Annotated in this window: 45 protein-coding genes, 1 tRNA gene and 1 pseudogene (2 of these 47 running past the window's edge); 20 read left to right on the top strand and 27 right to left on the bottom strand. The window is 34.7% G+C overall.

What is annotated here, in order from left to right; genetic code table 11:
- The 3 genes from FLB_RS04885 to pfkA all read right to left on the bottom strand — a co-directional run.
- Positions 1-485: the 5' portion of a hypothetical protein gene (locus tag FLB_RS04885; protein ID WP_064714817.1), read on the bottom strand. It extends 367 nt beyond the left edge of the window; 485 of the gene's 852 nt are visible here — the first part of the coding sequence; the start codon lies at positions 483-485; its stop codon lies off the left edge, out of view.
- A gap of 132 nt (positions 486-617) precedes the next feature.
- On the bottom strand, positions 618-1,622 hold the full coding sequence (gap, locus tag FLB_RS04880; RefSeq protein WP_064714816.1) for a type I glyceraldehyde-3-phosphate dehydrogenase: 1,005 nt from the start codon (positions 1,620-1,622) through the stop codon (positions 618-620).
- A gap of 47 nt (positions 1,623-1,669) precedes the next feature.
- A complete protein-coding gene (pfkA, locus tag FLB_RS04875; protein WP_064714815.1) occupies positions 1,670-2,656 on the bottom strand; it encodes a 6-phosphofructokinase in 987 nt (328 codons plus the stop codon).
- 460 nt (positions 2,657-3,116) lie between these two features.
- Between pfkA and FLB_RS04870 the strand changes: the two genes are divergently transcribed.
- A complete protein-coding gene (locus FLB_RS04870; RefSeq protein WP_064714814.1) occupies positions 3,117-3,260 on the top strand; it encodes a hypothetical protein in 144 nt (47 codons plus the stop codon).
- A gap of 310 nt (positions 3,261-3,570) precedes the next feature.
- Here FLB_RS04870 and FLB_RS04865 read toward each other — a convergent pair whose 3' ends face one another.
- Positions 3,571-4,431 (bottom strand): DMT family transporter, encoded by an 861-nt coding sequence (locus tag FLB_RS04865; RefSeq protein ID WP_064714813.1) that lies wholly within the window; start codon positions 4,429-4,431, stop codon positions 3,571-3,573.
- A 151-nt stretch (positions 4,432-4,582) separates the two neighbouring features.
- Here FLB_RS04865 and FLB_RS04860 point away from each other — a divergent pair, with 151 nt between their 5' ends.
- The gene (locus FLB_RS04860) at positions 4,583-7,012 is read left to right on the top strand and encodes an AsmA-like C-terminal region-containing protein (protein ID WP_064714812.1); all 2,430 of its coding nucleotides are present in this window, start codon (positions 4,583-4,585) and stop codon (positions 7,010-7,012) included.
- Between the two features lie 29 nt (positions 7,013-7,041).
- On the opposite strand, the gene FLB_RS04855 is transcribed toward FLB_RS04860, so the two are convergent.
- Together FLB_RS04855 and FLB_RS04850 are read right to left on the bottom strand one after the other, a co-directional pair.
- On the bottom strand, positions 7,042-8,499 hold the full coding sequence (locus FLB_RS04855; RefSeq protein ID WP_064714811.1) for a hypothetical protein: 1,458 nt from the start codon (positions 8,497-8,499) through the stop codon (positions 7,042-7,044).
- Positions 8,500-8,592: 93 nt separating this feature from the next.
- Entirely contained in the window at positions 8,593-9,711 is a 1,119-nt protein-coding gene (locus tag FLB_RS04850; RefSeq protein WP_064714810.1) for a vWA domain-containing protein, read from the bottom strand.
- Positions 9,712-10,155: 444 nt separating this feature from the next.
- Here FLB_RS04850 and FLB_RS04845 point away from each other — a divergent pair, with 444 nt between their 5' ends.
- A complete protein-coding gene (locus tag FLB_RS04845) occupies positions 10,156-10,794 on the top strand; it encodes a hypothetical protein (protein ID WP_157490533.1) in 639 nt (212 codons plus the stop codon).
- A gap of 85 nt (positions 10,795-10,879) precedes the next feature.
- On the opposite strand, the gene FLB_RS04840 is transcribed toward FLB_RS04845, so the two are convergent.
- Genes FLB_RS04840 through FLB_RS04825 form a run of 5 tightly spaced genes read right to left on the bottom strand, consistent with a single transcriptional unit; the run spans position 10,880 to position 13,023 of the window.
- Positions 10,880-11,677, bottom strand: coding sequence for an META domain-containing protein (locus FLB_RS04840; RefSeq protein ID WP_064714808.1), 798 nt, complete (start codon positions 11,675-11,677; stop codon positions 10,880-10,882).
- Between the two features lie 46 nt (positions 11,678-11,723).
- Positions 11,724-12,110 carry a YchJ family protein gene (locus FLB_RS04835; protein WP_064714807.1) on the bottom strand — a complete coding sequence of 129 codons (387 nt, stop codon included), beginning with the start codon at positions 12,108-12,110 and terminating at the stop codon, positions 11,724-11,726.
- Positions 12,100-12,327 (bottom strand): hypothetical protein, encoded by a 228-nt coding sequence (locus FLB_RS04830; protein WP_064714889.1) that lies wholly within the window; start codon positions 12,325-12,327, stop codon positions 12,100-12,102. The genes FLB_RS04835 and FLB_RS04830 overlap by 11 nt, the downstream gene beginning before the upstream one ends.
- 1 nt (position 12,328) lies before the next feature.
- The gene (locus FLB_RS14340) at positions 12,329-12,481 is read right to left on the bottom strand and encodes a hypothetical protein (RefSeq protein WP_197488931.1); all 153 of its coding nucleotides are present in this window, start codon (positions 12,479-12,481) and stop codon (positions 12,329-12,331) included.
- On the bottom strand, positions 12,454-13,023 hold the full coding sequence (locus tag FLB_RS04825; RefSeq protein WP_064714888.1) for a hypothetical protein: 570 nt from the start codon (positions 13,021-13,023) through the stop codon (positions 12,454-12,456). The genes FLB_RS14340 and FLB_RS04825 overlap by 28 nt, the downstream gene beginning before the upstream one ends.
- 93 nt (positions 13,024-13,116) lie before the next feature.
- On the opposite strand from FLB_RS04825, the gene FLB_RS04820 reads away from it, so the two are divergent.
- The 5 genes and pseudogenes from FLB_RS04820 (at position 13,117) to FLB_RS04800 (ending at position 15,545) form a co-directional block, all read left to right on the top strand.
- On the top strand, positions 13,117-13,362 hold the full coding sequence (locus FLB_RS04820; RefSeq protein WP_064714806.1) for a hypothetical protein: 246 nt from the start codon (positions 13,117-13,119) through the stop codon (positions 13,360-13,362).
- A gap of 162 nt (positions 13,363-13,524) precedes the next feature.
- Positions 13,525-13,965 carry a KTSC domain-containing protein gene (locus tag FLB_RS04815; RefSeq protein WP_064714805.1) on the top strand — a complete coding sequence of 147 codons (441 nt, stop codon included), beginning with the start codon at positions 13,525-13,527 and terminating at the stop codon, positions 13,963-13,965.
- 170 nt (positions 13,966-14,135) lie between these two features.
- On the top strand, positions 14,136-14,885 hold the full coding sequence (locus FLB_RS04810; protein ID WP_064714804.1) for a DUF4369 domain-containing protein: 750 nt from the start codon (positions 14,136-14,138) through the stop codon (positions 14,883-14,885).
- Between the two features lie 18 nt (positions 14,886-14,903).
- A pseudogene (locus FLB_RS04805) lies at positions 14,904-15,290 on the top strand (peroxiredoxin family protein); the annotation flags it as partial.
- Positions 15,291-15,464: 174 nt separating this feature from the next.
- Positions 15,465-15,545, top strand: a tRNA-Tyr gene (locus tag FLB_RS04800).
- Positions 15,546-15,598: 53 nt separating this feature from the next.
- Here the strand turns inward: FLB_RS04800 and FLB_RS04795 are convergent.
- Both FLB_RS04795 and FLB_RS04790 read right to left on the bottom strand, forming a co-directional pair.
- Positions 15,599-16,294, bottom strand: a complete 696-nt coding sequence (locus tag FLB_RS04795; RefSeq protein WP_064714887.1) for an SIMPL domain-containing protein — start codon at positions 16,292-16,294, stop codon at positions 15,599-15,601.
- A 65-nt stretch (positions 16,295-16,359) separates the two neighbouring features.
- Complete coding sequence (locus tag FLB_RS04790) at positions 16,360-16,998, bottom strand: rhomboid family intramembrane serine protease (RefSeq protein ID WP_064714802.1); 639 nt, start codon at positions 16,996-16,998, stop codon at positions 16,360-16,362.
- A gap of 113 nt (positions 16,999-17,111) precedes the next feature.
- Here FLB_RS04790 and FLB_RS04785 point away from each other — a divergent pair, with 113 nt between their 5' ends.
- Positions 17,112-17,981: a lysophospholipid acyltransferase family protein gene (locus tag FLB_RS04785; RefSeq protein WP_064714801.1), complete on the top strand. Its 870-nt coding sequence runs from the start codon at positions 17,112-17,114 to the stop codon at positions 17,979-17,981.
- Between the two features lie 66 nt (positions 17,982-18,047).
- On the opposite strand, the gene FLB_RS04780 is transcribed toward FLB_RS04785, so the two are convergent.
- Together FLB_RS04780 and glmM are read right to left on the bottom strand one after the other, a co-directional pair.
- Positions 18,048-19,535, bottom strand: a complete 1,488-nt coding sequence (locus FLB_RS04780) for an aminotransferase class V-fold PLP-dependent enzyme (RefSeq protein ID WP_064714800.1) — start codon at positions 19,533-19,535, stop codon at positions 18,048-18,050.
- Between the two features lie 287 nt (positions 19,536-19,822).
- A complete protein-coding gene (gene glmM, locus FLB_RS04775) occupies positions 19,823-21,211 on the bottom strand; it encodes a phosphoglucosamine mutase (RefSeq protein WP_064714799.1) in 1,389 nt (462 codons plus the stop codon).
- Between the two features lie 148 nt (positions 21,212-21,359).
- Here glmM and FLB_RS04770 point away from each other — a divergent pair, with 148 nt between their 5' ends.
- From FLB_RS04770 to FLB_RS04720, 10 genes are all read left to right on the top strand, one after another.
- Positions 21,360-21,944: an ACP phosphodiesterase gene (locus FLB_RS04770; protein WP_064714886.1), complete on the top strand. Its 585-nt coding sequence runs from the start codon at positions 21,360-21,362 to the stop codon at positions 21,942-21,944.
- A gap of 439 nt (positions 21,945-22,383) precedes the next feature.
- The gene (ggt, locus tag FLB_RS04760; protein ID WP_064714797.1) at positions 22,384-24,069 is read left to right on the top strand and encodes a gamma-glutamyltransferase; all 1,686 of its coding nucleotides are present in this window, start codon (positions 22,384-22,386) and stop codon (positions 24,067-24,069) included.
- A 3-nt stretch (positions 24,070-24,072) separates the two neighbouring features.
- Positions 24,073-25,755 carry a gamma-glutamyltransferase gene (ggt, locus tag FLB_RS04755; RefSeq protein WP_064714796.1) on the top strand — a complete coding sequence of 561 codons (1,683 nt, stop codon included), beginning with the start codon at positions 24,073-24,075 and terminating at the stop codon, positions 25,753-25,755.
- A gap of 2 nt (positions 25,756-25,757) precedes the next feature.
- The gene (locus FLB_RS04750; RefSeq protein ID WP_064714795.1) at positions 25,758-26,438 is read left to right on the top strand and encodes a DNA alkylation repair protein; all 681 of its coding nucleotides are present in this window, start codon (positions 25,758-25,760) and stop codon (positions 26,436-26,438) included.
- A complete protein-coding gene (locus FLB_RS04745; protein ID WP_064714794.1) occupies positions 26,435-28,234 on the top strand; it encodes a chloride channel protein in 1,800 nt (599 codons plus the stop codon). The genes FLB_RS04750 and FLB_RS04745 overlap by 4 nt, the downstream gene beginning before the upstream one ends.
- An 86-nt stretch (positions 28,235-28,320) precedes the next feature.
- Positions 28,321-29,058, top strand: a complete 738-nt coding sequence (locus FLB_RS04740; protein ID WP_064714793.1) for a hypothetical protein — start codon at positions 28,321-28,323, stop codon at positions 29,056-29,058.
- Positions 29,059-29,120: 62 nt separating this feature from the next.
- A complete protein-coding gene (locus FLB_RS04735; protein ID WP_064714792.1) occupies positions 29,121-32,201 on the top strand; it encodes a WD40/YVTN/BNR-like repeat-containing protein in 3,081 nt (1,026 codons plus the stop codon).
- Positions 32,202-32,312: 111 nt separating this feature from the next.
- Positions 32,313-33,266: a Fic family protein gene (locus FLB_RS04730; protein ID WP_064714791.1), complete on the top strand. Its 954-nt coding sequence runs from the start codon at positions 32,313-32,315 to the stop codon at positions 33,264-33,266.
- 115 nt (positions 33,267-33,381) lie between these two features.
- A complete protein-coding gene (gene uvrA, locus FLB_RS04725; RefSeq protein WP_064714790.1) occupies positions 33,382-36,213 on the top strand; it encodes an excinuclease ABC subunit UvrA in 2,832 nt (943 codons plus the stop codon).
- Between the two features lie 146 nt (positions 36,214-36,359).
- Positions 36,360-37,088, top strand: coding sequence for a TIGR00730 family Rossman fold protein (locus FLB_RS04720; protein WP_064714789.1), 729 nt, complete (start codon positions 36,360-36,362; stop codon positions 37,086-37,088).
- Between the two features lie 112 nt (positions 37,089-37,200).
- Here FLB_RS04720 and FLB_RS04715 read toward each other — a convergent pair whose 3' ends face one another.
- The 7 genes from FLB_RS04715 to fucP all read right to left on the bottom strand — a co-directional run bounded on the left by FLB_RS04715 (position 37,201) and on the right by fucP (position 46,162).
- Positions 37,201-38,832, bottom strand: a complete 1,632-nt coding sequence (locus FLB_RS04715; RefSeq protein ID WP_064714788.1) for a beta-N-acetylhexosaminidase — start codon at positions 38,830-38,832, stop codon at positions 37,201-37,203.
- Positions 38,833-39,326: 494 nt separating this feature from the next.
- Positions 39,327-40,181 carry a fumarylacetoacetate hydrolase family protein gene (locus FLB_RS04710; protein WP_064714787.1) on the bottom strand — a complete coding sequence of 285 codons (855 nt, stop codon included), beginning with the start codon at positions 40,179-40,181 and terminating at the stop codon, positions 39,327-39,329.
- Between the two features lie 150 nt (positions 40,182-40,331).
- A complete protein-coding gene (locus FLB_RS04705) occupies positions 40,332-41,852 on the bottom strand; it encodes an alpha-L-fucosidase (protein ID WP_064714786.1) in 1,521 nt (506 codons plus the stop codon).
- Positions 41,853-41,873: 21 nt separating this feature from the next.
- Positions 41,874-42,278 (bottom strand): (Fe-S)-binding protein, encoded by a 405-nt coding sequence (locus FLB_RS04700; RefSeq protein ID WP_064714785.1) that lies wholly within the window; start codon positions 42,276-42,278, stop codon positions 41,874-41,876.
- Between the two features lie 51 nt (positions 42,279-42,329).
- Positions 42,330-43,094 (bottom strand): SDR family NAD(P)-dependent oxidoreductase, encoded by a 765-nt coding sequence (locus FLB_RS04695; RefSeq protein ID WP_064714784.1) that lies wholly within the window; start codon positions 43,092-43,094, stop codon positions 42,330-42,332.
- A gap of 106 nt (positions 43,095-43,200) precedes the next feature.
- Positions 43,201-44,856 (bottom strand): UxaA family hydrolase, encoded by a 1,656-nt coding sequence (locus tag FLB_RS04690; RefSeq protein ID WP_064714885.1) that lies wholly within the window; start codon positions 44,854-44,856, stop codon positions 43,201-43,203.
- A 16-nt stretch (positions 44,857-44,872) separates the two neighbouring features.
- Positions 44,873-46,162, bottom strand: a complete 1,290-nt coding sequence (gene fucP, locus FLB_RS04685; RefSeq protein WP_082923207.1) for an L-fucose:H+ symporter permease — start codon at positions 46,160-46,162, stop codon at positions 44,873-44,875.
- Between the two features lie 272 nt (positions 46,163-46,434).
- Here fucP and FLB_RS04680 point away from each other — a divergent pair, with 272 nt between their 5' ends.
- Positions 46,435-48,105 carry a GLPGLI family protein gene (locus FLB_RS04680; RefSeq protein WP_064714783.1) on the top strand — a complete coding sequence of 557 codons (1,671 nt, stop codon included), beginning with the start codon at positions 46,435-46,437 and terminating at the stop codon, positions 48,103-48,105.
- A 239-nt stretch (positions 48,106-48,344) separates the two neighbouring features.
- Here FLB_RS04680 and FLB_RS04675 read toward each other — a convergent pair whose 3' ends face one another.
- The 5 genes from FLB_RS04675 to FLB_RS04655 all read right to left on the bottom strand — a co-directional run.
- Positions 48,345-49,913 (bottom strand): SusD/RagB family nutrient-binding outer membrane lipoprotein, encoded by a 1,569-nt coding sequence (locus FLB_RS04675; RefSeq protein ID WP_064714782.1) that lies wholly within the window; start codon positions 49,911-49,913, stop codon positions 48,345-48,347.
- A 40-nt stretch (positions 49,914-49,953) separates the two neighbouring features.
- Positions 49,954-53,274, bottom strand: a complete 3,321-nt coding sequence (locus FLB_RS04670) for a SusC/RagA family TonB-linked outer membrane protein (protein ID WP_064714781.1) — start codon at positions 53,272-53,274, stop codon at positions 49,954-49,956.
- Between the two features lie 255 nt (positions 53,275-53,529).
- Positions 53,530-54,543, bottom strand: coding sequence for a LacI family DNA-binding transcriptional regulator (locus FLB_RS04665; RefSeq protein ID WP_064714780.1), 1,014 nt, complete (start codon positions 54,541-54,543; stop codon positions 53,530-53,532).
- Positions 54,544-54,924: 381 nt separating this feature from the next.
- Complete coding sequence (locus FLB_RS04660; protein ID WP_082923206.1) at positions 54,925-57,180, bottom strand: family 20 glycosylhydrolase; 2,256 nt, start codon at positions 57,178-57,180, stop codon at positions 54,925-54,927.
- A gap of 122 nt (positions 57,181-57,302) precedes the next feature.
- On the bottom strand, positions 57,303-57,671 hold the end of the coding sequence (locus tag FLB_RS04655) for an alpha-L-fucosidase (protein ID WP_064714779.1). 969 nt of this gene lie beyond the right edge of the window; only the last 369 of its 1,338 coding nucleotides appear in the window; its start codon lies off the right edge, out of view; the stop codon is at positions 57,303-57,305.

Raw genomic sequence — 57,671 nt, 5'->3', positions numbered from 1 at the left:
TTATTAAAATAGTACTTTCTAATTAATTCTTTACCAAAAACATTCCCACTACAATCATCCATAATAATATATCCTAAGGACTGTACCTTTTGATGCAAATTTTTTCCATCAAAGTAACTACAATTAGAACCAGTACCCAAAATACTTACAATAGCTTCTTCTCCTTTTGGAGTTGTGGCGTACACTGCTGCATAGGTATCTTCTTCTACTGAAACAATTGCATTTGGAAAATAGTCCTGAAAAATACGTGTTAATTCCACTTTCATTCGTGCAGTCCCACAGCCAGCGCCATAGAAAAACAAATGGGTAGCCGTTTTTTTATTTTGCAAAATATCAAAACGATCGTTTAAACGTTCAATAATTTCATGGCCTTCTAAAATTTCAGGGTTTAATCCAAGGGTTTGGGTTGTAAATAGGACTTTTCCTTTTTCATCAATTGCAATCCAATCTGCTTTTGTTGAACCACTGTCTACTATTAATTTCATATACTTAATTTTTGGGAATTGATATAGTATACAAATGTACACAAGAAATGCATAAAACTTCTTGTGTGCATTATTTGTATATACAAAAAGATTCCAAAAGCCGAAACTTTTGGAATCTTAAACTTTTAGTTTTTATTTTAAACCTGCAATATGAACTGACAGGTCAATTAATTTGCTTGAATAACCGTATTCATTATCGTACCAAGATACTAATTTAAAGAAAGTAGAATTCAAACCAATTCCAGCAGAAGCATCAATAATTGAAGTTCTCTTATCAGAAATAAAGTCTTGAGAAACCACTGCGTCTTCTGTGAAGCCCATGATTCCTTTCAAGGTAGTTTCAGAAGCTGTTTTTAAAGCAGCCATAATTTCTTCATAAGAAGTTTCTTTAGCTACTTTTACCGTTAAATCTACTACAGAAACGTCTGCTGTAGGAACACGGAAAGCCATACCAGTTAATTTTCCATTCAAAGCAGGAATTACTTTCCCAACAGCTTTTGCAGCTCCTGTTGAAGAAGGAATAATATTAATTGCAGCTGCACGACCACCTCTCCAGTCTTTTCTAGAAGGACCATCGGCAGTCATTTGAGTTGAAGTTGTAGCATGAACAGTAGTCATTAATGCTTCTTCTATTCCGAAGTTATCATGAATAACTTTTGCTAAAGGTGCTAAACAGTTTGTAGTACAAGATGCATTTGAAACTACTAAATCAGACGCTTTGGCTGTTTCGTGATTTACTCCCATTACAAACATTGGAGCATCAGCAGATGGAGCCGAAATAATTACTTTTTTCGCACCACCTTTAATATGTTCAGTTGCAGTTTCAATTGTTGTAAAAATACCAGTACATTCTGCTACAACATCAACATCAACTTCGTTCCATTTTAAATCAGCAGGATTTCTTTCGGCAGTAATACGGATATTCTTTCCGTTTACGTATAATTTTCCTTCTTTTACTTCAACAGTTCCATCAAAACGACCGTGAACTGAATCGTATTTTAATAAGTAAGCTAAGTGGTCAACATCCAATAAATCGTTGATTGCAACAACTTCTACATTATCTCTATTGAAAGATTCTCTAAAAACAATTCTTCCAATTCTCCCAAAACCGTTTATTCCTAATTTTACTTTTGACATTTTACTTAATTTAAATTATTTTTTATTTTATTTTTTTCTTTTAAAGTTTAAATAGACATAATATCAGAAACACGAAGTAATTCTCTATCAATTTCTGTATGTCCTTTAATTGCTTGTTCGAGTGGAGTTAATGCAATTTTATCATTTAACAAGCCAACCATATAATTTGATTTTCCTTCCAAAATACTTTCAACGGCTTTAACACCTAATCGACTAGCTAAAACTCGATCAAAACAAGAAGGTGAACCTCCACGTTGCATGTGACCTAATACAGAAACACGAACGTCATATTCTGGAAAGTTGGACTCTACATAATCTTTCAATTCAAATACATTCTTTCCGGTTTTGTCGCCCTCGGCAATAACCACAATACTTGAAGTTTTACCAGTAGATTTACTTCTTTTTAGCGAATCCATTAATCTTTCTAATCCTAAGTCCTCTTCTGGAATTAAAATTTCTTCAGCACCTGCACCAATACCAGCATTCAAAGCAATATGCCCTGCATCTCTTCCCATAACTTCGACTAAAAACAATCGATTATGAGAACTGGCTGTATCTCTAATTTTATCAATTACTTCAACAACTGTATTCAATGCAGTATCGTAACCTAAAGTATGGCTTGTACCATATATATCATTATCGATAGTTCCTGGGATACCAATTACTGGAAAACCAAATTCTGCATTAAACAGCAACCCTCCTGTAAAAGAACCATCACCACCAATAACAACCAAGGCCTCAACACCTTCCTTCACTAAGTTATCATGTGCTTTTTTACGACCTTCAGGTGTTCTAAACTCTTGAGAACGAGCAGATTTTAAAAAAGTTCCACCTTTATTAATAATATTATTGACACTTCTAGGACCTAATTCTTTGAAATCTCCTTCAATCATCCCTTGATAACCTCTGTAAATCCCAACACATTCTATATTGTGAAAAGCACAGGTACGAACAACAGAACGTATAGCTGCATTCATACCAGGAGAGTCTCCTCCTGAGGTAAGTACTCCTATTTTTTTTATTGTTTTTGACATTTTTTAAGTATTAATATGTAAATTTACTAAACAAAGACTAGTTTTAATAATATCTTATTATATTTTTAATAAAAGAGCCGAAATTCAAACGTTTTCGTTGATAAGTTTTGCTTTTAGCAAAAAAAAATCATTAATTTTCAACAAAAAGCAATAAAATAGTTTTTTTTTGCATTTTCATCAAGTTTTACTAAAAAACAAATAAATTATTCATCTTCAATAGTTTATAGAAAAGAGTTAGCTACCAAATAATTAACGATAATTTTATATTTAGAACGCTATAAAAATTTACAAGAAAATAATCCGAACCAAAGAAAACACCTTAGCCTAATTTAAAACATCTGCCGAAGGAAAAACTAAAAGGAGTTATACGACTACCAATTAAACAAAATAGCAGTTTATTTTGAAAGCTAGCATTCAATTTTAAAACTCTCTTTTATATCTTTGAAAAAAAAAAGATAAGATGTTCAAAATTATTGCTCAAATCAACAAAATGATTTTACCAAGCTTTACCAAACAAAAATTAGACATCACCAAAGCTAAAAAATGGCAGATGGCAATTATAGGATATCGCTATTATGTTACTACAAGAGCACTCTCTAAGTAGGTAAACCCGTTAAATCAAATTATTTTGTACCAAATAGGACCACATACTTCATCAATTGAAGTGTACTGTGTGAACGTCTGTGATTTTAAGCCATTTTCAATCTTCTTGTCCTCCGCAAACGCAATAAAAGTCTCATGGTTTCACTATAAATATCGTTAGAATAGTTGCCTTTTCAAAAGGTAAAAAAAAAAAAAACTACAAAGCAACTGTTCGGTTGTTTTGTAGTTTTTTGGTTTAAAATGATATGTGCATATTGTAGCGGAAAGCGTGACGATTCTTGTGGTGCGAAAGGTAGTGCTCCTAGAAAATATCATGCATTCAATTGTGCATACGTGAGGAGGACAATGGCTAATAACGCCAAAAATAGGCCCAAATAGTTCTTCAGGGTAAGTTTTTCTTTAAAAATCAACACGCCAATGAGGCTTCCTAAAACAATGACTCCCATATTCATTCCTGCAAAAACAGTGGACGGATTTTCAGAAAAAGCTTGGTGCGCCTTGAGGTAAAAATAGATGTTTCCAAAATTGAAAACACCTACAGCGACTCCCCAAAGAGCATTGATACCAGCTATTTTTTGATGTTGGATTAAAATTTCATAGCCCACTACTCCACTCATTATCACCAATGCCAACGCAAAAATAACCAAAAGCGAGGTGGTAAAAGGCAGTTGGGTTTGCAAGGCGATTTGTTTGAACAAAATATCGATGATTCCAAAACCTAAAAGTACCAAAGCAGAATAGCCCCAATTGGAATTGCTATTCGCGGTAGGCTTAGATAAAATAAGCAGCAAGGCTGGAAATCCGAGACCAAAAGCCAATACTTTAAGTATACTGAATTGCTCCCCAAAAAGCAACCAAGAAGCTAGCAGCGGAATGAACAACGATAAGCGCTGCGCTGCATCGGTTTTGACAATACCTATATACTGAATGGATTGCGAAAGCAATAGAAAAACACTCGGCAGCAAGAATCCGAGAGCGAAATACAAAGGCCACGGTGCTTGTTCAGCCAGCGTACTAAATTGTGGCGAAAAACAAAAGTAACACAACAACAAGGCAATCCCATAATTGGACGCGATGATGACTTTACTATTGAACGCTTCAAGGTTTCTGAACCACTTGAAAAGTACGCCCACAGTAACACTGCAAACAATACTTAGAATTAAAAAGAGCATAAATATGAGTTTATTGTCCAAAAATACAAATTCTACTACGGATTGGTATTCACGAACAAAGGCATTGACTTAAGCATTTCTTGGAAAACTACTTTAATTGTCTATATTTGGTTAAAAATGAATTACTTCTAACGACTAAACCTTTTCATTTATGACTAAAAAATGGTTATCCATTATAAAAAAAATAGGTAAATTTTTTCTATTCTTCGTTTTGTTTTTAATTAGTCTATATGGTATTATAGGGCTTTATATTGACACTCATCATGACCAATTACTAAAAGAAGTTAGAGAAATTGCCAATAAAAACATCAAAGGCGAAGTAACAATTGGAGATTTTGAAGTGGTTTATTTTCATGGGTTCCCTCACATGACCATTGCCGTAAAAGATGTAACTATAAAAGACAGTTTGTGGGCAAAACACAAAAGAACCTTGCTAAAAGCAAATTCTATTTACGCCAAAATCTTGCCGTGGGACATTTTTTTAAAGAAAATAAAAATAGACAATGTCTCTATTCATGATGCTAAAATCCATCTATATATAGACCCAAAAGGCTATACTAATACGTCCGTTTTTTCAAGTGATTCTAAAACCAAAACTACAAGTTCAAAAAAATTGTCATTAGAATTGGATCAAGTAAAATTAGTAGATGTTTCGTTTATTTCTGAAAATCAATTCAAACATAAAAGATTTGATTTTACAGTAGATCATCTTCATTTAAAAAAATTCGATACGGCTCAAGGTTGGGAAGCAGATATTGATTTGAAAACCTTGGTAAAAAGCATGACTTTCAGCATGCGTCACGGAAGTTTTGCTAAAAACAAAGTGATTGAGGGAACTTTAATAGCTAAATATTCCGAAGCAAATGGTGCTATAGCTGTCAATTCTGATGCTTTGTCTATTGGAGAGGATGTTTTTAAAGTTAATACTAGTTTTGGAGTAGATAAGGGAAACAGCATTTTTTCTATTGGGCTTTTTGTTAAAAATATTCGCTGGAAATCTGCGTCTAATCTGCTTTCCAATAACATTAGCCGTATTCTAAACCGTTTTGATTTTAAAGATCCATTTAAAGTAAGCTGCAATATCATTGGAGACTTTAACAAAGATGGCGACCCAAAAATTCTAGTGAAGGCGACAATCAAAAACAATGAACTTAGTTATTTTGACTATAAAATAACTGATTGTAACTTTTTAGGCGTTTATAACAACCATTATCAAAAAAATAAAGACATATCCGATGAAAATTCTGCGGTTGTTCTTCAAAACTTTCGAGGAAAAGTTAAAAATATTCCTTTTGTTACCAAAAATATGATGATTTTGAATTTGGATAAACCCATTGCTTCAGGTTCATTTGTTAGTAGTTTTGATTTGGAACAATTAAATCAAACGATTGTGAATAAAGAAATGTCCTTTGAAAGTGGAAATGCAAATTTAAACCTTTCTTTCAAAGCTGATGTTGAGGATTTAAAAATGGTAAAACCTTTTTTTATTGGTTCGGTAGTGGTTCAAAATGCAAATGGAACGCTTATACCTCTTAATAAACAATTCCAAAATAGTAGCATTGACTTGTCGTTTACTACCAATCAATTAAGGGTAAACCAAATCGTTTTGAACACGCAAAAAAGCGCACTAAACTTAAAAGGTAACTCAGATAATTTTTTAAATTATTACTATGATTCTCCAGAAAAAATCTTTATGAATTGGGATATTCAAGCTAAAACAATTGATTTGAACGAATTCAATTTTGGAAGCGGAAAAACTACGACCGCTCCAAAACAAACTGCAGCAATTTCTCCAGATATTATCAATATTTTAAATGAATCAAACGCATCAATCAATTTTAGTGCCGATACCATTATTTACAAAAAAGTTAAAGTACAAAAAGCAATAGCGCAAATTAAAGTAGTTGCCGATAGCACAATCATTAAAAATGTTTCACTAGTATTTGGAAAAAGTCCAATAAAGTTAAACGGAGCAATTTCGTATAAAGATAAAAGCAATCACATTTACACAAAAATTGACGCTACTAAAGTAGATGTTGATGAGCTTTTAAAAGCTTTTGATAATTTTGGTTCCAAGGCACTTACTCCAGAATCCATTTCCGGTCTAGTCTCAATTTCGGGTTATTTTGATGGCGATTTTGATAAAAACTTAAATATGGTTAAACGTTCCTTAACCGGAAATTTGAATCTTGAATTAAATAAAGGTGCATTGAAACACTTTGACCCCTTAAAAAAAATTGGAAAATATGCCTTTCCTTTTCGGAATTTTGATAACATAACTATTGATTCTCTTGACATAAACATTGATATTAAAGATGGTTTTGCCAACTTCGATCAAACCCCAATTAATTCGTCGGTACTCGACTTTGATTTGGAAGGCACTTATGGTTTTTATGGCGATTCAAATATGGAAGTGGATGTACATTTGAGAAATCCTGAAAAAGATAAAAAAAGAAGAAAAAAGAAGATAGTCAAAGAAAAAAGAAATCGAGGCATCACGCTGCATTTACAAGCAATTGAGGAAGGCGAAAATCCGTTCAAAATTAAACTCCGTTTCAAAAACGAAAAACTAAAATATTAATTGGGGGGTTAGTGCCCCCCTTTTTTTATTTATAATTTACTAATATAACTCCCAAACGGATCCTTAAACTGATACCCTTCGGAAAAACGATCTTTACTCAGTTTTTTATAGGAAGCCAAGCCCCACAACAAGAATTCTTTCATAAAATAATAATCCTCCTTGGGCAATTGCGGTTGGTATTTTTTGATAATGACTTCTAATGGTGTAACATTATCCAAAATAGTTTGATATTCATCATTCGTGGCGTCATCCAATAATTCGAAACCACTTTCAGCAAAAAACCATTCTAAAGTATCGGTATAAGCCGTTTTTTCTCCTTGTTTTTCCAGTTTTTCAATCTTTGGAAAATAGCCCGGGAAAAATGTACGAATCGCGTCATTGATCAAATGTTGGGCTACCACCGCAGCGCCTTCTTGTTCCCCTTCATAAACCAATTCTACTTTTCCGGTTATGGCAGGAATCACGCCCATAAAATCAGACAAACGCACTGCTGTAGTGCTTTCTCCTGCTTTTAAAGCACGACGCTCAGCCGTACTAATCAGATTTTCGTAGGCCGTGATGCTCATTCTAGCACTCACGCCACTTTTTGGATCAATAAAATCGCTATCTCGCGCTTCAAAACTAATTTGTTCCAACAAATCTTTAGCCAAAGAAGGTACATACACTACATCGGTTTGACTGCTTTCTAACTTGGCTTCTTGCTGCGTGATGGTACGAGCAATGGCTATAGTTTCTGGGTAATGGGTTAAAATTTGAGAACCAATACGGTCTTTCAATGGCGTAACGATACTTCCTCGATTGGTGTAATCTTCTGGATTGGCGGTAAAAACAAACTGCATATCCAAAGCCATTCGTAATTTATAGCCTCGAATTTGTATATCGCCTTCTTGCAAAATATTAAACAACGCTACCTGAATTCGAGCTTGCAAATCGGGTAACTCATTGATGACAAAAATACAGCGATTCGCTCTTGGAATCATCCCAAAATGAATCACACGATCATCCGCATACGACAATTTTAGATTCGCCGCCTTGATCGGATCGACATCCCCAATCAAATCGGCTACTGTAACATCGGGCGTAGCTAATTTTTCATAAAAACGCTCACTTCTAGGTAACCAATCTATGGGCGTTGCATCGCCTAACTCGGCAATCAAATCCTTGGCGTAACGAGAAATGGGGCGGAAAGGATCATCATTAATCTCAGAACCCGCCACAAATGGAATGTATTCGTCCAACAATTCGACCATTTTTCTAGCCAAACGCGTTTTTGCTTGCCCACGAAGCCCTAACAAATTGATATTGTGTTTCGATAAAATAGCGCGTTCCAACTCTGGAATCACCGAATTTTCAAATCCGTGCACCCCTTCAAAAGTCGGAATACCCGCTTGCAATTTCTTCCTCAAATTATCGCGCAATTCTTCTTTAATCGTTCTTGGCTGATAACCCGATTGTTTTAATGCGCCTAAAGTTTTTATGTCATTCATGGATGATATTTTATTAAATCTTAATTTATATGTGTTTTATTCAACTGAAAACTCATAACCGAAAACTCATAACTGAAAACTGATACCCGACAACTACTTAATCCTCTTCTTTCGATTCGCTTCATAATCCTCAAAAATCATTTCACCCAATCCTTTCAAACCCGTATAAAAGGCTTTTCCTTGATTGGCTTCGGTAAAATAGGTCACAAACTTTTGCAAATACGGATCATTAGCTATCATAAAAGTGGTGATGGGAATATGTAATTTTCTAGCTTGTTGCGCCTGAGTGTAGCATTTGTCTACAATGTATTGATCCAAGCCATTACTATTCATATAATACGAGCCATCTTTCTCCCGCACGCAACTTGGCTTACCGTCGGTAATCATAAAAATTTGTTTGTTGGTGTTGCGTTTTCTTCGGAGTAAATCCATGGCCAATTGCAAACCAGCGACGGTATTAGTATGATAAGGTCCAACTTTTAAATACGGCAAATCCTTAATCGCGATGGTCCAAGCATCATTTCCAAAAACCAAAATATCCAAAGTATCTTTTGGATAGCGAGTGGTAATCAATTCAGCCAATGCCATCGCTACTTTTTTGGCAGGCGTAATGCGGTCTTCACCATACAAAATCATACTGTGGCTAATATCAATCATCAAAACCGTACTCATTTGGGCTTTGTATTGGGTGTCCTCAACCACCAAATCGTTTTCCGTGAGTTTAAAATCGGCAACCCCATTATTAATTTGGGCATTTCGCAAACTTTCTGTCAGCGAAATACGTTCCAAACTATCGCCAAAATGAAACTCTCGAAACTCACCTGTATGTTCATCGCCGTTACCGCTGTGTTTCGTTTTGTGATTACCATTTCCCGAGCGTTTCATAGTACCAAAGATGGTATCCAACGCTTGCTGACGGATGGCGCGTTCGGTTTTGGCTGTAATACCCGTTCCAGTGGTGCCGTCGTCTTTCAATTCCTCACGGATGTACCCTTTTTTCTTTAAATCTTCAATAAAATCATCTATAGTATAACTGGCATCGGTCAATTTATATTCCTTGTCCAATTCACGTAACCAAGCAATCGCCTCGTCAAAATCGCCCGAAGTATGCGTAATTAATTCTTTAAAAATAGGGAACAATCGATCAAACGGCGACAGAAAGGGCGCTTCGTAAATCTTAAAATAAAATCCAGCACGGTTTTGGTTTTTCATCGCAAACAACAAATAGGATTAGGAATCACAATACTTTCAATAAAAACTTAACTCCTAGTTTTGGAGCAGAAAAAATAGGCTTTTTAGCCAGCAACGTCCCGTCATCCGCTATATCTTTTTCTTTTTAAAGAAAAAAGAAAAAGGATGCCGCTACTGCCGGGGCTAAAGAGCAGCAATAAGCATTTTTATTGGCAAATTAAAAGTACAGCATTTTGATGCTGTTGCTCGTCTAACGTTTATTAATTTTTAGTTAAAAGCAATAAAATAGATGATTTTTCTTAGATTTACAGCTTTAAAGGAATAGAAAATCTGTTACTTGTGCTCATTTTGAAAGTGGAACACAGAAAAAGTGGATTTAACGAATCTAAATATGAAAACCAGCGAAAATTCGCTTTACAAACCATTAGAAATAAAATTACTCATCCCTTTTTATAAATTTAAAAAATGAAAAAACATTTTTACTTCATTTCATCAATACTCTATATATCAATTCTATTAAGCTGTTCAAATTCAAAAATTCAAAACTATAATTCTAGCAAGAATATTCAATCCAAACAAGATAGTTTAGCCTTTGAATTATGCCAAATGTATGGTTTAGATCAAGGTATTAGATTGTCCGAAGGATTTAAAGATAAATCAAAATTCATACAAAACATTGATACTCTAAATTTTAAAAAAGTAGTAGCATTTGTAAAAGCCAATGGTTTTCCAAACAAAACATTGTTGGGTGAAAAAAATTTCAACTATGAATGTGTTCAAGGTTCATTTGGAGCAATATTACTTCACAATCCACATAGATTAGTTAATGAGCAAATCTATTTTGATTTATTTCTAAATGAAGTTAAAAAAGGCAACTTCAAACCTGATTTTTTTGCCGCAGTTTTGGATAAATATTATTGGACAATTAGCAAGAATAAAAAAAACAGAAGAGTATTTTACGGATCAGCTTTTGGTAAACCATGCCTTCAAACCAAAGAAGCAACCAACAAAGCAAGAATAGAAATTGGACTGAAAGCACTTAAGGATGATGAATTTGTTGACTGCGCTGGTGAAGAATTAAATATGCCGATAGTAAGAACTTAATGTAAGTTTTAGCTACATCAACCCTCATTCAATCCTTTCGAACAATAATGAATTTTAGTTAAACCTAAAGAAAATGATTAAATGATTAATCTACTTTCTTAAAAACCAATTCAATTCCAGAAGGATTAGTAAGCGTTAATCGCATATTAGCAACCTCATATGAAGTAGTACTTTCTAAGGAATGTAGAAATTCACCCTCCTTATTTTGGGATATACATGCCATTCGAGTAGTTATGATGTTGGTGAATCTTAAAACTTCTTTTTCAAAAAAGAGTGAACCGTTCATACGATTGCATCCTGCGTACCCCATAAACGTTCCAGAATTACTATTGATTTCAAGATAAGGCAATTCATTAACAAAATCACTTGAAGATACACTCTTACCATTCATTTTTTCCAATACCCAAATATCATGCAAACGCGGGTCTACAATGTAATTTCCGCAGCCTTGAAAATTTGCTGTAGATTTATCCTTACTGTTTTCTATTTCTACACGAACTTCATAAGGGAAAATTTCGCCAGACATCGTATTGGTGCATTTTTGTTGTTCTATAGTTATCATCATAGTTCCCATTTCAGTAGCTACTCGATAGTTTTTCACATTTGCATCCATTGCTCTAATTGGTTCCACATGAGGCACATTAAATGATTCGAAATTGGATTTTAGTGAAGTAAATGAAATTTTATTGGCAGCTATTTGCAAGCTCCACTCGGGTTCATTACCCATCGCTCGAAAATAAATACGTTGTTCCATATTTTCTATTTGTTCCTGATATCCTTTGCTAGGATTCGTATTAACAGAAGTGCCTATTGAATCATTCTTTGGAGCTTTACAAGCCACGCACAATAAAATCAAAAAAAGAAATGCATTATATTTTGTCATGATTAAATGTATTAAATAACAATTCCTAAAATTAGCAAAAAAAAAATTAAGTCTCGAAAAAAACACCTTCTTTGTAAAACCAATGTCCAGCAATTTTCTCAAAAGAAGAGCGTTCATGATGAATGTATTCTTTTGCATCAGGACCTCTAAAAAAAGCTTGAAATTCTACTATGGTTTCCTCAAAAGAAATAATCTCTAATTTTTGCCATTGGTTTTCGCTAGCCCAACGCAAAATTTCATCTTTAGAGAAAAGGTTTCTTGTGCTTTCGTGAGTAGTCGCTATCAAATAGTCAGCATTTTTTACCACATAAGCGCTATACCGTGATTGCATCAAAGCCAAAGCAGTTGGCGCGGTTTCATAGCCTAAAATGTATTTTTCACAACATTGCATAAACGCCATTCCAGAGCCGCAAGGGCAAACATTAATGTGCATCCTCAGGATTGATTTTCTGAAACAACTGATTCAGTAATACTTGATATTTACTGATTTCGATTAAATCGGCATCATCTTCTGAATGGTCCAGAAGCTCATCCAAAGCCTCACTTACTTCGGTCAATTTATTATTGGCTTCTCGATTTTGTTTCTGTGCCATCAAGTCGATGATTTCTTGCACTTGTATTTTCAATTGGTCAAACGGATTCTGGCTCATATTATTCATATTTAGACGCTTGGTCTTCGTTAAACTTTTTTACGATTTCTTTCAATTTCTCTTTGCGCTCCATAGCTGCCTTCTTGGCCTTATCTTGGGCTTTGTGCAACTTATCGTTGTGTTTCTTTATGTTTCTTTCGTTGTTTCTTCCCATTGTATGCTACGTTTAATTTCTTCAAGCGAGCGTTCGGTGTATATAATTTGCTCGATTATTCTTTTCCTTAATTCGTCTATATCTTCATAATCAAAATACTTCGCCCAATTAGTCAACTCAAATAAGTTCCGAATTTGTTTGATTTTTTTGGTAGTCTCAAAACTGGTACGAAGAACCGCTTTGTGATCGTAATTGGGATTTTGTTTGTGCTGATAATTTACAGTTCGCTTAGCATAATCTGCTGCTAAATAATATAGTTTTTCCTCGGCATTATCGGGATAAAAATCCTCCCAACGCGCAAATCCTACTTTATTTTTAGAACTGGTAGTTGGTTCTAAAGGCTCCAAACGCCACTTACTATTCGCAAAACGTCCCCAATGATTCGACAAACGATACATTCCTTCTGGAGTATAATAGTACTTACTTCCTGAGGCGCTATGATATTGCAAAACCAATCCCTCTATTTCCTCCAAAGCGACTTCATAAAAGACACAAAAAGTGTTTTTAAAAGATTGTGGTGCGGGTCGGAAAACGTTTTTCATAGCTGCAAAGGTAAGCAGAATAACCAAAACCAAAATAATAGCCATAATTATTGTGTATCTTTGCGCTTAATAAATTTTTGAAGTTTCAGGATCATGGAAAAAGGAATACCAAGCAAAATGCTAAAAAAAGGAATACACACAGGAATAGTAAAACAGGATGAAGACAACAACTTCTTTTGTGGTCCTTATTTATTAGACTACAAAATGGCTTTGCAATATAAATTGGGAGATATTATCACGATCAAAACAGTAATCGAAAACCCTAGTGATAAAAGTTACGATAAATATCCCAAAAAATCAAGGAATTTTGACAAAGCTAATATGAAATCCGAACAATAGACTCTTTTTTAAAACACTGTAAATCAAAAACTTTAGTTAGTTTTTGATTTTTTTTTGGTCCTAAACTAAAAAGATAAAAAAAAGTGTACCTTTGCAAAAAATTTGTCAATTTTGAATCCTAATTCATTACTTCACATTAAAAGACAATAAGTTACCTTATTTATGAAAAAAATCGTTGAATACCGCAAACTACTGAATGTAGACAAAAACGTAGACCTTAAAGAGTTAAAAACTATTTATCGCAACGCGATGAAAGACGCGCATCCTGATAAATTTCAAGGCGATGAAGAAGGATTAAAAGCTGCCGAAGAAAACAGTAAAAAAATTATTGAGGCCTACCATTTCTTAGTAAGCATCAACCCAGAGACCATTAAACAAAATTTACCTGAATATACAGAAACTATTGCTACATCAACCATTACCGACTACAAATTTGTAGAAGGACGTTTGATTATCAATTTTTCTAACGGAAGTGTTTATGAATACATTAGTGTACCAAAAGCAACTTACGTAAAAATGGTCAATGCTGATTCACCAGGTCGTTTTGCTAAAAGACACATTCTTAACGCCTTTACTTGGAGAAAGACAATAAATCAAGACTAATCTTCCCAAAAAATAGTTTATAAAAAGCACTCTTTTTGAGTGCTTTTCTATTTATATCATAAATCTTACTTAAAAAAAGTAAGCAATAACAAAATTTTAAGCTGTAATAGCGTGCGTAATTTATAAATTTAAATACTTTTGCATACAAAATCTAATAACATAACTCAAGAATGAAAAAAATCATTTTATTATTATCTGCTTCAGTTGTATTGTTTTCATGCAACAAAGATTCCTACACTATTTCGGGTACTGCCAAAGGAATTGAAAATGGAAAAACTATCATTTTAGAAAGTCAAGATGACAAACTAGGTGTAATTGCTATTGATACTGTAAAAGTAGAAAATGGTAAATTTGAAATCGAAGGTAAAGCGACTGAACCAGCATTTCATTTAATAACAGTAGAAGGAATTCAAGGAAAATTACCTTTCATTTTAGAAAATGGATCTATTGAAATCGTAATCAACAAAGACACGCTTCAAAAATCTAAAATCTCTGGTACTTATAACAATGATGAATATGCTTCATTCAATGAAGAAATTACCAAAGTACAAAAGAAATTAGTAGATTTCCAAACAGCTAACACGCAAAAAATGAATGATGCTCAAGCTAAAAAGGATACTGCAGTTATCAACAGCTTGATGAAAGAATTCATGACTATTCAACAAGAAGTTAGTACGGCATCAAAAACAAAATATACTTCTTACGCTGAATCTCATCCAAAATCATTCATTAGTGCATTAATCATTCAAGGAATGTTAAATGACCCATCTACTGATGTTAAAAAAGCGGAGAAATTATACGAAAGTTTAGAAGAGTCTTTAAAAAACACTAAACCAGGTAAAGCGATCAAAGCGCGTTTAACCGAAATGAAAGCTCCGTCTGTTGGCGCTACTCCAGCAGCTCAAGGTTCAGCAAAATGAAGAGCTGACTTTTCCGCGCCAAATCCGCAAGGAAAAGTAATTAGCTTAAAACAAAGTTTAGGTAAAGTTACCATTGTTGATTTTTGGGCTTCATGGTGTCCGCCATGCCGTAAGGAAAACCCAAACATGGTAGCACTATACAAAGAATTACATGCAAAAGGATTAAATATCGTTGGCGTATCCTTAGACAAATCTGCAAAAGCTTGGAAAGAAGCAATTGCTAAAGATGGTCTGACATGGACGCAAGTTTCAAATTTGAAATTCTGGGATGAACCAATTGCGAAACAATATAAAGTAGAAGCTATTCCAGCAACATTTGTTCTAGATGCTTCTGGAAATATAGTAGCACAAGGATTAAGTGGAGCTGCTTTAAGAGACAAAGTAGTAGAACTTTTAGCCAAATAATTGCCTAAACGACTAAAAAACAAAAAAATCTCCCTTGTGGAGATTTTTTTATTTTATTCACTACCAACACATTAAAAAATATCCAAAAATTAAGTGTATTTTTTATTTGGAGAACTCAAAAGTGTTCTTATATTTGCACCCGGTTAGCACAATAAGCAACAGCTTATGAGTCTTGGGGAGATACTCAAGCGGCCAACGAGGGCAGACTGTAAATCTGCTGTGAAAACTTCGCAGGTTCGAATCCTGCTCTCCCCACAAAAAAAGTCCCGATGCAAATCGGGACTTTTTCTTTTTACTAACTTCTCTTTTTATTCTAAAATAAAACTTACACTGACATTTACCACAATTGCAATTTCTCCAATAGCTAACGTTTCTCTTGGAGTAGCTTCAGCAGCATCACTATTCATAGCTTTCATTGCATAAACTGGCACAGGTGATGGATAGTAGTTTTGAGAATTATCAGAAATCATAAGCGCTTTGCCTACTTTTTGACCCAATACAGACACAAAATCATCTGCTTTGGCTTTGGCATCCTTCATGGCTAATTTTCGTGCCTCTGCTTGATATTGTACCAATTTTGAAGATTGAAATGTAACACCATCAATATTATTAACACCAGCATCTACCAAACCTTCCATCAAACTATCATATTTAGTCAAATCTTTCAATAAAATTTCAATAGTTTGACTAGCATTATACGAACGCTTTTTTGATTCATATTCGTATTGTGGATTTAACGCTACACGTCGCGTCTTGTAATCTTCTGTTGGTAAATTTACTTTTTTTATAAATTTTAAAACAGCATCTACTTTTAGGTCATTTTCTTTCTTAACATCTTTGGCATTAGCTCCTTTGGTTACTACTGTAATCACGATAACAGCTTGATCCGGAGTGATCTTTACCCTACCTTCACCGCTTACACTAATTTGAGGAGAGGGTTTAGCATCTTGAGCGTGTGCAACAAATATTGAAAAGACAAATAACAGGGCAAGTACTTTTTTCATAAGAATAGGATTTAATTTATAATTGTTTTTATTCATTTCAATGGCATATAACAAAAGTAGTGCCATTATAATTTTCCTCTTTTTTCCAATACAAATAAAAATACAATTGGAATCGCCAAAAGAATCACCATCAACGAATGTTCGGCTAATAACTGCGGTTCTTTTACCAAAGTAATCACATAGCCTCCTACTGCCCCACCAAAATGTGCAGTATGCCCAATATTGTCGTTTTGAGCTTTCATCCCATAAATTGAATACAACAAATACAATATACCAAAAAGATAGGCCGGAATCGGAATTACAAAGAATAATCCCAACATCATGTCTGGTTGCAACAAAATGGCTGAATACAAAACCCCTGTTACTGCTCCAGATGCTCCTACCGCTCTATAACTATAATCATTTTTATGAAAAGACATCGTAAGCAAACTTCCAAACACTAAACTCCCAAAATACACTAAGATAAACGAAAAATCCCCCATAAAACCAATAACAACGGGTGCAAAAAAATAAAGTGTTAGCATGTTAAAAAGCAAATGCGACATGTCTACATGCAAAAAACCTGAAGTCAACATTCGGATTTGCTCACCAGCTCGAATACTGCCAACATGAAATTCATATTTCCTAAAAAAATAGATATCGTTCCAACCTTTGTAACTCACTACAACATTAGCCAAAATTAGGCCTAGTAAAATCATATTCATATCAAACTATTTAAAGTTAAGTGTAAAGATAGTAATCTTACATTTTTAACCCCTAGTTGGTCTTAGATAATATTGTTTCCTTTTTTGGGTTATATTTGCACAAAAAATTCAGCATGCAGTTTTTGGTATATATCATAGTTTTTCCAATTCTTTGGATTATTTCTATCCTTCCGTTTCGCATTTTTTATTGGTTCTCCAATCTCATTTATTTAATTGTATACAGAATAATTGGCTATCGTAAAAAAACAGTCCGTGAAAACATGGCCTTAGCGCTTCCACATCTAAGTTCTAATGAACGTCTTGTACTCGAAAAGAAGTTTTACAAACATATGTGTGATATGTTCTTAGAAATGGTAAAAACATTAACCATTTCGCATAAAGAAATGGATAAGCGCTTCAAAATTACCAATATTGAACTGGTAAAAGAATTTGAAGACAAAGGAAAAAGTACCATTTTATTAACTTCACACTATGGTAGTTGGGAATGGTTGATGACTTTAAACAACCAAACCAAGTTTTATGGCATAGGAGTTTACAAAAAAATAGCCAATAAATATTTTGACCAATTGGTTCGTGATATTCGTTCAAAATTTAATGCTGAATTAGTAGAGACCCGACAAACTATTCCATTAATGCGGGAGAACGAAAAAACAGGAAAGTTATGTATGTATGGATTAGTAAGCGATCAATCACCAAAACTGAATCGTGCTTTTCATTGGCATCACTTCATGGGAATTGATGTACCTGTTCATACTGGAGCTGAAATGTTGGCTAAAAGATATGATTTGAGCGTGCTTTTTGTAGATGTCAAAAAAGTAAAAAGAGGCTATTATGAAGCCACCTTTATCAATATTACCGAGGATGCCAGAAGCATTCCTGATTTTGAAATCACTGAACGTTTTTTACAATTAGTTGAAAAGCAAATCCTAGATGCTCCTGAATATTATTTGTGGACACATAAAAGATGGAAACACAGACGATAAATTATAAAAGCAAAAAAACTCATTACTATCAAATAGCAATGAGTTTTTTTTATCCTTACAATCTTTTTAATGAGCAAACCATTCTGCTACTAATGTATTCTCAAAAGAAGTAGCATTTTGATGCAAAAACTCATTGGTCTCCGCATTATATTGATATTCCTTAGCCCATTCTTTATGGTTTTCGGCTAAAGATTGAATCGCATTGCAAACGTATTCTATTTCAGCTGAAGTTGTAGTTGGATGAATTGACATTCTGATCCACCCCGGTTTACGAATTAAATCTCCTAAACTTATCTCATTGACCAACTTAGTTGACGTTTCTTGATCTACGTGAAGCAAGAAATGCCCATAAGTTCCAGCGCAACTGCAACCTCCTCTTGTTTGAATTCCGAAACGATCATTGAGTAATTTTACTCCTAAATTAAAATGCAAATCGTCTATAAAAAATGAAATTACTCCCAAACGCTCTTGATGTTGAGCCGCCAAAATTTTAATGTTTGGAACATTTTGTAGGGAATCAAAAACATAGGCTACAATTTCGTGTTCGCGTTTCAAAATATTATCGATACCCATTTCGTCTTTCAACTGAATGGCCAAAGCGGTTTTAATCACTTGCAAGAAGCCAGGCGTTCCTCCATCTTCTCTATCCTCAATATTATCAATGTATTTATGTTCACCCCAAGGATTTGTCCACGAAACGGTTCCTCCTCCTGGGCAATCAGGCACCATATTGTTGTATAACTTTTTATTAAAAACCAATACTCCCGAAGTGCCTGGTCCACCTAAAAATTTGTGCGGTGAAAAGAAAATAGCATCCAAATACGCCTCTTCATCTTCAGGATGCATATCAATAGATACGTAAGGACCTGAGCAAGCAAAATCCACAAAACAAACTCCATTATATTGATGCATCATTTTGGCTGCCTCGTGATAAGGCGTTCGAATACCTGTAACATTGGAGCAAGAAGTGATTGAAGCAATCTTTAAGGTTCTTTCTTTATATTTTTCAAGTAATATTTTTAGATTTTCTAAAGAGAAAAGTCCGTCTTCGGTTGAAGGAATTACCTCAACATCGGCGATGGTTTCTAACCAAGACGTTTGATTAGAGTGATGCTCCATATGAGAAATAAAAACCACTGGTTTTTTCTCGTTTGGAATAGCAATAAAATCTTTTAAATTTTCAGGAACTTTGATGCCTAAGATTCGTTGAAATTTATTCACAACGCCAGTCATTCCTGTTCCATCTGTGATTAAAACATCATTTTGATTAGCATTAACGTGTTGCTTAATGATATTTCTAGCGTGGTGATACGCTTTGGTCATAGCTGTTCCAGAAACGGTAGTTTCGGTATGTGTATTAGCGACAAAAGGTCCGAAGGCATTCATCAATTTTTCTTCGATGGGCCGATATAATCTTCCGCTGGCAGTCCAATCGGTGTAGATGATTTTTTTTGATCCAAATGGAGATTCAAATTCTTGATCAATCCCGATAATATTTTTTCGAAATTGTTGAAAATACTGTTCTAAAGTCGTCTCTTTTGTAATATTTGTCATTATATCTTTCATTTGCTTACAAATATATTGTATTTGATTGAAAACCTTTCCTTGTTTATATATTTAATGCTAAAAAGCAAAACCTTTTCAATAGAGCTACTGAAAAGGTTCCTTTGTATTTTATGCGTCTAAAAAATGAAACCAAAAAAGCCAATTGTGACTCTTTTACCCCCGATAGGAGCGGCATCCTTTGTTTTTTTTCTTTAAAAAAACAAAGATATAGCGGATAGCGGGAATCCTGTTTCCTGATTAGCCTAATGCGTTGGTCCTAAAAACTCAACTTGTTTTTAGATTCCAGCGACTGCTTTGATTTCGTCTATGATTCGCAACGCTAAATCGTCGGCCAATTGTTGTGTCGCGGCTTCAGTGTAAATACGGATTATCGGTTCGGTATTTGATTTTCTTAGGTGTACCCAATTTTCGGCAAAATCAATTTTTACTCCGTCAATGGTCGTGATGTTTTCTGATTTATACTTATCGGTCATCGCTACCAAAATCGCATCCACATCAATTTGAGGCGTCAACTCGATTTTGTTTTTACTCATATAATATTCTGGATACGAAGCACGCAACTCAGATACTTTCATTTTTTTATTGGCCAAATGCGTCAAAAACAAAGCCACACCCACCAAGCTATCGCGTCCGTAATGCAATTCAGGATAGATGATTCCACCATTGCCCTCACCTCCGATGATAGCGTTATTTTTTTTCATTAATTCCACTACATTCACCTCTCCTACTGCACTCGCTTCGTAGCTGCCGCCGTGAGCAACAGTTACATCGCGCAACGCTCTTGAAGAAGACATATTCGAAACCGTGTTACCAGGCGTTTTGCTCAACACAAAATCGGCACAAGCCACCAAAGTGTACTCTTCGCCAAACATTTCGCCATCCTCAGAAATAAAAGCCAAACGATCAACATCTGGATCTACGACGATGCCTAAATGCGCTTTTTCTTCGACTACTAAAGCTGAAATATCCGTTAAATGTTCTTTTAAAGGCTCAGGATTGTGAGGGAAATGACCATTGGGTTCGCAATACAATTTTACTACTTCAACCCCCATTTGCTCTAATAATTTTGGAATGATGATCCCTCCAGATGAATTCACACCATCGACCACCACTTTGAAATTGGCTGCTTTTACTGCCTCAATATCGACTAATGACAAGTTCAATACTTCATCGATATGAATGTCCATGTAAGCGTCATTGATGGTGATTTCGCCCAAACTATCTACGTCTGAAAAATCGAAAGCTTCCGCTTCGGCAATTTTTAATATTGTTTCGCCATCGGCACCACTTAGGAATTCGCCTTTTTCGTTTAGAAGCTTCAAAGCATTCCATTGTTTTGGGTTATGAGAGGCGGTCAAAATTATGCCACCATCGGCTTTTTCCATTGGAACTGCGACTTCAACGGTAGGTGTCGTGGACAATCCTAAGTCGATTACATCAATGCCTAAACCTAATAAAGTATTCACCACTAAATTGTGAATCATAGGTCCAGAAATACGAGCATCTCTACCAATTACAACGGTATTTTTTTCTTTCTTACTATGTTTTTTCAACCAGGTTCCGTAGGCCGAAGCAAATTTTACGGCATCTACAGGAGTTAGGTTATCCCCTACTTTTCCTCCAATAGTTCCTCGAATACCTGAGATTGATTTGATTAATGTCATATAATTTCAATTTGGTTATGGCTACAAATATAAAAAAGTTGGGTGGGCTAATTGCCTTTAGTCAGAAAACTTTTTGATTTAAGAAATGATAGCTTTTATTGCGAGGATTTTTAAAGTTTGTATCTTTGGAGATGGTCAAATTAAAACAATGAACTTTCTCGCACACATTTTTCTTTCGGGTGATGATGAATTACTCAAAATAGGCAATTTCATGGCCGATGGCATTCGTGGAAAACAGTACGAGCAATTTCATTTGTCCATTCAGAAAGGCATTCATTTGCATCGCTTTATCGACACTTACACGGATGCACATCCTGTTTTTAGACAAAGTACGAAACGCTTGCACCCTAATTATCATCATTATTCAGGGATTATTGTCGATATTTTTTATGACCATTTTTTAGCCAAAAACTGGAGCACTTATTCTGACGAAACTTTAGAAGATTTTACTGAACGTTTTTATCAATCTTTGAGGGATAATTATGATTTTCTCAATCCCAAAACCAAAAAAATGATCCCATACCTTATTACACAAAATTGGCTACTAAGCTACCGAACTGTAGAAGGGATTGCAATTATTTTAGAAAAAATGGACCATAGAATGAAAGGCGCTTCGAATATGCGTTTTTCTACCAAAGAATTAACAACCTATTATTCCGAATTTGAAGAAGAATTTACTACATTTTTCATAGACTTAATGTCTATTACAAAATTGAAAATAAATAGTTTATGATAAAAATCAATCTGAAATTTACATTAATATGATTAATTTAGTCTATTGTTCTTTTTTTATACTATTTAATATATTATTATTTTTAGTCATAGATAAAAAAAAATTATTGAATAAGTCGATTCTAATTGGCGGTTGGGCATTTTTCTTAACCTTAATTGTTATTCATTTTGCTAATCTAAAACTACCATATTTTATGAATTCATCGGATTTTATTGAAATATTTTTTTTTAGTCTTGCACTTGTATTCTTTTACTATCTATTCAAATTCTTAACATATCGAATCGATCCTAAAAAAAAATATAATCAATTAAATTATTTAATAATTAAATCATTAAAAAATGGCTTACTTTTTAAGTTAGTTTTTTCAATGGTTACGCTATATCAAACATTAGCAATTTTAAGTCACTAATTCTTTTCTTTCTAAAAAAATACCACACCTATGAAAAAATATATCCTATTATTTACAATTCTTTTTTTAAGTTGTAAATCAAATGAAAAAACAATTGAGCCAACTGGCATAGTAACTTCTAAAGCCATGGTCGTTTCAGCTCGAGAAGAAGCCTCCAAAATTGGAGTTGAAATTTTGAAAAAAGGCGGCAATGCTTTTGATGCTATGGTGGCTACCGAATTGGCTTTGGCCGTAAGCCATCCACAAGCAGGAAATATTGGAGGTGGTGGATTTATGGTGTACAGAAAAGCCAATGGAGAAACAGGCGCTTTGGATTATAGAGAAAAAGCCCCGCAATCTGCCTCAAAAGATATGTTTTTGGATGCCAACAAAAATGTAATAGAAGGAAAAAGCACCGAAACAGCTTTAGCTTCTGGGGTTCCAGGAACCATTGCTGGCGTTTTTGAAGTGCATCAAAAATTTGGTTCCTTACCCATTAGCGAAATTTTAAAACCAGTAATCGCCTTGGCAGAAAGAGGTGTCGTGGTTACACAATATCAAGCCAACGATTTGTCAAAATACAGGGCTTCATTTATAAAAGCAAATGGCCCAAATAGTTTGTTTTCGAAAGTGTATAAAGTTGGCGATACCATTAAGTATACTGCGTTGGCACAAACTTTAAAACGCATTTCTAAAAATGGAAAAAAAGAATTTTACCAAGGAGAAACCGCTCAAAAGCTTGTTACATTTATTGCCAAAAAAGGCGGAATTTTCTCTTTGTCTGATTTAGAAAAATACCAAGCAAAATGGAGAAATCCAATCACATTCAATTACAAGGATTTAAAAATAACTTCTATGTCTCCTCCGAGTAGTGGCGGTATCTGTTTAAACCAAATCATGAAAATGATTGAACCCTATCATCTTGCTGAGATGGGACATAATAGTCAAAAAGCTATTCAGGTCATCACAGAAGCAGAAAGGAGAGCTTATGCCGATAGGAACTATTTTTTAGGAGATCCTGATTTTGTAAAGCTTCCAATAAAAGAACTTCAAGACTCGACGTATTTGAAAAATAGAATGGCTGATTTTTCATTTGATAAAGCAACAAAATCAGCGGTACTCGCTCACGGAACAATTCAAGGCTACGAAAGCAAGCAAACTACCCATTATTCAATTGTTGACGCTGAAGGAAATGCCGTTTCGGTTACTACCACTTTAAATGATAATTTTGGTTCAAAAATTTATTGCGATGAATTGGGTTTCTTTTTGAATAACCAAATGGATGATTTTAGTGCCAAAGCAGGTGTGGCCAATTTATACGGTCTTACAGGTTCAGAAGCCAATAGTATTGCGCCCGAAAAAAGAATGTTAAGTTCAATGTCACCGACCATTGTCGAAAAAAATGGCAAACTTTTTATGGTTGTTGGTACCCCGGGAGGTTCTACAATTATCACCTCTGTTTTGCAATCTATTTTAAATGTATATGAATTTAATTTGAGCATGCAAGAAGCAGTCAATGCTCCAAGATTTCACCATCAATGGTTGCCTGATGAAATTGTTTTTGAGCCCAATTCCTTCTCAAAATCATTACTCAAAGATTTAAAAATGAAAGGCTATACCATTAATGAAAAACACAGTGAAATTATTGGTGAAGTTGACGCTATTTTAGTGCTTCCCAATGGTAAACTTGAAGGGGGAGCTGACAAAAGAGGAGATAATAACGCATCTGGATATTAAAAAATGAAAAAAATACACATCTTATTCCTATTTATCTTTATAAATAGTTTTGCGCAAAACAATACAAAAACCACAGGTTTACTAGTTGACAAAGGTATGGTGGTTTCGGCACGAGAAGAAGCCTCAAAAATAGGCGTCGAAATCATGCAAAAAGGAGGCAATGCCTTTGATGCTATGGTGGCTACCGAATTGGCTTTAGCAGTTGCTTACCCGTATGCGGGAAATTTAGGTGGCGGTGGATTTATGGTGTATCGCAAAGCCAATGGCGAAATCGGTTCTTTGGATTATAGAGAAAAAGCTCCTTTGGCAGCGAGCAAAACCATGTTTTTGGATAAAGAAGGTAATGTTATCAAAGGAAAAAGTACCGAATCGCCTCTGGCTATTGGCGTACCGGGAACCATCGCTGGTGTTTTTGCCGTTCATAAAAAATTTGGAAGTCTTCCTATGTCCGAAATACTAAAACCTGTAATTGCTTTGGCAGAAAAAGGAGTGGTAGTCACGCGCAAACAAGAGCTCCGATTAAACAATTACCGAGAAGAAATTATAAAAGCAAACGGAAATCAAACCTTGTTTGCACAACCTTTTAAAGAAAAAGATACCATAAAATATCCCGCTCTAGCAGCAACGCTAAAACGAATCGCAAAAAATGGTCGTGATGAATTTTATAAAGGACAAACGGCAAAAACCTTAGTGCAGTACTTGCAACAAAAAGGAGGCATCATTACGATGAAAGATTTAAGACAATACGAGGCCAAATGGCGTACTCCGTTGTCATTTCAATATAAGGATTTGAAAATCATCTCTATGCCTCCACCAAGTAGTGGTGGTATTTGCTTGGCTCAAATTTTTAAAATGATTGCTCCTTTTGATTTATCGAAAATGGGACATAATTCATCCGAATCTATACAAGTAATTGTAGAAGCCGAACGCAGAGCTTACGCAGACAGAAGTCACTATCTTGGCGATCCCGATTTTGTCAAAATCCCAAGTAAAGCATTGCTAGCGGATGACTATTTACAACAACGTATGAGTAGTTTTAGTTTTGAAAAAGCCACGTTGTCCTCTGAAATCAAAGAAGGAAAAGTGAACTATAACGAAAGTACCGAGACCACTCATTATTCTATAGTTGATGCCGCTGGAAATGCCGTCGCCGCCACCACAACCTTAAATGATGGGTATGGTTCCAAATACTATTGTGATGCTTTAGGTTTTTTCCTCAATAACGAAATGGATGATTTCAGCTCCAAACCAGGAACTCCAAATATGTTTGGTTTAGTTGGAAACGAAGCCAACAGTATTGCTCCAGGAAAACGAATGCTAAGTTCTATGACCCCAACTATCGTTGAAAAAAACGGGCAATTATTTATGGTAGTAGGTTCGCCAGGAGGTTCTACTATTATTACTTCGGTTTTACAAACGATTTTGAATGTTTACGAATACAAATTGAGTATGCAACAGGCGGTAAATGCGCCCCGTTTTCACCATCAGTGGTTGCCTGATTTAATTACATTTGAACCCAATACGTTCAATACTTCAACTTTTGAAAAACTAAAAACCAAAGGATACATCATCAATGAAAAAACGACTCCTGTCATTGGAAAAGTCGATGCAATTTTGGTTTTACCTAATAAAAAACTTGAAGGTGGAGCTGATTTTAGAGGTGACGATACCGCGGTTGGCTTTTAATTATGGATTTCATTACAGCCTTAGAAAAAGAATTTACAGCGCTGGCCAATACAGCACAAAGTATGGCTATGGAAGCGTATATGAAAAACAATTTTCAGTTTTTTGGTATTCCAATGCCACAACGAAGAGTCATTTTAAAATCGGTTAGTGCGGCTCATTCAGATAGTATAAAAACAAATACTCGCACGCTGGCGTTTCAGCTTTATGAAAAACCGCAAAGGGAATTTCATTATTGCGCATTGGAACTTTTAATTCAAAATTGCAGCAAAAAACTAGTCTTAGATGATATTCATTGGATAGAAAAACTACTGCTCACCCACTCGTGGTGGGATAGTGTCGATACAATTAGCAAATATTTATTAGGTCGTTATTTGGTTCAATTTCCTGAACAAAAGAATAAGGTGATTGAGAATTTTTCTAAATCATCAAATATCTGGCTGAACAGAAGTACACTTTTATTTCAATTAGACTATAAAAAGAACACCAATTTTAGTATCTTAGAAGCTGTTTGTGAACACTTTAAAGAAAGCAATGAATTTTTCATTCAAAAAGCAATGGGTTGGGCGTTAAGAGAATACAGTAAAATCAATCCGATAGCTGTCCAAAACTATGTTTTAAGTACCAATTTAAAACCATTAAGCAAAAAAGAAGCCTTACGAATTATTGAAAAACAAAAACTATGAATTTCAGCACAATTATTACTAGCGCGATCAATCGATTCGAATCACTAATTGTATGGAGTCAAAGTAAATTTACTAGTAAACAATTCATTTTTTTATCAAGTGTATTGGTAGGAATTTCAGCTGGTTTAGCGGTTATTGTCTTAAAATCGTTTGCGCATTCCGTATTTACTTTTGCAACTTATGTCAATGGCATCTTAAAACTCAATTACATCAACAGTATTCTGCCTATAATTGGGATTTTGTTGACGGTTTTTGTTGTACATAAATTATTGGGAGGAAGTATAGAAAAAGGTACTTCTCAGATTTTGTATGCCGTTGCTAAAAAAGCAAGTATCATCCCCAAAAAACAAATGTATGCACAAATTGCAACCAGTTCATTAACTGTTGGCTTAGGTGGTTCGGCTGGTTTGGAAAGTCCCATCGTGATTACTGGTGCAGCTTTTGGTTCCAATTATGCACAAAAATATCATTTGAGTTACAAGGACAGAACTTTACTTATTGGTTGTGGCGTTGCAGCAGGAATTGCGGCCGCATTTAATGCTCCCATAGCCGGTGTATTGTTTGCCGTAGAAGTATTATTAGTTGATGTAAGCATTGCTGCTTTTACGCCCATAATGATTGCTGCCGCGACAGGTGCGATGGTCTCTGTGGTTGCATTAGATGAAAGCATCTTATTATCCTTCAAACAGCAAGAAAATTTTCATCATCTAAATATCATTTACTATGTTTTTTTAGGCGTTTTTACTGGATTTGTTTCTGTGTATTATTCAAGATATTTTCAAAAAATAGAAAGATACTTTCATGTTTCAAAACTTTCTGTTTACAAAAAGGCACTATTAGGTTCGAGTATCTTGGCTTTGTTAATTTTTGTTTTCCCAACCCTATTTGGAGAAGGGTATGAAAGCATACGTATTTTGTCTCAAAATGATCCTGGACAATTACTCGAAAACACACTTTTCAAAGGATTCCGCAATAACAATTGGGTGTTACTTTTATTCATTGGTGCCAGCATGATGCTCAAAGTATTTGCTACGGGATTCACTTTAAGTTGCGGAGGAAATGGAGGAAATTTTGCTCCCTCTCTATTTTTGGGGTCATATGTTGGTTTTTTCTTTTCATCCTTGCTCAATCTTATTGGTATAGCGAAATTGCCTGTAAGTAATTTTACTATCGTTGGAATGGCGGGTATTTTGAGTGGATTATTTCACGCTCCGCTTACCGCTATTTTCTTGATTGCAGAAATCACAGGTGGTTATGGACTGATGATTCCTTTGATGATTGTAGCTTCAACGAGTTACGCCATTTCAAAACGTTTTGAAAAACATTCGATGGATGTGAAAAATTTGGCCAAAAAAGGACACGCATTTACCAGTAATAAAGATGCTAATGTATTATCAACCCTTGAAACTAGTACAATCATTGACGTCAGTTACCTTACTATTTCGGCAAATGAAAACTTAGAACGCTTGGTAGACTTAATTTCTCACTCAGATCAAGTTATTTTTCCAGTAGTCAATGAAGAAAATGAATTATTAGGCGTGGTTCATTTTAATGACATTAGAGAAATCATATTTAATACCTATCGTGTAAAATATACTTTGATCAAAGAAATTATGGTTACCCCAGCAGCATTAATTGCTCCAACTGACCGTATGGAAATCGTGATGAATAAATTTGAACAAACCAAAAAAGCATTTCTTCCTGTCGTACAAAATGGAAAATATGCTGGTTTCATCTCAAAATCAGTGGCTTTAGAAGCTTACAGATCTAAACTTAGAGCCATGACTATTGACTAATCAATAATTTTATTTTATTATATTGTAACAAAAAAGGCAAAGTGCCTACTAACCCGATTAAAATCAAATAACTAAACTTTAATTTTATGAAAACCTTAAAAATGTCAGCTTTAGCACTTTTTCTTTGTACAAGCAGTGCTTCATTATTTGCTCAAACAGCAGATGAAATTATTTCAAAATACATAACCACTATTGGTGGAGCAGAAAAACTAAAAGCATTGAAAAGTGTAAAGATGGAAATGGTAGCAAACGCTCAAGGGATGGAGATTCCAGTTGAAATTTTCCAAGAAAAAGGAGGAAAAATGGCTGTAAAACTGAATTTACAAGGTAAAGAAATTACGCAAATGGCTTCTGATGGCGAAACGATGTGGAGTACCAATTTTATGACCATGAAAGCTGAAAAAATGGATGCTGAGTCTACTGCAAATGCAAAATTAAGTAATGAAGATTTTCCTGATCCATTTTTAGACTATAAATCCAAAGGGTATAGCGCAGAATTTATGGGTAAAGAAACAAAAGAAGGAACAGAATGCTTTAAGGTAAAATTTACCAAAAAACCAATCATGGTAGATGGTGTAAAAGCTGATGATATTACTTACTACTTCTTCGATACCGAAAACAATTTGCCAATCGCAGCTGAAACTGAAATTAAGCAAGGACCAGCCAAAGGGCAAAAATCTACTTCAACTATGAGTGATTTTCAAGAAGTAGATGGAATTTATTTCCCATTTTCAATGAATCAAGGAGGCCAAGTAATGAAAGTTAAAAAAATCATTTTAAATCCTACTGTCGATTCAAAAATTTACACTTTTCCAGCTCAATAACATCCATAGAATCAACCCGAAGTCCTTATTGCAAAATAAGGGCTTTTTTTACCATTATTTTTATGAAAAAAACATTTATTTGGGTTGCTTGTATAGGCGTACTATCTGCAACAAATATTTTAGCACAAGATAAAATTGTACTAAAAGGCAAAGAACTTTTTGGTGACATGCAGGCCAGACATATTGGTCCTGCCTTAATGAGTGGTAGGATTACCGATCTCGAAGTGCATCCTACTAACAATAAAATCATATATACAGGAACAGCTGGCGGTGGAGTTTGGAAAAGTAACGACGGTGGAGCCTCTTTTAATCCAATATTTGATGAACATATTCAATCCATAGGCTGTGTAGCTATTGATCCTTCAAAACCAGACCAAAACATTTGGGTGGGTACTGGAGAAACTTGGACTAGAAATAGTGTTTCTATGGGAGACGGCATCTACAAATCAACCGATGGTGGTCAGAACTGGAAAAACATGGGATTGCCAAAATCAGACCGAATTAGCTCTATTATCGTTGATCCAAAAAATAGCGATATTGTTTGGGTTGGTGTTCTTGGAGCTTTGTGGGGAGATAGTGATGAACGCGGCATATACAAAACTACCGATGGAGGAGCTACATGGAATAAGGTCTTGTTCGTGGACAATAAAACAGGTTGTTCAGATTTGATTATGGATCCAAAAAATAGCAACATTATGTATGCCTCATTTTGGGAATTCCGAAGAACAGGTTGGTCATTCAGCTCAGGAGGAACCAAATCGGCTTTGTATAAAACAACTGATGGAGGAAAAACTTGGAACAAAATTCACAACGGATTCCCTTCTGGACAATTAGGTAGAATAGCCATTGCTGTTGCGCCTTCTAATAGTAACATCTTATATTCTGTACTTGAAACAGAAAAAGCAGAATTGAATGGTTTATATCGCTCTGATGATGCAGGTGCCAATTGGAAACATCTGAATAGTGATTTTGGTTTAGTGGTTAGACCTTTCTATTTTTCTAGAATTACCGTTGATCCAAAAAACCCTGAAACTATAGTAAAAGGTGGTTTAAGCGGATCCATAAGTAGAGATGGAGGAAAGACCTTCAAAAACCTTGGAAACATGCATTCTGACATCCATGATATCGTTTTTGATATTAATGATAGCAATAGAATGTATTGTGGTACAGATGGTGGGGTTTATAGAAGTTGGGATGGCGCAAATACTATGGAAATGGTTAGCAACATGCCTGTTTCTCAATTTTACCACGTAAGCATTGACGATAAAGAGCCGTTTAACGTATATGGAGGTTTACAAGACAATGGTTCTTGGTATGGCCCATCTAAAAGTCCCGGAGGAATAGAATCCAGAGACTGGACAAGAATTGGTCAAGGCGATGGTTTTAGAGTGATTAAACACCCAACAAAGAACATTATTTACAGCGAAATGCAAGGTGCCGAAAATGTTTGGCGCTACAATACCGATACTCAGGAATTGATTACGATTCAACCTTTGGCCGTAAAAGGCGATCCAAAATTACGTTTCAACTGGAACGCCCCAATGGAAATCAGTAAAAAGCAACCTGATCGTTTCTATATGGGAAGCCAGTTCGTACATAAATCAGAAGATATGGGTCGTACATGGACCAAAATTTCACCAGATTTAACTACAAACGATGCATTAAAATACAATACAGAAAAATCTGGCGGATTGTCTGTTGACAATTCTGGTGCAGAGAAACATTGTACTATTTTTACAATTGCCGAATCCCCTTTGAACGAAAAAATAATTTGGGCCGGAACTGACGATGGTAATGTACAAGTTACCAAAGATGGAGGTAAAACATGGACTAATGTGGTTGTCAATATAAATGGACTACCAAAAAACACTTGGTGTTATCACATTGAAGCGAGTACTTTTGGAGAAGGAACAGCCTATGCTGTTTTTGAAGGTCATGCAAAAAATGACTATACTCCATATGCCTACAAAACGACAGATTTTGGAAAAACATGGAAATCTATTATTACTCCTGATGTTGATGGTTTTGTTCGCAACATTCAAGAAGATTTTACCAATGAAAACTTATTGTTCTTGGGCACCGAAAAAGGTTTATACATTACTATAGATGGTGGAGCGAACTGGTCTCATTTTACTAATAAAATGCCTTCAGTTGCTGTACACTACATGGAATTAAGTCCAAAAACCAATTCGTTGGTTATGGCAACTCATGGTCGTGGTATTATCATCTTAGATGATATTACCCCTTTGCGTCAAATAAGTCAAGACGTTCTTGCCAAAGATGTTCACTTCTTTGACTTGAAGCCAGCTGTAATTGAAGAGCAATCAAGTTTTGGAACTACCGCCACAGAATTAGAGTTTGTGGGTAGCAATCCATCTTCTAGTGCTCAAATCATCTATTACTTAAAGAAAAGACATACCTTGGGTAAGATGGATCTTGAAATACAAGACGAACAAGGTAATAAAATTGTGTCGCTACCTGCAGGAAAACAAAAAGGGATAAACGTAGTAACTTGGGACTACAATATGAAAAACCCAAAAATTGCTGCTGGAAAAACAGTATCATTTGCTGGTTTTACCTCGCCACGTGTGCAAGAAGGCACTTATAAAGTAGTGATGACTAAAGGAAAAGATACTTACACTCACACCTTTAAAGTACTAAATGATCCTAAAAGTAGTATTTCTGCCGCTGATAGAGCGAAACAAAAAGAAACTACACGAGAGTTGTTCAACAAAAATGAAGAACTAGCTTATGCAGTGTATGAAATTGATGAAACTGTGAAATTATTAGATCAATTAATTGCTAAAAATAAAGGTTTTGCCAAAAATGGCACAAAAATCAAAACTGATTTTGAGAATGTAAAGGCAAAAATGGTAGTTACTACTGGTGATGGCTATGTAGCTTCGGCAGAACCTCAGTTAAGAGAGAAACTCGGAGATTTATATGCGGCAGTGGCTGGAAACTTTACGGCTCCTTCTCCTTCACAATTAGAAAATAAGGAAGCCATTATGCAACGGTTTGATAACGAAATGAAAGATTTCAAAACGGTTAAAGCTAAAAATGAAGCTACTTATTTAAAACAAGCAAAAGAACAAAACATACCGTTTGTTTTGAAAACCTATGCTGAGTTTGTGGCAGAATAAGCCCATTTAAAAGACAATGAATCAAAAACGCTAACTTCGGTTAGCGTTTTTTTATTATCGGATTGTAAAAAAATTTTATTTATCCGATATTAAATGTAATTTTGTGGGGTTATGTGGGATATAGACTTAGGATATCAGGAAGAATTTCAATCAACGTTTGAACGATTGTATCAAAAAAAGCAAGATTTGCAAAATAGCAGACCCTTGCCTACCATCGCTTTGAATAAAATTAAAGAAAGTTTATCCATAGAATGGACCTACAATTCCAATAGTATAGAAGGAAACACCTTAACACTTAGAGAAACCCAAATGGTTTTGCAAGAAGGCATCACCATAAAAGGAATTTCCTTGAGAGAACATTTTGAAGCACACAATCATGACAAAGCCATTGATTACCTTTTTTCGATAATCAATGATAATTATGTCTTACGAAGTATTGACATATTATCGTTACACGGTCTGGTTTTACGATCTATTGAGGATGATTTCGCAGGTAGATTACGCAATGGAGGCGTTCGTATTTCGGGTGCAAATTTTATTCCACCCAATGCAAACAAAGTTATGGATTTACTAGATGAATTGATTGACTTCATTAACACAAATCCTTTAAACCTGAACGATATTGAGTTGGCAACTATTTTTCATCATAAATTAGTTTGGATTCATCCTTTTTTTGATGGCAATGGAAGAACGGTTCGTTTGAGTATGAATTTGTTATTGATGCGATGTGGTTTTCCTCCAGCTATCATACTCAAAAACGATAGAAAAAAATACTATGAAGCCCTCAATCAAGCTAATAATGGTAACTATCAAAAATTAATACTTTTGATGAGTCAAGCATTGGAACGAAGTTTGAACATTTACCTAAATGCTATGCCTGATAGCGACAATGTCTATCAAAAAATAGCTAATATTGTTAGTGAACCAAGTAGTCCTTACGGGCAAGAATATGTTAGTTTATTAGCTCGATCGGGGAAAATAGATGCCTACAAAGAAGGCAGAAATTGGTATACGACCAAAGAAGCCATTGAGGCCTATATTAGCACTAGAAAAAGAAAACGCTAACCCACAAGTTAGCGTTTTTACCATTCTTTTTTAACACAATCTTCGATAGTGTTCTACTAAAAGAATAAATCAAAATAGTAACTTTGCTTCCGACCTATTCGGAATTTGCGAAATTATGCTAGATACAAACAATACCATTGAAGTTCAAGGCGCTCGTGTTCACAACCTAAAAAACATCGACATTGCTATTCCTAGAGAAAAACTCGTTGTCATAACAGGACTTTCGGGTTCGGGGAAATCGTCTTTGGCCTTTGATACTATTTATGCCGAAGGACAGCGCCGCTATGTGGAAACCTTTTCGGCTTATGCCCGACAATTTTTAGGAGGATTGGAACGTCCTGATGTTGATAAAATTGATGGCCTTTCGCCTGTGATTGCGATTGAACAAAAAACCACTAGCAAAAGTCCGCGTTCTACGGTTGGTACCATTACTGAAATATACGATTTCTTGCGTTTGTTATATGCTCGTGGCGCCGATGCTTACAGTTATAACACGGGAGAAAAAATGGTTTCCTACTCAGATGATCAAATTAAAGAATTGATCATTCAGGATTTTAATGGAAAAAGGATCAACATTTTGGCTCCTATCATCCGAGCTAGAAAAGGTCATTACGCAGAACTCTTCCAACAAATTACCAAACAAGGTTTTCTAAAAGTAAGAGTAAATGGCGAAATAGTAGACATTACTCCCGGAATGAAACTCGATCGCTACAAAACACACGATATTGAAATTGTGGTGGATAGAATTGCGGTTGATACTTCTGAAGATATTCAAAAACGTTTGTCCGAAAGCATCAATACCGCTATGCATCACGGTGAAAATGTATTGATGATTTTGGATCAGGACACGAATGAGGTACGCTATTTTAGCCGTAATTTAATGTGTCCAACAACTGGAATATCCTATCAGAATCCTGAGCCCAATTTGTTTTCTTTCAACTCCCCAAAAGGAGCTTGCGAACACTGCAACGGTTTAGGAACTGTTAATGAAATCAATATCAAAAAAATCATTCCAAATCCAAAGTTATCCATCAAAGCGGGTGGTTTTGCTCCTTTAGGCGAATACAAATCGTCTTGGATTTTTAAGCAACTGGAAACTATTGGAGAAAAATTCAATTTTAAAATCACGGACCCCATTGAAAATATTTCAGCCGAAGCGATGGAAATGATTTTGAATGGTGGTAAAGAAAAATTTGCTATTCAATCTAAAGATTTGGGCGTAACGAGAGAGTATAAAATTGATTTTGAAGGCATTTCGCATTTCATCAAAAACCAACACGACGAAAGTGGTTCAACTACTATCAAACGTTGGGCTAAGGAATTCATGGACGAAATTGCTTGTCCGGTTTGTGAAGGTTCGAGACTAAAAAAAGAAGCTAATTATTTTAGAGTCCATGAAAAAAGTATTTCTGAATTGTGTGACATGGACATTTCAGATTTGACCACTTGGTTTTTGGATCTTGAAAATCATTTAACAGATAAACAAAAACGAATTGCAACAGAAGTCATCAAAGAAATCAAAGACAGATTAGCGTTTTTGATGAATGTTGGTTTAAATTATTTGGCGTTGAGCCGAAGCTCAAAATCACTTTCGGGTGGTGAAGCACAGCGTATTCGTTTGGCTACCCAAATTGGTTCGCAGTTGGTTGGTGTGCTTTATATTTTAGACGAACCGAGTATTGGTTTACATCAAAGAGATAATGAAAAACTGATTCATTCACTAGAACAATTGCGTGATATTGGCAATTCGGTTTTGGTCGTTGAGCACGATAAAGATATGATTGAACGTGCCGATTATGTAATCGATATTGGTCCAAAAGCAGGAAAATATGGCGGAGAAATCATCAGTATTGGTACTCCTCAAGAAACCTTAGCCTCGAACACGATTACTGCTCAGTATTTGAATGGAACAATGAAATTTGACATTCCAAAAAAACGCAGAACCGGCAACGGAAAATTTCTAAAACTAACTGGAGCGACTGGAAACAACCTTAAAAATGTTTCCATTGAAATTCCATTGGGGCAAATGATTTGTGTAACAGGTGTTTCGGGAAGTGGAAAATCGACTTTAATCAACGAAACCCTCTACCCTATCTTGAATGCGTATTATTTTAATGGAGTCAAAAAACCACAGCCGTATAAAAAGATTGAAGGTTTAGAACATATCGATAAAGTAATTGATATTGACCAAAGTCCAATTGGAAGAACACCGCGTTCTAATCCTGCGACTTACACTGAGGTTTTTACAGAAATTCGCAATTTGTTTACAATGACTTCTGAAAGCATGATTCGTGGATACAAAGCGGGACGTTTTAGTTTTAACGTAAAAGGTGGCCGATGTGAAACCTGTGAAGGCTCAGGTGTTCGAACCATCGAAATGAATTTTTTACCCGATGTATATGTAGAATGCGAAAGTTGTCAAGGCAAACGATTTAATAGAGAAACTCTAGAAATTCGGTACAAAGGTAAATCCATTTCGGATGTATTGGATATGACGATTGATGAAGCGGTACCGTTTTTTGAAAATATCCCAAAAATATATAGAAAAGTCAAAACCTTACAGGATGTTGGTTTGGGTTATATCACTTTGGGTCAACAAAGCACCACGCTTTCTGGTGGCGAGGCGCAACGTATTAAACTAGCAGGAGAATTATCTAAAAAAGATACAGGGAATACTTTTTACATTTTAGATGAACCTACAACTGGTTTGCATTTTGAGGATATTCGGGTGTTGATGGATGTGATTAACCGATTGGTGGACAAAGGAAATACCGTTTTGATTATCGAACACAATATGGACGTTATAAAACTAGCTGATTATATCATTGACATTGGACCCGAAGGCGGAAAAGGTGGCGGACAACTCGTAGCCAAAGGCACACCTGAGGAAATCATTAAAGTAAAAAAGAGTTATACTGGAGTGTTTTTAAAGAAAGAATTAGCATAATTTTAAAAAAGTTCCGTAGGAGCGACTATATTGTAGCAACGGATTTTAATCCGTTGAAAATAAAAACAAAAAAAAGTTCCGTAGGAACGACTAAATTGTAGCAGCGGATTTTAATCCGTTGAAAATAAATATAAAATTAGAAGCATATGAAATTAGAAGATTTTGATAATGACGAAGACAAAGTGATTCAAGACAAATTGAAACGTAAAACTTGGAATGAAATTCGAACCAATGATAGCTGGGCGATTTTCAAAATTATGTCCGAATTCGTAAATGGATACGAAACGATGAGTCGAATTGGCCCTTGTGTGACTATTTTTGGTTCGGCAAGAATTAAGCCAGACGCTCCGTATTATTTATTGGCCGAAAAAATTGCTTACAAAATCAGTAAAGCGGGCTATGGTGTAATTACTGGCGGTGGCCCTGGAATTATGGAGGCAGGAAACAAAGGCGCTCATTTAGGTGGAGGAACTTCGGTTGGATTGAATATAGAATTGCCGTTTGAGCAACATTTCAATCCTTATATTGACCACGATAAGAACCTGAATTTTGACTATTTCTTTGTGCGCAAAGTGATGTTTGTGAAATACTCGCAAGGATTTGTTGTCATGCCAGGTGGTTTTGGTACCATGGATGAATTATTTGAAGCCATCACTCTGATTCAAACTAAGAAAATTGGAAAATTTCCTATCATCTTGGTGGGAACTAGTTTTTGGTCAGGTTTGATTGATTGGATCAAAAGCGTATTAGTAGAAAGAGAACATACCGTTAGCGAAGAAGATTTGGACTTATTCAAACTCGTGGATACCGAAGATGAAGTGCTAGATGTATTAGATAAGTTTTATAAGAAATATGATTTGAGTCCTAATTTTTAAATCTATATCCTTTTTAGGACAGTATGATCTGTTTTTTTTTAGGGTTTAAAACGCTTACCATTGGATTTTATATTTCCAGTGGTAAGCGATTTTTTTTTTGCAAATAGAATTACTATTCAACAAAATAATTTGCATTCCAAATGGTGTATCGCTTTTTCATTGTTTCAATTTTTCTTTGAAAATCATTCCAATTTTTAGTTTCTTTATCAGACCAAAGGACTTCGCTTAAGGCACTCAAACGCGGAAATATCATATATTCCACTTTGGAAGGATTAGCCATATATTCTGTCCAAACATTACCTTGCGCTCCCAAAACATATTTTGCCTGTTGTTCATTCAACTCTTTGGGAATCGGCTCATAGCCATACACTTTTTCCAAAGGTAAATACCCGCCAATTGTTACTTCTTTCTCGTTTTTGGTTTGCGAATGATCTAAATAAACATGACTTCCTGGCGTCATTATTACTTGATGATTTTCTTTTGCAGCAGCAATTCCGCCTTCTTCTCCTCTCCAACTCATTACTATGGCATTGGGCGCAAGACCGCCTTCTAATATTTCATCCCAACCTATTAACGTTCTCCCCTTTTTATTAATGTAATTTTCCATTCGTTGTATAAAATAACTTTGAAGACCATGCTCGTCTTTCAATTTTTTATCCTTTATGATTTGTTGACAAAATGCACTTCTTTTCCAAGCATCTTTTGGACACTCATCTCCTCCGACATGAATATATTTTGACGGAAATAAGGCCATTACCTCATCAAGAACCTCTTCAAGAAATTTAAAAGTCTGTTCTGTAGGAGCAAATACATCGGGATGAACTCCCCAAGTTTCCTGAACAATTTTATTTTTTCCATTGGTCAGTTCTTGTTTGCTCTTGGCAGATATCATCTGCTCTGGAATAAAAGTTTTCTCTTCTGGGAAACAACTCAACTCAGGATATGCGGCAATAGCGGCACTACTATGTCCTGGCATTTCAATCTCGGGAATAACTGTAATAAAACGATCAGAAGCATATTTTACGATCTCTTTTATCTGGTTTTGCGTATAAAAACCGCCTTCGGGAGTGTTGTCGTTTCCTTTTCCTGGATAACTACCAATTATAGTCCCATTTCGTTTGGAACCAATTTCGGTAAGTCTTGGGTATTTTTTTATTTCAATTCTCCAGCCTTGATCTTCAGTTAAATGCCAATGAAAATAATTCATCTTATGATAAGCTAAATAATCAATGTATTTTTTCACGAATGCAACTGAAAAAAAATGTCGTCCAACATCCAACATAGCACCTCTATAAGCAAAACGAGGTTGATCCTTTATAGTAACTGATGCAATTACCAGACTCTTGCTTTTTTCAACAGGTAATAATTGAATAAGTGTTTGCATGCCGTAGAAAGTTCCCGTTGGAGAATTCCCATTAATCTCAACACCATTTTTATCAGATTTAAACGTATACCCTTCGCTTTTAAGCCCTTCATTGTTTTTTTGGCTTAATAATATTATAGCATTTCTAGTTGCTTTTTGCACAACATTCAATTTAAAACCATAATATGCAGCTAGATAATTATTAAAAAAAGTAGCTGTCGCAGCATCTTCTTTATTGATTACAACTAAACTAGTTTTGGAATTAATTACAAAACTTCCTGAATTCTTAACGACTTCCAAAGGTTGAGGAATGATATTTACTTGTTGTCCAAACGTTAGGGTACTGCATAACATAAATGCAAATAAAAATGACTTTACCATATTATATTTTATTATTTTTTAGGTTCTACCACCATTTCTGGGGGTTTCCAATTAAGCTTTATTAAATTTTTTTTTTGAACCATTAAGATATTAAGTTTCATTAAGTCTTAATTGCCTTAATTTCTTAATGTTTTAAATTGTGGAATAGTTGTTTTTTAATTTTAAACATTTGTTAGAAAACCACAGATTTCGTGGTAGAACCATTTTTTATTTAAATGAACAATCACTACTTTTTTTAACAAACTCAATTTGTGTACTAAAACGTTTTACTTCCTAAAGCGTATGATTTTGAATACTTTTAAAAAATAAAAGTATGCTATACCTCAGATTATTCTTAATTCGAAATTATCAATAATTAATCCTTTATTATCATAAAAAGCTCGATACAAAATTTAACCATTTAATTTAGATTAAACCCTTTGATAAAAGTTAGTTGACTTTCAATTTTGCAATCATTTACAAGGCTTTTACTTTGTTGGTTTTCAAGTTCAACTTTATTTAGTATAAGCAATCGCAAGTTGCTTACTAGTACCCAAACCCTCTATGCTTAATTCAATCACATCTTCGGGTTTTATATAAATTGGGTTGGGCTTAATTCCTAAACCAACACCTGGAGGAGTACCCGTACTTATCACATCACCTGGAAGTAAGGTCATAAATTGACTTAAATAATGCACCAAAAATGGAATTTTGAAAACTAAATTTGACGTGTTACTTTTTTGAAAAATTTTTCCGTTTACTGTTAACCACATTGATAAATTGTTGACATCAGCTATTTCATCTTTGGTAGCCAAAAAGGGACCTAGCGGAGCAAATGTATCGCAACCTTTTCCTTTTGTCCATTGCCCTCCACGTTCTAGCTGATAGGCTCTTTCACTGTAATCGTTATGCAAACAATATCCAGCGACATAATTCATTGCATCCTCTTGGTTTACATAGCTAGCTTTTTTTTCTATAACAAAGGCCAATTCAATTTCCCAATCTGTTTTTTCACTGTTTTTGGGAATGATTAGATTATCATTTGGCCCACATAAAGACGTTGTCGATTTAAAAAAAATAATTGGTTCATCAGGAATCGGAGCATTAGTTTCTAGACAATGATCCACATAGTTTAATCCAATGCATATTAATTTTGACGGTCTAGCTACTGGCGAGCCTAAACGAACTGAAGCAATAACTTCTGGTAATGCAGGATTGCTTTCTAATATTTTTTTTAATTTTTCCAAACCATTTTCTTCAAAAAATGCTTCATTATAATCTGTTACCAATGAAGAAACATCAAATCGTTTTTCTCCAATTAAAATTCCTGGTTTTTCCTTACCTACTTCTCCAAAACGTATTAATTTCATTGTTCTAGTTTTTGTTACGATATTTTTTCTTTCTATTTAACCTTATCAATCAATACATCAAAACATTTATATTGATAAGTTTTTCCTCTATTTTTTTTGCCTTACTAATGGGCAAATGCAAATACTATTCGGTAAAAAAGATTCACGCCTTTATTTATCGTTTTTATCCCAAAATAATCCAATTTCTGCTAAAGCTGGTTGTAACCTTGCTTCCGCAATAATCAACCTCAATTTTCGGGCATTAATTACTGGAAACTCCAACAAACGTTTGTATCCAATTGTTGTTCCTTCAACAACTTTTTTCCATTCTCCATTAGACCAATATTCCAATACAAATTTTTCTACCCTCTGCCCAATATTTATGTTTTCTTGTAGCAGTAACACATTAATTGTACGAGCCTTATCTAGTTCAAATTCAATAGAATTATCCTTCCCATTCATTGCTACCTTATAATAAGTTGCATCATTACCATCTAATAATTGTTTCGCATTTGTTATATTTTTGGAAAATTTGGCGTTTTTAGCAAGGTTTTTTTCAAAAATACTATCAAGTCTTAATTTCCATTTTTTTAAAGCATTTACATCATATTCTGAAATCAACCCCCTTTTGTCTGGAGGGATGTTCAATAATAATACGCCGTTTCTTCCTACAGAGTGAAAGTAAATTTCTTTTAAATATTCTGGTGTTTTTACTTTTGCATCTTCTAGTTTATGGTAAAACCATCCTGGACGAATTGAAACATCCGTTTCTGCTGGATACCATTTTAATGCATTACCTTCATTTAATTGTGAGCGACTTCCCAAAACGTTTTCCGTCATATCCCCGTTTGGTGCTTCATCCATTTTAGTCTGAGTGTTTTCTTTTTTACTATTTTTTTCACCCACAGGTACTACGCTCCATTCTTCTTCACGCCCATGTCCCGTTTCAGTTCCCACCCATCGAACATCTGGACCACATATAGCAATCACGGCTTCTGGCTGAAGTTTACGAATTACAGCATACCATCTTTCAAAATTATAGCTCTGTTTTTTACCGTTTGGTCCTTCACCATTGGCTCCATCAAACCATACTTCATCAATTTGCCCGTACTGCGTTAACAATTCGGTTAATTGATTAACAAAATAATCATTATAATCATTTGTGCCATAAAGAGCATTATTCCTGTCCCATGGTGACAGATAGACCCCAAATCCTAGTCCAAATTCTTTGCAGGCTTTACTTACTTCTTTAACCACATCACCCTTCCCGTTTTTCCAAGGGCTATTTTTTACGGAATGTTCGGTATATCTACTTGGCCATAAACAAAATCCATCGTGATGTTTAGCTGTAAGAATCACTTGTTTGATACCAGCTTCTTTACAGTTTTTTACCCATTGTCTTGCATCTAATGCGGAAGGATTAAACAATTTTGGATCTTCATTTCCTTCACCCCATTCACGGTCGGTAAAAGTATTTATTCCAAAATGAAAAAAAGCAGTTATTTCTAAGCGCTGCCAACGCAGTTGTTGTGGAGATGGAACAATGTTAGCCGCAATTTTAACTAAGTCATTTTCTGACATATACTCATTTATTACCACAAAATTTTTCGTTTGTGCAACACCTGAACTCAGAACTATCATAAAGAAAAACAACAAGAAAATTATTTTACTAGACCTTTTAAGCATATCCATTTTTTTTATATTTATTATAAATCAACAACATATACTGTAGTACTTCTCGCGCCATGTGCTCCTATTACCAACAACTGTTCTATATTGGCTGTTTCTAAGAAATTCCGTGAGTTCATAAATAGTATTGCGGATCTGTAATGATTCGCCTATATATTTATCATCATGCAAATGTTCTTTAATATGTAAAACGCAACTGCCAGAAGGAGCGACTATATAATCAAAACCTGTAAAATTCTTAACAAAATTTGTATCACATAACCTTGCCAAATTTGCAAAACCACTATTTGTCAGGGGCAGACCACAACAGGTTTGCTGCAAAGGAAAAGTAACCTTACAACCTACTTTTTCTAACAATTGTAAAGTGGCAACACCCACATTTTGGTAAAACTGGTCAATATAGCAAGGTACAAATAAGGCTACTTCCATTTATTTAGTATTAATTTTTAGACTTTTTGCATTTTATAAACTCATGATCTTCTAGTTGTTTAACTTTATAAAACCTCCATCAATAGGATAATCAGAACCTGTAATAAAACTAGATTCATCGCTACAAAGAAACAAAGCTAAGGTTGCTACCTCGCTAGGACTAGCCATACGGCCTATGGGTTGTGATTGGGAAAGCTTTTCAAAAATTTCGACTTCTTTTCCGGCATAGTTATTTGCAATAAAACCATCTACAAACGGTGTATGCACCCTAGCTGGAGAAATGGAATTGCAACGGATATTCTCCTTAATATAATCCTTGGCAACAGATAAGGTCATTGCCATTACAGCTCCTTTAGCAGTAGAATAGGCAAACCGCTCCGGAATACCTACCCACGCTGCAATAGAAGCCATGTTCAAAATAACACCTCCTCCAGCATTTCTAAAATGTGGTATACAGGCATGTAAACAATTGTATACACCTTTAACATTCACACTCATAATTCGGTCGAAATCTGTTTCATTAGTTGTATCGACCTTACCTATATGAGCAATTCCAGCATTATTAACAAGAATATTAAAATCTCTGATTTTTTCAAATGTAGCCAATACTTCTTTCTGGTTAGCTACGTCACATGCATACGAAAATACATTTCCACCAGTTGCTTTTATTTCTTCAACGGTTGATTTAGCGCTTTCTTCTGTTAATTCAATAATATGCACTTCGGCGCCTTGCTTTGCAAATAAAACAGAAATGGCTTTTCCAATTCCGCTACCGCCACCAGTAATCACTGCTTTTTTATTGTGTAATGAAAACATATTTTGTTATTTATTGGTTTAAAAATCTAGATTTAATATTTTTAATACCTCTATTCAAATTGTTTATTGGTAAAATGAGTTGCTTTATCTAAAAGATTATCAACTTTTATAAAGAAACGCCACGTTTCCATGGAATAAAATCATCTTGGTTTAGCAACACGGCTTTGGGAATAATTTCACCACTTGCAGCTTTAATACAATATTCCAAAATATCTTCGCCCATCTCCTCTATGGATTTCTCACCAGTAATGATTGGCCCACAATCGATATCAATAATATCACTCATTTTCTCAGCCAAAATAGTATTGGTAGCTAGCTTGATCACTGGACAAACCGGATTACCCGTAGGAGTGCCTAAACCTGTAGTAAACAAAATTAAAGTAGCTCCCGCTGCTGCTTTTCCAGTGGTAGCTTCTACGTCATTTCCTGGTGTACAAACCAAACTCAAACCGGATTTTGTAGCAAGTTCAGTATAATCCAACACATCAACTATAGGAGCAGTTCCTCCCTTTTTTGCTGCTCCAGCGCTTTTTATTGCGTCAGTTATTAATCCGTCTTTGATATTTCCTGGCGAAGGATTCATATGAAAACCTGAACCCACAATATGTGCTAAAGCGTCATAAGATTGCATTAAACCAATGAATTTTTTAGCTACCGTCTCGGATGTACAACGATCTATCAGATTCTGTTCTACGCCACACAACTCAGGAAATTCGGCAAGCAAGACTTTTCCACCCAAAGCCACCAATAAATCGGAAGTATGTCCCACGGCAGGGTTTGCAGAAACTCCACTAAAACCATCACTACCGCCACATTTGACCCCTAAACAAAGTTCGCTCAGTGGTGCTGGAGTCCTTTGTTGTTGGTTTATTTGAACTAATCCTTCAAATGTTTTCTTAATAGCATCGGCTATTAATTGTTCTTCACTTTTGGTTTGCTGTTGTTCGAAAACAAATAAAGGTTTATCAAATGATACATTTTGTTTTTTGATATCCTTTATAAAATCCTGCACTTGCAAATGTTGGCACCCTAAACTCAACACTGTAATTCCCGCTACATTTGGATGATTGGCATAAGAAGCTAATAATGCACTCAAAGTAGATGCGTCTTGACGTGTTCCTCCACAGCCTCCTTGATGATTTAGAAATTTAACGCCATCAACATTTTCAAAAATTTTATTCTTATTTTGATTTGGATTCAATTGAATGTCAACTGAATCTAAACTTTCACCCTTTTTAAATGCTTCAAGCAAGTTATGTGTATACTGCCGATACTTATCGCTTACTGAATATCCTAATTCATTATGTAAGGCTTCGCGTATTACATCTAAGTTTCTGTTTTCACAAAATACAGTTGGTATAAACAGCCAATAATTTGCGGTTCCTACACGACCGTCTTTTCTTATATATCCCTTAAAAGTTCTTTCCTTATACTTTGATATATCTGGTCCTTTCCAATTAAAATTAACCTTGCGGTAATGATAGGGTTCTGCTGCGTGTTTAAGATTATCGGTGGTCATTAAACCACCTTTAACAACATCATATTGCACTTTTCCAACCAAAAAACCATACATAACAATCTCAGCACCTTGTTTTAAGTCACGAGTAAAAAACTTATGTTTTGCCTTGATAGTTTCTTGGATAATGTATGTTTCTTTTTCAAAAATCACATTTACTCCTTTTGCTAAATCTGTTAATGCGACCAAGACATTATCCTTAGGATGCATTTTTACCACCAATCTATTTTTCCTGTTTTCTAACATAGTATTTAAAAAGAAATTATGCTTTTTTTGTTTTATATTCATTAATGGCGAACATCAGTATAACCGAAAAACAAATCAGCGGAACTATGTATCCCTTTTGAATACTTCCTGTAATATCAGAAATTAATCCTAATACTGGAGGAAGCAAAGCGCCACCGACAATTGACATAACAATCAAGGATGATCCAATTTTTTTATTATTTCCTAAGCCATCAATTCCCATAGAAAAAATGGTAGGAAACATAATACTCATAAAAAATGCAATAGCGATTAACGCATACACCACGATCATTCCTGTTCCAACTATTGCTTCTATTGATAAAAGAATAGTAATGACAGTATAAATGATTAACAATTTTATCGGTTTTATATATTGCATAAAAAAAGTTCCCGTAAAACGACCAATCATAAATGCCAAACCAAAAAATCCTAAATATTTAGCTGCCACATCTTCGTTAATAGGTGCTGTAGTTGTTGCCATCTTAATAAAAAAACTTCCAACACAAACCTGTGCTCCTACATAAAAAAACTGTGCTAAAATTCCCCATCTTAAACGTGTTGATTTCAATGCCACTAAAAAACTAGCCCCTTCAATTTCTTTCTTATCATCATCTTTCACATCCGGCATATTTGTAAAATAAAATACTAATGCTACTACCAAAATAGTAAGACCTAAAATTAAATAAGGCATTTTTACGCTAGCTGCTTCTTCTAAAACATAAGTATGTACGTTTTTGGGCGACATGGCATCCAACTGAATTTTAGATAATTTTTTATCAGATAAAATCATCGGTCCAATATATGCTGGGGCTATAAAAGCTGCTAGCCCATTAAAAGATTGCGAAAAATTTAATCTTTTTGTAGCCGTTTCTGCTGATCCTAATATTGTTACATAAGGATTAGCAGCAGTTTCCAAAAATGTTAATCCGCAGGCAATAACAAATAAAGCTATCAAAAAATAAACATACTGCAGTGAATTAGCTGCTGGTACAAATAAAATGGATCCGATACCGAACAATACCAATCCAATCATAATTCCTGATTTATAACCGTATTTTCTCATGATATACCCCGCTGGCAAAGCCATCACAAAATAGGCAATGAAAACAGACGAATCGATCAAGGATGATTGAAAATCAGTCAGATTAAATGCGTTTCTTAAATGAGGAATAAGGATGGGATCTAAATTGTGAACAAATCCCCAGAAAAAAAACAAACTCGTTACCAATATAAAAGGAAACAACAATGTCTTATTTTCTTTTGAACCTGCTCTCTTTTTACTATTTATTCCGTATGATAATGCCATTTACTTTTTATTATTTGTATTCTATTATAGAAATATAAAGATATAAGGCTGGAGGTATATCTATTAATTCTATTTTATCCTTGTTTAACTATTAATTATCTTTCTTTAAAAAAAATAAGCTTTTTTTTGTATAAACAGCAATTTATCTATATTTGCTTTACACATAAAACGATTTAGTATTCTATTATTGATAATTAAGTTTTTCCAATTCTTGCTCCCTCAATCCTTAATTTTTTACGTAGAATACATATTATTCTAAACATAACTAAAACATGAAAACAAAGTTAATCTTATACTTCTCCTTGTGTGCAATTACCTTGTCTTTTGCACAAAAAGCCCCAAAAGCAATTAAAATTTCGTATCAAAAAAGTTCAAACGGAAAAATTGAAGATCAAAATTCTATCGTACTATTTACATCCAAAGATCTAAGTATAAATACCTCTGATAACATCATGCAGCAAAAAGCTGGTTTTCCATACGAACAAACTTTTGTAGATTTTAACACCAAAACTATTACTCAATGGGCACAACTTAAACCCAACCAAGCTATTCTGAGTCAAAATATTGGTGCTTTGGATAAACAAAAGTTTGAATTTAGTAATGAAACAAAAAAAATCCTTAACTACACTTGCAAAAAAGCTACAACTTCAATCAACTCAAATAAAATTGAAATTTGGTATACTAACGAATTGGGGGTTAAAGGCGGCCCAGGTGTTTTAGGCCAAGATTTAGGATTGGTACTCGAAACTATTCGCAATGGCAACAGCACTTGGACAGCTACAAAAATTGAAAATTTAAAGACGTTGCCCTCTTTATTGACAATACCAGCTGAACCAATTGTTGACCAATTGACTTATAAAGATTTGCTGTGGAAAAGTCGTTTTGTGAATATTCCAATTTTCAACAAAGAGCAAATTCATTTTGTAGCTGATGCCAAATCCAATGATAGCATTTTCAGATTTGCAAGTGGTACTGTGATTGTAAGAAAAGTTAAATTTCCTGAAATCAAAAAAGGAAGTGCCATTTTTGCTGATGTGACCGAACAGTCGAACGGTGATGCATACGACAGAACAGGTTCGGTTTTTATGATTCCAACTGATAAAAAAAAATCCTTCCTAGACGGATTAAAAAATGGAATCATGACCTTACCAAGGTATGAAAATGGGAATGGCAAAAATTATCAAGGTGTCGTGGCAACAGAAGATTACCATCCACTGCTGGAAATGATGCGTTTTTTTACCCCATTTGGAGTAAAACATTTCAATAATTTAGAATTAAAAAACAAAGTTTGGCAAGACAGTGTACTCTATCGTCAAGACATTTCGCTTTTGCAACCAAAATTAAGCAATCAAGAAGTTTACATAGGAATGTTTATAGGTAATTATGATGCGGGTGGGCACAAAGCTAGTTTGAACATCACAATCCATCAAGGCGAAGACAATAACCCAAAAGGAGATTTCATTTTGCCTCTATTCAATACACTGAACGTAATGGAAATGGCTGGGCAAGAATATTCAACAATGTTTGATAAAGAAAAAGGACTCGAAATGACTTTCGAAGTACCACAAGGATACCAAAATTTTGTACAAAGCTATATCACAACTGGTCACGGAGGCTGGGAAAATGGTGATGAATTTTTACAAAAAAAGAACACCATCTATATTGACGGAAAAGAAGTATTTAGTTTTACCCCTTGGCGCACAGACTGTGGCTCTTACCGATTGAGTAATCCGGCTTCGGGTAATTTTAGCAATGGTTTGTCTTCCTCAGATGAAAGTCGTTCAAACTGGTGTCCTGGTACAACAACTAATCCAAATCTTATTGACTTAGGATCTCTTTCACCCGGAATTCATTCGATTCGTGTTTCAATTCCACTCGGAAAACCAGAAGGAAATAGTAGCTCTTCATGGAATGTTTCTGGATTTCTAATAGGACGAAAATAACTCTAACCTTGCTACATATACGTGAACCAATAAAAATTAAAGAAATAAAAAAACTTAATCAAAAGCCTAACTGAAAATAAAACAAAAGTATTCTGACTTAGTCACTCATTAAACTAGTTGAAACCAAAACTTGTAACAACATCATTTTGAGCCTAATTATTCCTGAATAAAATTAAGAAAACCCCTTTCTCAAGCATTGGCTTGAGTTGGGGGTTTTCTCGTAACTAACAAAAAATACACTATTTTACATCCCAGAAGATTTTTGTACTCAAATTATCATTTGCTTTAACGGCATTGTAATTAAGAGTATTATAAATACTTTCAGAATTCGGATATGTCCAACGAGTTGGTGGAGTTTTTCTTATACTGCTTGTTTCATCTTCTCTAAAATTCAAAACAGGAAGTTTTAATCTTCGTTGTTCAGCCCAAGATTCGTCAGCTTGCATAATATTAAAGTGAATATACTTTTGAAAAGCTATTAACGCTAATTGCGCAGCAGGTGTAGTTGCTCCTGAAAAATTGATTGTTGCAATATAAGCATCAATATCAGCTAGTTTAGGTTCAGCGGTAGGTTTCCAAGTTAGCACATCAGCTTTGTCTGCTAATCTTACATAATAGTCAACTGATTGTCTGATTGCTTTCTCAAAATGCGTTTTTGCCAAAGCTGAATTACCATTTCTTGAATAGAACTCAGCAAGGATTAAGTTTACCTCAGCAGCATTGATTAATGTACCAGGTAACCATTTGTTTCTACTAATTACAGACCTGTTGTAAATCGCAATTACACCATCGGTAATCAACTGATCTTGAGCAGCAGATGTCAGCATTGGATCTAGACCTATATAAGCACCTAATGCTTTTTGCCCAGATTCAAACAACCAAGCTTTACGAGGATCACTATTCGCATTCATGTGATCAATCATGGCTTTAGGAGCAAGATTGTTATTAAATGACTCCATCGCTTCCATAAATCCAGCAGTATCTAAGTCAGTATCTTGAGTGTAAACTCTAAATGCAATATTCTCTGAATTTTCATCCACTAATTTTCCTTCAGCAATAATTTGAGCCATTTCAGTATTTGCTCTTGCAGAAAAAGCAGGAACAGCAGAAACTCTGTTCAATATCTTCAAGCGCAACGAATTACAATAGTTTTTCCAACTTATCAAACTTCCTTTATTGATTAAGTCTTGATTTTCAAATTCTACTTTAACTTTAGTAGATAAAGTAATTGTATTCAATTCGGTAGAAAAAGCTTTCAATTGATCCAACATCATGGTGTAAAGCTCGGTTTGATTATCATACTTTGCAGATGCCTTTGTATAATCTCCTCCAGTAAAACTTATTTTACCCGCTTCAGAAAAAGGAATATCCCCAAAATTATCAACCATTTTTGCTGTATGATCATATAAATAGATAGTTGAAGTTATGGTATAAATTCTGTTTTCAGTCTGCTCCGCAGCTGGTAAAGAAGCAATTACTTTTTCTAACTCTCTATATTGAGCAATAAATTTATAATATCTTCCCCATCGATCTTTTGAAGCAGCTCCAGGAATGTAGCGTCCTGTTCCGTTGTAAATTCCGTGTGCTTGGGTATAGTTAAGAGACGTGGTTCTAATAACTGTAAAATAATTCCAATACGATGGAATTACATCTTCGTAGTTAATTTTCATGAATCCAGCAAACTGTTTAGGTACTGTAGTCGATTCAACATTTGCAGGGTTTTTATATGCATCTGCAAAATCATCTTGTGAGCAAGAGCCAAAAAAAACAGCAGCCAACGCTAATGATGTATAAAATAGTTTTCTCATGTTATGTTTTTTGATTAAAAAAATTATGATTTGTAAAAAATTAGAAAGAAACTCTAACCATTCCTCCAAAACTTCTAGTGGCTGGAGTTGTTCCTGAATTGTTTACGTTTTGAGACCATCTAGATCCTGACGTAGTACCTTCTGCATCCATGTCTTTAATTGTTCTGTAGATATAGAACAAATTACGTCCGAATGCCGATAAACTTATTCTAGATGCACCAATTTTTGAGGCCCAATGAGAGGGTAAATTATAAGTTAAAGAAACTTCTCTTACTTTAATATAGTCATTCTTTTGAATATATAATTCATAGCGTGAACTACTGTATTGAGGACCACCCCAGTTATAAGTCATATTATAATAACCAGCCTGAGAAATCACGTTAGTGTTTTTGGAACCATCTGTAGTTACACCATTCATTAACATACCATCTCGATATAGTTTTTCACCGTTGGGTCCTGAAGTTGCGCTATTTGGTACTTGAATACCTTTACCGCCTTGTACATAATAGGTTAAACCACCACGCTCATTTGTACTGTAATTCAAACTTTCTTCTGTCAATCCTCTAGATATCATCCAATTAACTCCTGTAGGCATTACATAACCACCATAAGAATAATCAATATTCACGTCCAATGTTAAATTCTTGTAGGTAAATGTATTTAACAAACCACCTACACCTTGTGGTGTTGCTGTTCCATATTTCTCCCATTTATCTCCATCGATCATATAAAATCCATCGCTATCAACCATTTTATTACCGTCTGCATCCGTTTTTACAGGGTGAGCATAAATACCTCCCATAGGATCACCTACCACAGATTTCAATTGAGCAGCAGAGCCATCATAGTCAGCGTGTAATAATTCATTGGAACCGTTGGCCAACTTTACAATTTTGTTTTTGTTTTTAGCCCAGTTTAAAGTGATATCCCAAGAAAAATATTCACTTCTAAAAGGAGAACCTGTCAAAGCAATTTCAAAACCTTGGTTACTCAATTCTCCAACGTTGGCCAGAATACTATTAGCCCCAGTAGTTGGAGCCAAGCTCAAATCAAGAATTTGATCTTTAACTTTTGCATTATAATAAGAAAAATCCAATCCTAATCTTCGATTAAAGAATTTAGTTTCAAAACCAAGCTCAAACTCATTTTTCATCTCTGGTTTGATTCCTTCATTTCCATAAGCTGACATCGAATTGGTAATCAATACTGGAGAAGTAGTCCCTTGCGTTCCCAATGTGGTTTGATTATACGCTACGTTAGCAAGGTACCTTTCTGGGTAATTCCCCACTATACCCCAAGAAGCTCGTAATTTTGCATAACTGATCATCTCAGGCAATGTAACTGCATCCGATAACACAAAACTTGAATTTACAGAAGGATAAGTAAATGCATTATTATTAGGATTCATTGTAGAAGTACGGTCTTTTCTAATGGTTCCCTCAACGAATAAGTAGTTTTTGTAATTACCGCTTAATGTTCCGAAAATTGCATCTTTGACTACTTTATATCTACCAGAACTACTTTTTGCTGAGTTAACTGAGGCATTCATATCAAACCAACCTTCAACACTTAAACCGCCATCAGTATTACGAGACAAAAACTTACCTGTTTCTGTTGATCCTGTATAGCCAATAACTGCATTTATACCTAAATTTGTATTGATTTGTTTGTTATACGTTAATAATACATCTCCATAGACAATATTATAATCATTAGAAATAACTTCATAAAAACCTGATCCAAAACCATAAACTAAAGGTTTTTCAACTGGATTTTTAGTTTCGATATTTACTGAAGTTAAATCTGTCGAAGCGCGTCCACGTAATTTCAAATCTGAAAAAATAGTATATGTTTCAGTAACACTTGCAATCAATCGGTTGGTAACTTCGTCTTGCTTATTTGCATTGGTATTCCAGAAAAAATCTCCAATATCTCCTTTGAATCCATTACGGATGATATTTTCATTTGGAGTTAAACTTTGATCTGTACCTCTAACATATTTATAACCTAAACTAGTTTTATATTTGTCTTTGTACCAAGCCCCATTATCAAACGGACTAATCATCCCCGTAAAGTTATTTACCAATCGATCCATAGCATAAGCTCGGTTATGAACATTTTGATTCATATAACTAACAATAATGTCAGTTTTCAAATTTTCACCTGTTTTGAATGATGTATTTAAGTTAAGGGTGTTTTTCTTGTTCATATTCCCCATACTTAATCCTTGCGATTCATTGTGAGTATATGAAAAACGGATGCTACTATTTTCGGTATTGTTAGTTAATGATAAATTTGTTGTTGAATCCCATGCATTTTGAAACAAATTTTTGTAACCATTCTTTTGAGGTGAATAAGGGCGCACCACTCCATCCCATGACATAACAGGCTGCCCATCAAACCAAGGACCGTAGTTATTAGAACTACCAGAAACCCCTCTTGTATCAGGTACACCATCTCCATTAGTATCATAACTAGCAAAACCATCTGGAGCCAAAAATCCAGAAGAGTAGTTCGCATTTGTCCAACCTGGCCCTCTCTCATATTGAAATCTTGGCAAGAATGCAATTTTGTTGCTTGAAAAACTACTGCTAAAGTCAACACCTAATCCTTTCTTTTCTTTACCAGATTTAGAAGTGATCAAAACCACCCCATTTACGGCTTCTGAGCCATATAATGCAGCAGCAGAAGCCCCTTTTAGAATAGATATACTTTCAATGTCTTCGGGGTTAATGTCAGCAAGACCATTGCTTCTAATACGTTGATCATTCCAATAGTTATTGTTACTTACCTCTCCATCTCGAATAGGCACACCATCTAGAACGATAAGTGGCTGATTCTTACCTGTTATAGAGTTCAAACCACGAATCTGGATATTGATGTTTCCAGCCCCACCTGGTGTAGAACTTATACGAACTCCTGGTGCTTTACCATACAAAGCGTTAGCGATGGTAGGAGAAGCTGTCTTAACAATTGCATCTGATTTAATTGTACTAGTAGCATACCCAATTGCTTTGTTCTTTTTTGTTTGTCCCAAAGCTGTAACTGTAACACCATCAAGTTCATTTGTGGCAGCAACTAATTTAATTTTTAATCCATCAACAGCTTTAACTTCAGTTGTTTGAAATTCAACCGAACTTATGACTAGAATTGTACCCTGAGCCGCGGAAATGGTAAATTGTCCGTCAAAGTCTGTCACCGTTGAAGTTTTTGTGCCTTTTACCTTAACATTAGCACCTGCAATTGGCATATTAGCCTTATCTATAATTACACCTGATATTATTTTGTTTTGAGCACACATACTTTGGTAACTCAACGCTATTAGAAAAACTAATAGCAACTGATATAACAGTTTTCTCATAATTAGTATTTATTTAGTTTAGTTTTGATTAGTTCATAATTTGAGAATTCAGAATTCTAAATAGTATTGAATACTGAGTCCTTTTATTCTTATTACCTTTTCTCCTCAGACTTTCAGTAATAAAAATTTACCTGATACCTTTTTCTCTTTTATTTCATAAGCACTTTTTTTTAAAATTTCTATTTACATTCTTGATTCATTTGAGTATTGCTATATCGTTTTAGCAAATACTATTTAAAAAAAAATCCATCTATTTTAAACGGATTCCCTTATGATTAAACTTCCTAATTCTTTTTCTTTTACAATAATATGATTACTCTCATCATTCATTTGTATCATTAACAATTTGACCGCTTTTTTAGCCATTTCTTCAATTGGTTGTGCCAAAACTGTAATAGATGGCGAATGCAATCTAAAGCTGTCATGATCGTCAAAACTAATTACTGCTTTATCTGTTGGAATCTTTATATTTAATTTCATAAAAGACTGCAATCCGGCAATTAATAAATAATTCGCACCAAAAAGCACTGCATCTGTTTCAGAAGTTGCTTTCAAAAATGCTGAAATCATTTCTATCCTTTCATTTTCAGAGTGTAAGTAGTCCAAATCAAGGATTTTTGAATCATCAAACAAACCCACAGCTGTTAATGCATCAATATAGCCTTTCTTCCTCAGCTGCATCTGAATCAATTTTGAAGAATTAGTAATGAATGCAATTTTTTTATATCCTTTCTCCAATAGATAATGCGTGGCCTTATAAGCCCCTTCATAATTATCAAGTACCACATGACTAATGTCTTGCTCTTCAAAATAACGATCTATCAAAACCACTGGAAGTTGGAGCTCCAACAAACGATCAATGGTAGTTTTCAACTTTTCTGTTGGTGTAATAATAAAGCCATCCACATTTGCTTGTAAAAGGCTATTTACTAACTCAACAGCCCGCTCATCATCCCCTCCTGTACTACAATAAAAAACTCTATAATTTAATTGAATAGCTTCTCTCTCTATTACTTTTGCTAATTCAGAAAAAAACTGATTTGAAATATCTTCAACTATAAGACCAATTGATCTCGTCTTACCTGTTCTCAAACTACTGGCAATTATATTGGGTTTAAATTTTAAATCCTCTGCTACTTTAAGAACCTTCTTAATCACTTCTTCACTTATCCGCATTTTCTCTCCTTTATCATTTAGGACAAATGAAACTGTTGTAACTGATACATTAGCAGTCTTGGCTATATCCTTTATCGTGATTTTTTTTTTCATAAAACAGTAACGTTATCTTAAACTTAACCCTATTTTTTTTAACTAATTTAAGACAAGCAATGTACATATAATAATCGATTTGCAAAAACGTTTTAGTATTTTTTATTCAGCTCTTTTTTTATTCAATAATCTCTATTTTAATTCATAAATAACACAAGATGTGCTAATTTCATTAGTATCAACTTTCAAAAAAATCATAGGATTAAAAAAAATCTTCATGAAAGCAAGATCAATCACGATTGCTTTTTTTTACTCCAAAAAACAGTTCAAATCACATTCATTTCTTTCCTCGATAATCAAGATATAATCATCAAAACAAGACTATAATAACTCCTTCAAAAATTACATTTCATTCAAAGAACAATATCTTCATTTGTTTTGTTATTTATATTTAAAATGATTCATATCAGCAAATTTTTTGTCTTCGGATGATTTGATTTTCACACTAAAATTTCCACCTGAATCCAAGTCAAAATACTCAGCATACATTTTGTGCCATCCTTTTGATAATGCCTTTTGGCCTGTCTTGGCTTTGTTACCATGAGGCCCATCATTGTTTATAATCAAAGTATTGTCAACGTAAAGCATTGAACCATCATTTGATGCCAATTCAAAAGTATAAACATCATCACTTTTAACTTCAAAATACCCTTCAAAAATTAAACCTGCAAATCCCTTAAACCCTTTTGGCATTTGCATGCTTTCGGTAATGAATTCTTGTATCAATTTGCTATTTTTAATTTCTGCACATCTTTTTGCGCTCGAATTGTATTCTTTGACAACAATTCCATTAGCAGTAAATGCTCCGTCATAAGCTTTTGAAAAGCTTTCTTTACGAAATTCTGCTTTATACACTTCTGAGCCACTTCCCTCTGGAAGGAAAGCCCTAAAATTAAAATTAGTAGTTTCTGAAATAGTAAACGGCGCTATGTATTTTGTTGAATTCGCCTTTGGAATCGAACCATCTGTAGTATATCTCACCGTTACATTTGGTAAAATACAATTTACATATACGGTTTCATTTTCAATAAAAACGTTCAAGTCGTTGAAGCCCGTTAAGTCTGGAATTCGATAACTAATCTTCTTTGCATCCAGGTATTCCATTTCATTCACTACCCGGCTTTTAAATTCTTCCCAATTTCGTTTTCCTCCATTCCAAGCACCTTCTGAAAGTGCAAATAGCCTGGGAAAATATTGATATTCTGCCCGACGAACTGTCGGAACTGTTTCTGTCCAAAGATTTCCTTGAATCCCCATCACATTTTTTGATTGTTTTGCTGTAAGCCCTTTTAATGGTTCAAACAAATAAACCGTTTCTAAAGAAGTTGGCCCTTCAAGTTGATCAAAATACATTTCAAAACAGGGGCTAGAAATGGCAACATTTCCTTGTTCTGTAGCTGTTGGAATTGCTTTTGGCGCCCAATTTCTCCACCACATTATGGTTGCTGTTGGGGATAAACCACCGTCTAAAATTTCATCCCACCCCATTAATTTTTTTCCTAATTTTTTGAAATGTGCTTCCATATCGTGTACAAACCAAGCTTGTAACTCTTGAACTCCCAATAAATGTTCTTTTTTAATTTTTGATTGACATTTTGGGCATTCTTTCCAATTGGATTTCTCTACTTCATCAGCTCCTAAATGCATATATTCATAAGGAAACAAACCTGCTACTTCGGTATAAATATCTTTGACCAATTGCAAAGATTGTTCATTTCCAACACATAAAGGATCAGAGAAAGTAGTGCCCATATGCGCTTCTCCTTTGCAGGAAAGATAAGGATAACCTATAATTGCAGCCATGAAATGACCGGGCATATCAATTTCGGGCAAAACATCAATTCCTCTATCTTTGGCATATTTAATTACATCTTTGATTTGTTCTTGAGTATAAAATCCGCCATAAAGCGTATCATTCTCAATTATTTTTATGTGTTTATTTGGTAAGTTAAAATCACTGTTATCCTGTTCTTTTGCGAACTTCATACAGTCTCTGTCTTGATTGTTGAATTTTCTCCATGCACCTTTTTCGGTCAACAAAGGATATTTTTTGATTTCAATTCTCCAACCTTGATCATCTGTCAAATGCCAGTGAAATTTATTCAACTTGTATCTTGCCATCAAATCCAAAAAATGTTTGACTTCATCATCACTGTAAAAATGACGACTTACGTCTAAATGTGCCCCGCGATAACTGAATTTTGGGGCATCTTCTATTTTCAAAAATTGTACTTTGGTTTGGTTTACTCCCACAGGAATTAGTTGCTGTAAAGTAGCTACTGACATCAGAATTCCAGATGGAGAAGCTCCGCTGATGTGAATTCCGTTCTCGGTAACCTCCATTTTATAGGCTTCTAATTTTTCGTTTTTGTACCCTAATGAAAGTGTAATGTCTGCTTTTGGGGCATTAGAAACAATCAAATCCAAACCATTTTCTTTACCGATGGTTGCTACAAGATAATTTGCTAAAGGAATAAGGCTCAAATCGGTAACCCCTACTCTAGCACCTTTCTTCAAAATAAACCCACCTTCGCTAAAACTGACAAACTGTGGTTTCGGAATCAGTGAAACTCTATATGGAAGTTGAGCAAAGCAAAAGAACGGAAACAATATTAAAAATAAGAATGCTTTTTTCATTTGATAACTGTGTTAGTTTCTGGTTATATAAATTAAAGTTCGTAAACTGTATAATCTAGGCTCTTACAATATTTCCTACTTTAAATCATTCACAATATGGCGTCTATCCAAATTTCTTATTGTTAATTTGTCAAGAAACCGCCCTTACCTCTATAAAGTTTAATAGGGGCATCTAGCGTAACTTTTATACAAGTTACATATTTATCTATTGCCGTTTCTGGTAAATCAATGTACACTAATCCTGGAACAGAACTCCAAGATATTTTACCCACTACTTTATGAGTTAACTTTACATTAGAACCCAAAACTGTGATGTCCTGAATTTTATTATCAATACCTTTTAACAGTACTTGCCCTGAAGTTTTTCCGTGAACAAATAAAAATAGCGTTTTGGAGTCTTTAGAAAGAGTTGTAGGGCCATAGTAATGTCCTTGCGGAATTCCTGGAATAGTTCCAAAAATACCTTCGCCATTTCTTTTGTTCCAATCTCC

Origin of the sequence: Flavobacterium succinicans, assembly GCF_001662485.1 — a bacterium.
Taxonomy (GTDB): Bacteria; Bacteroidota; Bacteroidia; order Flavobacteriales; family Flavobacteriaceae; genus Flavobacterium; species Flavobacterium succinicans_A.
The sequence above is the reverse complement of the archived record's forward strand: the minus strand, read 5'-3'. Positions and strand labels throughout refer to the sequence as shown.

Bases quoted from the DNA above. Each gene is read 5' to 3' on its own strand.
- FLB_RS04795 (WP_064714887.1), bottom strand. From the start codon at position 16,294: ATGAAAAAAGTACTTGCCCTGTTATTTGTCTTTTCAATATTTGTTGCA.
- FLB_RS04870 (WP_064714814.1), top strand. From the start codon at position 3,117: ATGTTCAAAATTATTGCTCAAATCAACAAAATGATTTTACCAAGCTTT.
- pfkA (WP_064714815.1), bottom strand. From the start codon at position 2,656: ATGTCAAAAACAATAAAAAAAATAGGAGTACTTACCTCAGGAGGAGAC.
- FLB_RS04750 (WP_064714795.1), top strand. From the start codon at position 25,758: ATGGATTTCATTACAGCCTTAGAAAAAGAATTTACAGCGCTGGCCAAT.
- FLB_RS04745 (WP_064714794.1), top strand. From the start codon at position 26,435: ATGAATTTCAGCACAATTATTACTAGCGCGATCAATCGATTCGAATCA.
- glmM (WP_064714799.1), bottom strand. From the start codon at position 21,211: ATGACATTAATCAAATCAATCTCAGGTATTCGAGGAACTATTGGAGGA.
- FLB_RS04665 (WP_064714780.1), bottom strand. From the start codon at position 54,543: ATGAAAAAAAAAATCACGATAAAGGATATAGCCAAGACTGCTAATGTA.
- FLB_RS04810 (WP_064714804.1), top strand. From the start codon at position 14,136: ATGAAAAAAATCATTTTATTATTATCTGCTTCAGTTGTATTGTTTTCA.
- FLB_RS04860 (WP_064714812.1), top strand. From the start codon at position 4,583: ATGACTAAAAAATGGTTATCCATTATAAAAAAAATAGGTAAATTTTTT.
- FLB_RS04865 (WP_064714813.1), bottom strand. From the start codon at position 4,431: ATGCTCTTTTTAATTCTAAGTATTGTTTGCAGTGTTACTGTGGGCGTA.
- FLB_RS04730 (WP_064714791.1), top strand. From the start codon at position 32,313: ATGTGGGATATAGACTTAGGATATCAGGAAGAATTTCAATCAACGTTT.
- FLB_RS04780 (WP_064714800.1), bottom strand. From the start codon at position 19,535: ATGACAAATATTACAAAAGAGACGACTTTAGAACAGTATTTTCAACAA.
- FLB_RS04720 (WP_064714789.1), top strand. From the start codon at position 36,360: ATGAAATTAGAAGATTTTGATAATGACGAAGACAAAGTGATTCAAGAC.
- FLB_RS04695 (WP_064714784.1), bottom strand. From the start codon at position 43,094: ATGTTTTCATTACACAATAAAAAAGCAGTGATTACTGGTGGCGGTAGC.
- FLB_RS04680 (WP_064714783.1), top strand. From the start codon at position 46,435: ATGAAAACAAAGTTAATCTTATACTTCTCCTTGTGTGCAATTACCTTG.
- gap (WP_064714816.1), bottom strand. From the start codon at position 1,622: ATGTCAAAAGTAAAATTAGGAATAAACGGTTTTGGGAGAATTGGAAGA.
- FLB_RS04840 (WP_064714808.1), bottom strand. From the start codon at position 11,677: ATGACAAAATATAATGCATTTCTTTTTTTGATTTTATTGTGCGTGGCT.
- FLB_RS04815 (WP_064714805.1), top strand. From the start codon at position 13,525: ATGAAAAAAATCGTTGAATACCGCAAACTACTGAATGTAGACAAAAAC.
- FLB_RS04835 (WP_064714807.1), bottom strand. From the start codon at position 12,110: ATGCACATTAATGTTTGCCCTTGCGGCTCTGGAATGGCGTTTATGCAA.
- FLB_RS04790 (WP_064714802.1), bottom strand. From the start codon at position 16,998: ATGAATATGATTTTACTAGGCCTAATTTTGGCTAATGTTGTAGTGAGT.
- FLB_RS04715 (WP_064714788.1), bottom strand. From the start codon at position 38,832: ATGGTAAAGTCATTTTTATTTGCATTTATGTTATGCAGTACCCTAACG.
- FLB_RS04670 (WP_064714781.1), bottom strand. From the start codon at position 53,274: ATGAGAAAACTGTTATATCAGTTGCTATTAGTTTTTCTAATAGCGTTG.
- uvrA (WP_064714790.1), top strand. From the start codon at position 33,382: ATGCTAGATACAAACAATACCATTGAAGTTCAAGGCGCTCGTGTTCAC.
- FLB_RS04770 (WP_064714886.1), top strand. From the start codon at position 21,360: ATGAACTTTCTCGCACACATTTTTCTTTCGGGTGATGATGAATTACTC.
- FLB_RS04675 (WP_064714782.1), bottom strand. From the start codon at position 49,913: ATGAGAAAACTATTTTATACATCATTAGCGTTGGCTGCTGTTTTTTTT.
- FLB_RS04735 (WP_064714792.1), top strand. From the start codon at position 29,121: ATGAAAAAAACATTTATTTGGGTTGCTTGTATAGGCGTACTATCTGCA.
- FLB_RS04855 (WP_064714811.1), bottom strand. From the start codon at position 8,499: ATGAATGACATAAAAACTTTAGGCGCATTAAAACAATCGGGTTATCAG.
- fucP (WP_082923207.1), bottom strand. From the start codon at position 46,162: ATGGCATTATCATACGGAATAAATAGTAAAAAGAGAGCAGGTTCAAAA.
- FLB_RS04710 (WP_064714787.1), bottom strand. From the start codon at position 40,181: ATGAAATTAATACGTTTTGGAGAAGTAGGTAAGGAAAAACCAGGAATT.
- FLB_RS04690 (WP_064714885.1), bottom strand. From the start codon at position 44,856: ATGTTAGAAAACAGGAAAAATAGATTGGTGGTAAAAATGCATCCTAAG.
- FLB_RS04850 (WP_064714810.1), bottom strand. From the start codon at position 9,711: ATGAAAAACCAAAACCGTGCTGGATTTTATTTTAAGATTTACGAAGCG.
- FLB_RS04700 (WP_064714785.1), bottom strand. From the start codon at position 42,278: ATGGAAGTAGCCTTATTTGTACCTTGCTATATTGACCAGTTTTACCAA.
- FLB_RS04740 (WP_064714793.1), top strand. From the start codon at position 28,321: ATGAAAACCTTAAAAATGTCAGCTTTAGCACTTTTTCTTTGTACAAGC.
- ggt (WP_064714797.1), top strand. From the start codon at position 22,384: ATGAAAAAATATATCCTATTATTTACAATTCTTTTTTTAAGTTGTAAA.
- FLB_RS04830 (WP_064714889.1), bottom strand. From the start codon at position 12,327: ATGAGCCAGAATCCGTTTGACCAATTGAAAATACAAGTGCAAGAAATC.
- FLB_RS04660 (WP_082923206.1), bottom strand. From the start codon at position 57,180: ATGAAAAAAGCATTCTTATTTTTAATATTGTTTCCGTTCTTTTGCTTT.
- FLB_RS04845 (WP_157490533.1), top strand. From the start codon at position 10,156: ATGAAAAAACATTTTTACTTCATTTCATCAATACTCTATATATCAATT.
- FLB_RS04705 (WP_064714786.1), bottom strand. From the start codon at position 41,852: ATGGATATGCTTAAAAGGTCTAGTAAAATAATTTTCTTGTTGTTTTTC.
- ggt (WP_064714796.1), top strand. From the start codon at position 24,073: ATGAAAAAAATACACATCTTATTCCTATTTATCTTTATAAATAGTTTT.
- FLB_RS04785 (WP_064714801.1), top strand. From the start codon at position 17,112: ATGCAGTTTTTGGTATATATCATAGTTTTTCCAATTCTTTGGATTATT.
- FLB_RS14340 (WP_197488931.1), bottom strand. From the start codon at position 12,481: ATGGGAAGAAACAACGAAAGAAACATAAAGAAACACAACGATAAGTTG.
- FLB_RS04825 (WP_064714888.1), bottom strand. From the start codon at position 13,023: ATGAAAAACGTTTTCCGACCCGCACCACAATCTTTTAAAAACACTTTT.
- FLB_RS04820 (WP_064714806.1), top strand. From the start codon at position 13,117: ATGGAAAAAGGAATACCAAGCAAAATGCTAAAAAAAGGAATACACACA.